This window comes from Streptomyces sp. JJ66 (assembly GCF_019303495.1).
Lineage (GTDB): Bacteria > Actinomycetota > Actinomycetes > Streptomycetales > Streptomycetaceae > Streptomyces.
Window position 1 is genome coordinate 25206 of sequence record NZ_JAEVFI010000015.1, and the last position, 56453, is coordinate 81658.

The window sequence follows — 56453 nt, forward strand, 5'->3', positions numbered from 1 at the left end:
TTCTCCGGCGGCCAGCGCCAGCGCATCGGCATCGCCCGCGGACTCGCCCTCAACCCCGAGATCATCATCTGCGACGAGCCGGTCTCCGCGCTCGACGTCTCCGTGCAGGCGCAGGTGATCAACCTGATGGAGAAGCTGCAGAGCGAGTTCACGCTGTCGTACCTCTTCATCGCGCACGACCTATCCATCGTGCGACACATCTCCGACCGCGTCGGCGTGATGTACCTGGGGAAGATGGCCGAGGTCGGCACCGACACCGAGATCTACGACCACCCGACCCACCCGTACACGCAGGCGCTGCTGTCCGCCGTGCCGCAGCCGGACCCGGCCACGCGCGCGCAGCGCGAGCGCATCATCCTCACCGGTGACGTGCCCTCCCCGGCCAACCCGCCCTCGGGCTGCCGCTTCCGCACCCGGTGCTGGAAGGCGGAGGCCAAGTGCGCCGAAGAGGTGCCGCTGCTGGCCGTCCCGCAGCGGTTCGCCGACAGCGACACCGGTGCCCGCCACGAGTCCGCCTGCCACTTCGCCGAGGAGCGCAACGTGGTGCACGTGTAACCGCCGCGTGGGTGCCACCCCGGCATCCACCGCACTCTCCTGGTCCGCAGAGCGCCGCCGGTTCCGTCCGGTGGCGCTCTGCGGCGTTCCGCGCCCGTGCCCTCCCGGCCGCGAGGCCAGCCATCCCCCGTGGGCGCGGGCCTGTCGCCGCTCCCGGGCCGAAGGCGCCCGTCAACCCGAGTCCACTCCGGGTCCTGCATACGGGCGGTAAACCGTTCCGCACGGCGCGCACGCGTGCGCCGGTGGCTGGCAGCCGATGGGATGGGCGGGATGGGGACGTACGGACCGAGGGAGGCACCTCATGCGTGGAGCCGGACGGGTCGGCTGGGCCACCGCAGCGGTGACGGCCATCGCCCTGGCCGCCGCGGGCTGCGGCGGGAACGGGGCCGGGAGCGGGAGCGGCGTGGTCCGCGCCTCCTGGGGTGACCCGCAGAACCCGCTGGAGCCGGCCAACACCACCGAGGTGCAGGGCGGCAAGGTGCTGGACATGATCTTCACCGGGCTCAAGGAGTACGACCCGGAGACGGGCGAGGCGCGGGACGCGATGGCGGAGTCCATCGAGACCGAGGACCAGCAGACGTTCACCGTCACCCTCCAGGAAGGGTGGGAGTTCACCGACGGCACCCCGGTCACCGCCGAGTCGTACGTGGACGCCTGGAACTACGGCGCGAACCTGGAGAACAACCAGGTGGGCTCTTACTTCTTCCAGTTCATCGAGGGTTACGACGAGGTGCACCCCACCGAGGAGGGCGCCAAGCCCACGGCCGACACCCTCTCGGGCCTGGAGCTGGTGGACGACTACACCTTCCGCGTCTCGCTCACCCAGCCGTTCTCGCTGTGGCCGGAAACGCTCGGCTACATCGCCTACGCGCCGCTGCCCGAGGCGTTCTTCTCCGACCACGAGGCGTGGCTGGAGCAGCCCGTCGGCAACGGCCCCTACCAGGTGGACTCCTACAGCCGGGGCTCGTCGATGACGCTCTCGCGCAACGAGGACTACCAGGGTGCGGACGCGGCGCAGAACGAGGGTGTGGAGCTGCGCGTCTACACCTCGAACAACACCGCCTACACCGACCTCCAGGCCGGCAATCTCGACGTCACCGACGACATCCCCGCCTCCCAGGTCCGCAACGCCGAACGCGATCTGGACGGCCGCTACATCAACCAGCCCGCGGGCATCATCCAGACCATCACCTTCCCGCTCTATCAGGACGAGTGGCAGGGCGAGGACGCGGCGACCGTGCGGCGCGGCATCTCCATGGCGATCAACCGCGAGGAGATCACCCAGCAGATCTACGGCGACACCCGCACCCCCGCCACCGACTGGACCTCCCCGGTGCTCGGCGAGTCCGGCGGCTATGAGGAGGGCCTGTGCGGTGAGGCGTGCACCTACGATCCGGAGCGGGCCCGGGAGCTGATCGAGGACGGCGGCGGCCTGCCCGGGGGCAGCATCACCCTCACCTCCAACGTGGACACCGGCTCCCACCGGCAGTGGATGGACGCCGCCTGCAACAGCATCAACAACGTGCTGGACGACAACAGCGCCTGCCGCGTCAACCCGGTCGCCACGTTCGCCGAGTACCGCGAGCAGATCACCGGCGACCGCATGACGGGCATGTTCCGCTCGGGCTGGCAGATGGACTACCCGCTGATCCAGAACTTCCTGCAACCGCTGTACTACACCGACGCCTCCTCCAACGACTCCGGCTACAGCAGCGACCGGTTCGACTCGCTGGTGGACCAGGCCAACGCCTCGGACGACACCGGGGTGGCGCTGGAGCTGTTCCAGGACGCCGAGCGGCAGCTGGCGGACGACCTGCCCGCGATTCCGCTGTGGTACCAGAACGGCAGCGCCGGCTACTCCGACCGCGTGGACAACGTCCGGCTGAACCCGTTCTCCGTCCCCGTCTACAGCGAGATCACGGTCAAGTGACCCGCTCCCCGGTCCCGCCCCGCACGGTGTGCGACGCCGACGCGGGGCGGGTTTGGGCCGCCGTCGAGGAGGAGTAGCAGTGGGCCACTACGTCATCCGGCGTCTGCTTCAGATGGTTCCGGTGTTCCTGGGGACCACGTTTCTGATCTTCGTCATGGTGCACGCGCTGGGCGACCCCGTCGCGGCCCTGTTCGGTGACCGCACCCCCGATCCGGCCACGGCGGCCCGGCTGCGCGCCGAGTTCGACCTCGACAAGCCGCTGTGGCAGCAATACCTGCTGTACATGGGCGGCATCGTCACCGGCGACTTCGGCACCGCCTTCAACGGCCGGCCGGTGACGGACCTGCTGGCCACCGCGCTTCCCATCTCCTTCCGGCTGATGCTGGTGGCCGTCGTCATCGAGATCGTCATCGGTATCGTGCTCGGCGTCCTGTCCGGACTGCGCCGCGGCGGCGGGGTGGATTCCTCGGTGCTGCTGCTGACGCTGGTGGTCATCGCCATCCCCACGTTCGTCACCGGCGTGCTCTTCCAGTTTCTCTTCGGGGTGCGGCTCGGCTGGACGGCGCCCGCCGTCAGCCCGGAGGCGCCGCTGGGCGAACTGGTGCTGCCGGGCCTGATCCTGGCGCTGGTCTCCCTCGCCTACGTCACCCGGCTGACCCGCACGTCGGTGGCGGAGAACGCGCGGGCCGACTACGTGCGCACCGCCGTCGCCAAGGGCCTGCGCCGCCGCCGCATCGTCACCCGGCACCTGCTGCGCAACTCGCTGATCCCGGTGGTCACCTACCTCGGCACGGACATCGGCGCGCTGATGGCCGGGGCGGTGGTGACCGAGCGCATCTTCAACATCCAGGGCGTGGGGTTCCAGCTCTACCAGGGCGTGCTGCGGCAGAACTCGCCCACCGTCGTCGGGTTCGTGACGATCCTCGTGCTGATCTTCCTCGTCGCCAACCTGCTCATCGACCTGCTGTACGCCGTGCTCGACCCGAGGATCCGGTATGCCTGAACGACGCCCCCACGGCCCCGCGGGCGGCCCCGAAGTGGGTGACCACGTCATCGGCGGGGCGGGCAGCAGCATGGACCTGGCCAACGCCGAGGGCGAGACGCTGGAGTACGACCGCGAGCGCGCCGGGACGGCCGAGCAGGCCCCGGCCCGCAGCCTGTGGTCGGACGCCTGGCACGACCTGCGCCGCCGCCCGGTGTTCCTGATCTCCTCGCTGCTGATCTGCTTCCTCGTCGTCATCTCCCTGTGGCCTTCGCTCATCGCCACCGGCGACCCGCTGGAGTGCCGCATCAGCCGCTCGCTGGGCGGCGCCGAACCCGGCCACTGGTTCGGGTTCGACACCCAGGGCTGCGACGTCTACACCCGCACCGTCTACGGCGCCCGCGCCTCCGTCACCGTCGGCATCTGCGCCACGCTCGGCGTCGCGCTGCTCGGCGCCCTGTTCGGCGGGCTGGCCGGGTACTTCGGCGGCGGGGCGGACGCGCTGCTCTCCCGCGTCACCGACATCTTCTTCGGTATCCCGATCATCCTGGGCGCCCTGGTGTTCCTGGCGATGATCGACGTCGAGGGCATCTGGCCCGTGGTGGGCGTCATCGCGGTGCTGGCCTGGCCGCAGATCTCCCGCATCGCCCGGGGCGCCGTCCTCACCGCCAAGCAGCACGACTACGTGCACGCCGCGCAGGCGCTCGGCGCCGGGCACCGGCGGCTGCTGCTGCGGCACATCCTGCCCAACGCCGTCGCCCCCGTCATCGTCGTCGCCACGATCGCGCTGGGCACCTACATCGCGCTGGAGGCGACGCTCAGCTTCCTCGGCGTCGGGCTGCGGCCGCCGACGGTCTCGTGGGGCGTGGACATCTCCAACGCCTCCGAGGGCATGCAGTTCCGCAACGCGCCACACATCCTGCTCTACCCGGCCGCCGCCCTGTCCGTCACCGTGCTCGCGTTCATCATGCTCGGCGACGCGCTGCGCGACGCCCTCGATCCCAAGCTGCGCTGAGGAGTTGACGCCCATGCCCGCCGCCCTGCTGGACGTGCGCGACCTGTACGTGGAGTTCCGCACCCGCGACGGCGTGGTCAAAGCCGTCAACGGCGTCAGTTACTCCGTCTCGGCGGGGGAGACGCTGGCGGTCCTCGGCGAGTCCGGCTCCGGCAAGTCGGTGACGGCGCAGGCCATCATGGGCATCCTCGACTCTCCGCCGGGCCACATCGCGGGCGGTGAGATCGTCTTCCAGGGCGAGGACCTGCTCACCCTGTCCGCCGACGCCCGCCGCCAGGTGCGCGGCGCCCGGATGGCGATGATCTTCCAGGACGCGCTGTCCGCGCTGAATCCGGTGCTCAGCGTCGGTTACCAGCTCGCCGAGATGTTCCGCGTCCACCGGGGTGACTCCCGCAAGGTCGCCCGGGACAAGGCCGTCGAGCTGATGGAGCGGGTGCGTATTCCGGCGGCCCGGGAACGGGTCAATGACTATCCGCACCAGTTCTCCGGTGGTATGCGGCAGCGGATCATGATCGCGATGGCGCTGGCGCTGGAGCCGGATCTGATCATCGCGGATGAGCCGACGACGGCGCTGGATGTGACGGTGCAGGCGCAGGTGATGGACCTGCTGGCGGAGTTGCAGCGCGAGTACCACATGGGTCTGATCCTGATCACTCATGACCTGGGTGTGGTGGCGGATGTCGCGGACAAGATCGCGGTGATGTACGCGGGGCGGATCGTGGAGACGGCGCCGGTGCACGAGCTGNCCACAAGGGCCAGGAGCTCTACGCCATCAAGGGCCTGCCGCCCAACCTGCTGCGCATCCCCACCGGCTGCCCCTTCCACCCGCGCTGCCCGCGCGCCCGCGACGTGTGCGTGGCCGAGGAACCGCCGCTGTACGAGGTCACCGAGCCGGGCGGCACACCGATCCCGGGGCGCGCCAGCGGCTGCCACTTCTGGAAGGAGACGCTGCATGGCTGACGCCGAGCCGGTGCTGGAGGTCCGCGACCTGGTCAAGCACTTCCCGCTCACCCAGGGCATCGTCTTCAAGCGGCAGATCGGTGCCGTGCGGGCGGTGGACGGCGTCTCCTTCACGCTGCACCGGGGCGAGACGCTGGGCATCGTGGGTGAGTCCGGCTGTGGCAAGTCCACCGTGGCCAAGCTGCTCGTCAGCCTGGAAAAGCCGACGTCCGGGCAGATCCTCTACAAGGGTGAGGACATTACGCGGTTGTCGGGGCGGGCGCTGAAGGCGGTGCGGCGGAACATCCAGATGGTGTTCCAGGACCCGTACACCTCGCTCAACCCGCGCATGACGGTGGGTGACATCATCGGTGAGCCCTTCGACATCCATCCCGAGGTGGCCCCGAAGGGTGAGCGGCGGCGCAAGGTGCAAGAGCTGCTGGACGTCGTCGGGCTGAACCCGGAGTACATCAACCGGTATCCGCACCAGTTCTCCGGCGGCCAGCGCCAGCGCATCGGCATCGCCCGCGGACTCGCCCTCAACCCCGAGATCATCGTCGCCGACGAGCCGGTCTCCGCGCTCGACGTCTCCGTGCAGGCACAGGTGGTCAACCTGATGGAGCGCCTGCAGGCGGAGTTCGGGCTCTCCTACCTCTTCATCGCGCACGACCTGTCCGTGGTGCGGCACATCTCCGACCGGGTCGGCGTGATGTACCTGGGCAAGCTCGTGGAACTGGGCACCGACCACGAGATCTACGAGCACCCCACCCACCCCTACACACAGGCGCTGCTGTCCGCCGTCCCGGTGCCGGACCCGGAGCTGGCCGGACGCCGCGAGCGCATCATCCTCACCGGTGACGTGCCCTCCCCGGCCAACCCGCCCACCGGCTGCCGCTTCCGCACCCGCTGCTGGAAGGCGCGGGAGCGGTGTGCGCTGGAGGTCCCGCCGCTGGCCGTGCCCGCCGAGTACCGGTACGCCGAAGGCCCCGCCCACCACGACTCCGCCTGCTTCTTCGCCGAGGACGACCCCGCGGTGACGGCCCCGGACACCCCGGCCCAGCACTGACCGCCCGCCCGGAGCCGGGTCCGGGTGCCGTGGCTGGTGGTTTGGCCGGGTGGCGGGAAGGGGTAGAGCGCCCGGTGGCAGCAGGCGCTTGGCAGCCCGGGGCGGCCATCCCGGGCGGAAGGAGGCGACGTGCACGGAGCGCGAGTTCCGGTATGCCGCAGCCGGGCCGTACCCGCGCGCCGGGGCCGTCCGCGCTCGGTGGGGCGTGCGCCCCCGTCTGCTCCCGTGCACCGCGCTGTGCCGTCCCCCGGGGTCGCTATGATCGTTGCGCGGCATGGGCGTGGGGGTATGCAGTACGTGCTATTCCCGTGTCATAGGCCGCAGTTGGGCCTGCTGGGCGTGCCGCGCACACCGGTACACCGGTATGCCCGGTACCACCACAACCGATCCGCATGAGTCCTTCCCCGTCCCGACCGCCCCTCCCGTGGGCGGCCGACGCAGTCCTTGGAGGTGAACCGCCGTGGCACTCGAGATTTCGGCGGTGGTGCTGCTGGCGATCATCGTCTTCTTGCTGATCAAGAAGTCAGGACTGAAGGGCATGCACGCGGTGATCTGCGTGCTGTTCGGGTTCTTCCTCGCCAGCTCCTCGGTCGCGCCCACCATCAGCGAGTTCACCTCGAGTGTCGCCAACATGCTGGGCAGCGTCAGCTTCTGACCGGCTCCCGGCCGGCACCGCGTAGGCTCGGGTGCCATGACGGAGCCCGCACCGCCCTTCGAGCGACGCCTGCTGCTCGTCCACGCCCACCCGGACGACGAGTCGATCAACAACGGCGCCACCATGGCCGCCTACGCCGCCGACGGCGCGCAGGTCACGCTCGTCACCTGCACGCTGGGCGAGGAGGGCGAGGTCATCCCGCCCGCCCTCGCCCACCTGGCTCCGGACCGCGAGGACACCCTCGGCGCCCACCGCATCGGCGAACTGCGCGCCGCCATGCAAGCCCTGGGCGTCACCGACCACCGCTTCCTCGGCGGCGCCGGGCGCTACCGCGACTCCGGCATGATGGGCGCCGAGCAGAACCGGCGTCCGCGGTGCTTCTGGCAGGCCGACCTCGACGAGGCGGCCGGACTGCTGGCGGAGGTGATCCGGCAGCAGCAGCCCCAGGTGCTCGTCACCTACGGACCCGACGGCGGCTACGGCCACCCCGACCACATCCAGGCCCACCGCGTGGCGACGCGTGCCGTCGAACTGGCCGCCGACGCCGCCCACGCCCCCGACGCGGGCGCGCCGCACCGGGTGGCGCGCGTGCTGTGGAACTGCGTGCCGCGTTCCGCCGTCACCCCCGAGGCGTTCGCGGGTAACCCGTTCCCGCGCAGCGCCGCCGCCGCCGACGTGCCCGGCGTGGTGGCCGACGCCGAGGTCGCCGTCCGGATCGACGGCGGGCCGCACGCCGCCGCCGCGAAGGCCGCCGCCCTGCGCGCGCACGCCACCCAGGTCACCGTGGACGGCGACTGGTTCGCGCTGTCCAACGGGCTCGGCCAGCCGCTGCACACCGTCGAGTGCTACCGCCTGCCCCCGGGCGCCCCTCCCGTGCCGGGAGCCGGGGACGACCTCTTCGCCGGAGTGTTCGGGTGAACCCCGCCCGACTCGCCGGGCTCCTGCTGCTCGCGGTGCTCGCCGGGGCCGCCGCGCTCGCCGGTGCCCTGGTGCACGCCGTGTGGTTCCCCGGCGGCCTGCTGCTCGCCCTGGCCGGGACGGCGGCGGTGTGCGTGGGCGGCTCGCTGCTGTTCGGCACGCGGGGCGGGGCCGCCGTGCCCGCCGTCGCATGGGCCCTGACCGTCCTGCTGCTGATCATGTGGTCCCGGCCTGAGGGCGACCTGCTGTTCGGGGCCGCGGTCAGCACCTACGCCTATCTCTACGTCGGCATGATCATCGGCGTGGTCTGCGCCACCGTGCGGCCGCCCGGGCCGCCGCGATTCCGGCGTCCCGCAGACCCCGGGGGAAGCCCCCAGTAAGGTAGTGCCGCCGGCGAGCCGTACGCGCACCACCCTCAGCACGATGAGTGCGGCGCACCCAACCGGGAGATCCTGTTTTGAGCCGTGAAACTGACAGCTCGTATCCCTCGGGGAACGAGCCGGACGAGCCGAAGACCGAGACGACGCTGACGACGCGTATCCGGATCAACATCCCCGGATCGCGGCCCATTCCGCCGGTCGTCATGCGCAAGCCGGTGAGCGAGTCCGACGCCCAGCCGGACGCCGGTGCCGCCCAGCCCGCCGCCGGCGAGCAGGGCGCCGGCGAGCAGGCCGCCGCATCCGCCGGGGGCGACCCCGGGGACGGAGGCGCGCGGGAGACCAGCTCCTGGTTCGCGCCGCGCAAGCCGCCCAGCAGCTCGCCGCCGCTGGACGGCGAACAGGACCCCGCCGCCGGTCCCGTGCCGCCGCAGGGGCCGCACGGCCCGTACCCGGGCGCGGAAGCGCACCCTCCGGCTCCCGGCGGCCCGTTCGGTACGCCGCCCCACGGCACCGCCCTGGCACCGGGCGCGAGCGGGCCCGGCCCCGGCGCTCCCGGTGACCGCACGCCCGGCCCTCCCAGCCTGCCCGGCTTCGGCGGCCCCACCGCTGACGTGCCCGGAGCCACCGCGCCCGGATACGACGCGCCGGAGGGGGTGCCCGGCCCGCCGTATCCGGGGGCGCCGGAGGCGGGTGCGCCTGGCGCCGTGCCGCCTGCCGGGCCCACGACCGGGCCTGGCACCGGCGAGATGCCGCTGCTGCCCCCCGAGTTCCGCCTGGACCGCCAGGCGGCCGCCGCCCAGCGGCCACCCGGCCCGCCGCCCGTGCTGGCCCCGCCCGCCGGCGGTGGCAGCGGGGCCACCGCCCCCGGCGCGCCGCCCGGCACCGACGCGCAGGACCCCGAGGGGTACTTCGACGAGCCGGAGCTGAGCGCGCCCGAACCGCCCGCTCCCGTCAGCCCCCAGGCGGCGTCCTCCGCCAAGCCGCCCGCCCGTAAGGGCCGCTCCAAACTCGTGCTGCTCGGGGTGGCCGCCGCGGGCGTGCTGGGCATCGCCTACGGGGCCGGGCTGCTCCTGAACCACGCCGATGTGCCGGGCGGTACCACCGTGCTCGGCGTGGACATCGGCGGCAACAGCCGGGAGGAGGCCGTCGCCGCGCTGGAGCAGAAGATCGGCGAACGGGTGACCACGCCGCTGACGCTGGAGGCCCAGGGGCAGACGTACGAGCTGAAGCCCAGCGTGGCCGGGCTCTCCTTCGACCCGGAGGCCACCGTGGAGTCGGTGTCGGGACGCGAGTACAACCCGGTCGCCGTCATCGGCTCGCTGGTCGGCGGTGAGCACCCCGCGGACCCGGTCTTCACCGTGGACGAGGAGAAGCTGCGTGTCGCCCTCGCTGACCTGGCCGGTGACTCCGGCGCCGCCGCCGAGGACGCCGGGATCACGTTCGAAAACGGCGAACCCGTCGTGCGGCGCGGCGGCTCCACCGAACGGATCGACGCGGAGCAGGCCGCCGGGGACGTCGAGGAGGCGTACCGCGAGCGGGCCGCGACGGGGCAGGACACGACGATCACCCTCCCGGTCAGCGAGCAGGGGCCGCAGGTCAGCGACGCGGAGTTCGAGCGTGCGCTGGAGGAGTTCGCCCGGCCCGCGATGTCCGGCCTGGTCACCGTGCGCGCGGGCACGGCGGAGATCAGTTTCAGCCCGGAGCGCTCGCTGCCGAAGTTCCTGTCCATGCGCCCCAGCGGCGAGGGCACGCTCGTAGACCACTACGACCTGGAGGCGCTGGAGTCGCTGTACGGCAGCACGTTCGACGGGGTACTCGTCACCCGGGGCGACGGCAGCCAGACCCCGGTGACGCCGCAGGACGTGGCGGGGGCGCTGCGGACCGCGCTCACCGAGACGGACCCGGCCCAGCGGGTGGCCGTCATTCCGCTGAACGGGAACTAGCTCCCACCCCCGCCCCGCGTTCGTTGGTCCTGCCGTCAGGAGGCGTCGGGTGCGGGGCGGGGTTGGGGGTCAGTTCAGGCGGGCGCGGGCGGCGCGGGCCTCGTGGCGGATCGACTCGGCCGTCTGTGGCTCGACGCCGGCGAGGACAGCCGCGTAGTCCTCCAGCGCGTCGGCTCCGGCGCGGAAGTCGCCGCGTTCCACCAGCAGACGCGCCCGCTCGTAGCGCAGCTGCGCCGGGTGGCGGGGGAGCAGCAGGGACAGTTCCACCGCCCACAGCCGCACGCCGCTGCGCTCGGGGCGGCCCGCGGCCCAGGCCCGGATGTTGCCCAGGACGCGCAGTACGACGTCGAGCGGATCGGCGGCCCGCAGCATGGCCGGGGTCAGCGGCGTGCCCGTGGCTGACGCCACGAATGCTGAGGCGTCCTCGGCGGACAGCACATCGCCGCCGTTGAACGGATCGACCAGCACGTGCTCCGCGCCGTCGGTGCCGGGCGCACCGCCCGGGTCGCCGAAGCCGACGACGAAGTGGCCGGGCAGCGCCACCCCGTGCACCGGCGCGCCCGCCCGGCGGGCCACCTCGATCCACACCACCGACAGCAGGATCGGCAGCCCGCGCCGACGCCGCAGGACCGCGCTCAGCAGGGACGACTCCAGCCGTTCGTAGTCGCCCGCGGTGCCGTGGAAGCCCTCGCGGGTGCCGAGCAGCGCGGCGAGTGCGTCGGCCCACTCGCGGGGCGTGCGCCGGGGGGCGTAGGGAAGCGAACCGGTGAGGCGGTCGAGTTCGATCTGCGCGGCGTCGATCAGCGCGTCGATCCGGCCGCCCGGCGGCAGCGCCTCCCCGTCCGGCGCGTGCCCGTCGTCCCGGCCCTGCCCGTCGCCCCGGCCCTGCGCGTCGTCCCGGCCCGGCGCGGTGTCGCGGCCCTGCGCGGCGTCCCGGTTCCGCGCGTCGTCCCGCGCGGGCGCGGGGCGGTCCGGGGCCGGGCGGGTGGCGTCCGGTGGCTGCTCGCCGCCCGCGGCGCTGATGAGCAGGCACAGCAGGGCCAGGTCGGGCCGCTCCGCGCGCGCGGCCCGGGCGAACCGCTCGCGCACCTCGGCACCGTCGTCCGGGGTCGGCAGGGAGTGCGGCATCGGCGTCCCTCCCTCAGCCGCGCGGCGCGCGGTAGTGGTGGTAGGTGTGGTGCGGGGCGAACCCCAGGCGGGTGTAGAGCCCGAGGGCCGCCGCGTTGTCGTGCTCGACCTGGAGGTAGCCGGCGGACGCGCCCTCGGCGAGCGCCTGCCGGGCGAGCGCGGCCATCACCGCGTGGGCCAGGCCCTGGCGGCGCCGGTCCGGGTTCACCTCGACGGCGGCGAAGCCCGCCCAGCGGCCGTCCACGACGCAGCGGCCGATGGCGGCAGGGCGCGCGGCCCCGGCGGGCGCTCCCGGCACGGTCGCGAACCACACCGAGGGGCCACCACCGAGTACGCGCAGCACCTCGGGCCCGGGTTCGCCGGACCGCTGGTACCGGCCCAGCCAGGCCGCGCCCGGAGCGCGGTCCAGGCGGACGGCGACCTCGGACCCGGCCTCCTCGGCGGCGTCCAGCACGGGAGCGAGCCCGGCGATACGCACCTCCGCGGAGACCTCGCGCACCCAGCCGCGCTCCGCCAGCGCCGCCGCCAGCAGCTCGTCCGCGCCCTCGGCGCCCGTGCCGACCTGCACGTAGGCGGGCAGCGCGCGGCGGGCGTACCAGGCGGTGACGTGCTCCAGCGCGGCGTCCAGCGGCAGCCCCGGCTCACCCAGGGCCAGGACCGAGTTCGCGCGCCGGGTGAAGCCGCCGGAGGCGCGCAGGGTCCACTCGCCCAGCGGTTCGCTCTCCACCGGGGGCCAGCCGCGGGCGGCCACCCGGGTCAGCTCGGTGAAGGAAGCCGCTGGCAGGTCGCGGCGGCGGGCCGGGGCGGGCGGCACCACCTTGCCGGCCACCAGCCGCTCCTGGGGGATGCGCACGGCGACGCCGTTCTTCCGGGTGACGCACACCACTCCGGCTGTCCATGATGTGAGCACGCCGACGGTGTCCGTCAGGTGCGCGCCGGTGTCACCGGGATCGGTCATACTGCGCAAGGAGACGCGTTTTCCCACGTCGGCGGGGGTAACCCGCACCTCCAGCCGTCCGCTCATGGTGAATTCCACTGCTCTGCCTGACCCTCTTGTTCAGCTGCTGCCCCGGAACCGCGATACTAGGTGTGGGCATCGACGACGCCGCGCTCCCGCGCGATACGGCCCTACCGAGGAGGAACGACAGCGTGACCTACGTCATCGCGCAGCCTTGTGTCGACCTGAAGGACAAGGCGTGCATCGAGGAGTGCCCCGTCGACTGCATCTACGAGGGCAAGCGGTCCTTGTACATCCACCCGGACGAATGCGTCGACTGCGGGGCCTGTGAGCCGGTGTGCCCGGTAGAAGCGATCTTCTACGAGGACGACACCCCGGAGGAGTGGCAGGACTTCTACAAGGCGAACGTCGAGTTCTTCGACGAGCTCGGCTCGCCCGGCGGCGCCAGCAAGCTCGGCCTGATCGACCGGGACCACCCGGTCGTCGCCGCGCTGCCGCCGCAGGAGCACGACGAGTGACACCCAGGGCGTGTTCCGGGAGTCCCGTCTGGCTGGGGGCGAACGACGCTACTTCCGGAACCCGCCCTAGGCGCACCCCGCGCGGCCGCCGCACCGTCTGACCGTCCCAGGCCGACGGCGGCCCCGCGCGGCGGTCGCCTGTGGCGCGCCCGGTGCACTCCGGCGTGCCACACCCGTCCCGGTCCCGTACGGCGTGTGCCGTGCGGGACCGACGCGTATCCCGACCCCGCAGGCCCCAGGAAAGTGAGCCATCGACGTGCCGACCCTGTCCTCCCGGCTGCCGCAGTTCCCCTGGGACCGGCTGGAGCCCTACCAGGCCACCGCCGCCGCACACCCCGGCGGCCTCGTGGACCTCTCCGTCGGCACCCCGGTCGATCCCGTGCCGGACGTGATCCAGCGCGCGCTGGCCGACGCCGCCGACCGCCCCGGCTACCCCACCGTGTGGGGCACGGCCGAGCTGCGGGACGCCCTCGTCGGCTGGTGCGCGCGGCGGCTGGGCGCGCGGGGCCTGGAGCACCCCGGGGTGCTGCCGGTCGTCGGCTCTAAGGAACTGGTCGCCTGGCTGCCCGTACAGCTGGGGCTCGGGCCCGGCGACCGGGTCGCGTTCCCCCGGCTGGCCTACCCGACGTACGAGGTGGGCGCGCGGCTGGCCGGGGCGGAGCCCGTCGCCTACGACGAGCCGCGCGAGGTGGACCCGGCGGGGCTGCGGCTGCTGTGGCTGAACTCGCCGTCCAACCCGACCGGCCGGGTGCTGGACGCGGACGAGCTGCGCCGCACCGTCGCCTGGGCGCGCGAGCACGGCGTGCTGCTGCTCAGCGACGAGTGCTACCTGGAGCTGGGCTGGGAGGCCGACCCCGTCTCCGTGCTGCACCCCGACGTCTGCGGCGGCAGCCACGCGGGGATCGTCGCCGTCCACTCGCTGTCCAAGCGCTCCAACCTCGCCGGGTACCGCGCGGCGTTCCTCGCCGGGGACGCGGGTGTGCTCGGCGAACTGCTGGCGATCCGCAAGCACGGCGGGATGATGGTGCCCGCGCCCGTCCAGGCCGCCACCGTCGCCGCCCTCGGGGATGACGCGCACGTCGCCGAGCAGCGCGAGCGCTACGCCGCCCGGCGGGCGGTGCTGCGGGCCGCGCTGGAGGGGCACGGCTTCCGCGTCGAGCACAGCGAGGCGTCGCTGTACCTGTGGGCCACCCGGGACGAGCCCTGCTGGGAGACCGTCGCCGCGCTCGCCGAGCGGGGCATCCTCGTCGCCCCCGGTGACTTCTACGGCCCCGCCGGAGCGCGCTTCGTCCGCGTGGCCTTCACCGCGACGGACGCGGCGGTGGCGGCGGCGGCCCAGCGGCTGCGGTAAGGGGTCGCCGTGGCCGGGCAACCGCCCGGGCACGGCGAAGGCCCGGGAACGCGAACGTTCCCGGGCCTGGCCGTGGGGGGTGCGGGAGGGCGGTCGGGGCGTGCCGGTTGGCCGCCTGCGCCGGCCGGACCGCTGGGCGTCAGCGGGGCCGCGCGCCAGCCGCATCCGGTGCCCGCGCTGCCTTAGAGCAGCGGCAGGCCCGCGACGGGGCCGCCGAGCGAGTCCGTGCCGAGGGGGACGAGGCCGCCCGGCTGGCCGGCCGGCAGGCCGTTCTCGCCGACGGAGCTGACCGCCTTGCCCAGCAGCGCGCCGGACTCACCCGCGACCGAACCGGCCGTGTTCTGGGCCATCGGCAGGGTGGCCTTGCCGAGTGCGCCCACCGTGCGCCCAGCGGCCGGGACGGCCTGCTCCACGGCCTCGCCACCGGCCTGGCCGGCCAGCTCGGTGACGTTGCGAGCGGCGCCGTCCACGCCCTCGCCGACGCTGTCCGCGTCCAGGTTGCTGACCCCGCCCAGGTCGGACGCGGGCAGCTGGACGGCCTGAGCCGAGCCGGCGGCCGCGCCGACAACGGAGGCGGCTCCCGCGGCCGTCAGCAGTGCGCTCTTGGCGATCCGGCGCGTGAAGGACATGATGCTCCTTTGACGGAGAGGTGGTGTTCGGGACCCCGGGGTGCTGCCCGGTGGACGCCGTGCCTATCGCCTCCACGGCATCGAAGGTTGCGGCCGGTCCGGGTAAAGGATTGGTAATGCGTCGCATCATATGGATGGGGCAAACCGGTCAATTACCCCTGGCGGTGCGGGTCTTCAAGGCCGCGCAGGCCAGTGCCCGCAAGGGTTCCGGCCGCCTGAGAGGCCCGCCCCGTACCCTCCGTGCGGCGTCAGCATGACGCGCATGAGCGTGCCCCTTTCGAGGGCTGATCGCACGCCTGCCCGAGACGTGCCCGCGCTGGAGGTACCCAGCTCCCGCCCCGCCTGCCGCCGTGGTCTGGGGCGCCGGCCGCTCGGCGCCGCCGCGCCGCCTACGAGGCGGCCGGTTCCCGCACCAGCGTCAGCCGTACGCCCTCGTCCGCCGCCGTGCCCCGCGCCGTCCGCCAGCCATCCCCGGAGCGCTCGGACTCCCACACCCGGCCGCCGTACGCGATCCGCGCGATGCCCAGCTCCGAGGCGTTCGCCAGCGACCAGTGCGCCAGCTCCCAGCCGCGCCGCTCCGGGTCCGGGGCGCGGCCGGAGGCGGCGTCGCCCTCCGCCGGGGAACTCCCGCCGCCCGGCACCGGGATGACCAGGTCCCCGTCGCCCGGAGCGCTGCGGCCGCCACTGACCTCCGCACCGGCCAGCAGGTCCGCACCGAACTCGTGGCGCAGCTTCGCCCGTACCCGCTCCGGGTCCCCGGCCGGGGGCGTGCCCAGACCGGTGCAGGTGAGCGAGGCGGCTTCCCGGCCGGTGAGCGCCGCCGTCAACAGGGCGGCCTGGGGCTCGTGCTTGGCGTAGGCGTCGGGGAAGCCGCTGCGCTGCACCTCCTGCGCGGCGACGGTCAGCGGCAGGTCGGTGTAGCCCGGCACCTCGACCAGTCCCTCGTAGAACTTCCCGGCCGCGTAGACCGGGTCCATGATCTGCTCCGGGGTGCCCCAGCCCTGGGAGGGGCGCTGCTGGAACAGGCCGAGCGAGTCGCGGTCGCCATGGTCGATGTTGCGCAGGCTGGATTCCTGCATCGCGGTGGCCAGGGCTATCGTCACCGCCCGCTCTGGCAGGCCGCGCGCGGAGCCGACGGCCCCGATGGCCGCGGCGTTGCGCGCCATCTCCGGCTCCAGCTCGTACCGCTCGCCGTCCCCCTGCGCCCGTACGACGCACCGGGGCGGCCCGAACTGAGTGGAGACGTACTGCACCACCAGGTAGCCGGCCAGCGCCAGCACCACCACACCGGCGGCGACGGCCCGCCACCGCCGCCCGCCCCCTTCTCCCCTGCGCGGCTCGCCCATATCACCAGCCTATCCGGGCGCCCCGGTAGGCTCTCCGCATGTCCACCAACGCGCTCGACCTGCACCAGGACGCCGCCCACGTCACCGCCCAGCTCGTGGACTTCCCCTCGGTGAGCGGCGACGAGAAGCCGCTGGCCGACGCCATCGAGCAGGCGCTCACCACACTGCCGCACCTGCGGGTCCTGCGGTACGGCAACAACGTCGTCGCCCGCACCGAACTGGGGCGCTCCGAGCGGGTCGTGCTGGCCGGGCACATCGACACCGTGCCCATCGCGGACAACGTGCCCTCCCGGCGCGACGCCGAGGGCTTTCTGTGGGGCTGCGGCACCTCGGACATGAAGTCCGGCGTCGCCGTCCAGCTGCGCGTCGCCGCGACCGTGCCCGAGCCCAACCGCGACCTGACCTTCGTCTTTTACGACCAGGAGGAGATCGCCGCGGAACACAATGGCCTCGGCCACGTCGCCCGCGCCCACCCCGACTGGCTGGAGGGGGACTTCGCGGTGCTGCTGGAGCCCTCCAGTGGCGAGGTGGAGGGCGGCTGCCAGGGCACGCTGCGGGTGGAACTGCGCACCACCGGACGCCGCTCCCACTCCGCGCGCGGCTGGCTCGGGGACAACGCCATCCACCACGCCGCCCCGATCCTGGCCCGGCTGGCCGCCTACGAGCCGCGCCGGGTGACCATCGACGGGCTGGAGTACCGGGAGGGGCTGAACGCCGTCGGCATCACCGGCGGCGTCGCGGGCAATGTCATCCCCGACGCGTGCGCCGTCACCGTCAACTACCGCTACGCGCCCGACCTCACCGAGGAAGGCGCCCTCGCCCACGTGCACGAGGTGTTCGACGGCTGCGGCGTCGCGGAGTTCGTCGTCACCGACCACTCCGGCGCGGCGCTGCCCGGCCTGTCCCACCCCGCCGCCGCCGCGTTCGTGACGGCCGTCGGCGGCACGCCCAAGCCCAAGTTCGGCTGGACCGATGTCTCCCGCTTCAGCGCGCTGGGCGTCCCGGCCGTCAACTACGGCCCCGGCGACCCGAACTTCGCGCACAAGGTGGACGAACGCGTCGAGGAGTCCCTGATCCACCACTGCGAGAACCGCCTGCGCGCCTGGCTGACGGCGTAGGGCCTGGGCGCCCGCCCCGTCTCCGCCGCGTGGAATGCCGGGCAGCAGGCGTCCCCGGCCGGAAGACGGCGGAGGGCCAGGGCCGAGCCGCCCGGAGTTCACGGGCATGTTCGGTTTCCGGTCAGCGCCGCGCCGTACGCTGGCGCACAGATCGCAGCCGTAAGGGAGCATCACATGAGCAGCGCAGCCCAGGACCGCGGCCCGCAGCCGGGCCAGACGCCCGGTCCGCAGGAGGAAGTGAGGACCGGCCGGGACGCCGCCCGGGCTCGCGAGACCCGCGAACAGCACCTGGGCCCCGTGGTCCGCCGACGCGGCCAGACGCTCGCCGGGACGACGGACCAGCGCCTGCTGGAATCCCGGGGGCCGGGCGACTTCATCCACCAGGACCCCTGGCGCGTGCTGCGCATCCAGTCCGAGTTCGTCGAGGGTTTCGGCGCACTCGCCGAAATCGGTCCCGGCATCAGCGTGTTCGGCTCGGCCCGCTCCGTTGAGGGCTCCCCGGAGTACGCGGCGGCCCTGGCCATCGGCCGGGAACTGGCCGAGGCCGGGTTCGCGGTGATCACCGGCGGGGGACCAGGCACGATGGAGGCCGCCAACCGGGGCGCCCTGGAGGCGGGCGGCACGTCCGTCGGGCTGGGCATCGAGCTGCCCTTCGAGCAGGGCCTGAACCCGTACGTGGACCTCGGCGTCAACTTCCGCTACTTCTTCGTGCGCAAGACCTGCTTCGTGAAGTACTCGCAGGGCTTCGTCGTCCTGCCCGGCGGCATGGGCACGCTGGACGAGCTGTTCGAGGCCATCACCCTCGTCCAGACGGGCAAGGTGACCCGGTTCCCGATCGTGCTGTACGGCTCGGCGTACTGGGAGGGCCTGCTCGGCTGGCTGCGCGGCACCGTGGCGGGCGAGGGCAAGGTCTCGCCCGGCGACCTGGACCTGATCAGCCTCACCGACGACGTCGAGGAGGTCGTGCAGCTGCTCACCAAGTGAGCGGCGGCCCGGGGACACCGCCCGCGACCGCGCTCGCGGCCACCGGGCGGGTCAGGCCAGACCCCGGCGGGCGACTGCCGGAGGGCGGTGCCCGGCGATCGAGGCCACCATGTCCAGCACCTGCCGGGTCTCGGCCACCTCGTGCACCCGGTATACCCGGGCGCCGAGCCAGGCCGAGACGGCGGTGGTGGCGAGGGTGCCGACGAGCCGGTCCTTTACCGGACGGTCGAGCGTCTCCCCGACGAAGTCCTTGTTCGACAGCGAGACGAGCACCGGCCACCCGGTCGCGGTCATCTCCGCCAGCCTGCGGGTGGCCTCCAGCGAGTGGCGGGTGGACTTGCCGAAGTCGTGCCCCGGGTCGATGAGCACGCCGTCCCGGCGCACCCCGAGCGACACGGCCCGCTCGGCGAGCCCGACCGTGGTGCGCAGGATGTCGGCCATCACGTCGGCGTAGGCCACCCGGTGCGGCCGGGTGCGCGGCCGGGAGCCGCCCGCGTGCGTGCACACCAGCCCGGCGCCGTGCCGCGCGGCCACCTCCGCCAGCTTCGGGTCCACCCCGCCCCAGGCGTCGTTCAGCAGGTCGGCGCCCGCCGCACACACCGCCTCGCCGACCTCGTGCCGCCAGGTATCGACACTGATCACGACGTCCGGGTACTGGCGGCGCACCTCGGCGACGAAGGACACGGTGCGCCGGATCTCCTCCGTGGCCGTGACCTCCTCGCCCGGTCCGGCCTTGACCCCGCCTATGTCGATGATCGCCGCGCCCTCGGCCACCGCCTGCTCCACGCGGGCGAGCGCGGGCTCGTCGCGGAAGGTGGCGCCCTGGTCGTAGAAGGAGTCCGGCGTCCGGTTGACGATCGCCATGATCACTGGCTCGTGGTCCCCGAACTCCCGCCGTCCCAGCCGCAGCATGCGCGTCCTTCCCTCTGCTCGTCCTGCCGCGACCCTAGCTGTCAGCGCGACGTGGCACGATCGGGACCTGACGTACTCATCGCCCACCGCCGGGGAGACCGCGTGTTCTGGTTCATGCTGCTCGCACTGCTGGTGGTGGTCGGCGCGGTCGCGCTCGCCGCCGTCGGCAGCGGGGACGGACGCGGCGGCCCGGCCCGGGGCGGGCTGACGGACCCGGTGCCCGACGGCCGTCCAGTGCCGCTGCCCGCTGACCGCCCGCTCGGCCGCGCGGACGTGACGGGGCTGCGCCTGCCGCTGGCGCCGCGCGGCTACCGGATGGACGAGGTGGACGAGGTGCTGGCCCGGCTGGGCGCCGAGCTGGCCGAGCGGGACGCCCGCATCGCCGAACTGGAAGCCGAACTGGCCGGGGCGCAGGCGGCGGCGCTCGGCGGCTCCGGGCTGTTGGACGAGGACGGCCGGGCTGACCAGGACCGCCGGGAGAGCCGGGAGGATCAGGACCGCCGGGAGAGCTGGGACGGCGGGCACGGCGTCCCGGGCGGGGGGTGGGCGCGATGAGCGACGCCGTCCCCGGTGCCGACGGCCTGCCGCGCTGCCCCTGGGGCGCCGGTCCAGCCCCGGACTACCTGCTCTACCACGACACCGAGTGGGGCCGGGCGGTGCGCGGGGACGACGCGCTGTTCGAGCGGCTGTGCCTGGAAGCGTTCCAGTCCGGCCTGTCGTGGCTGACGATCCTGCGCCGCCGTGAGGGCTTCCGGTCCGCGTTCGCCGGGTTCCGCATCGCGGAGGTGGCCCGCTTCACCGAGGCGGACCGCGTGCGGCTGCTCGCCGACCCGGGCATCATCCGCAACCGCGCCAAGATCGACGCCACGCTGGCCAACGCCCGGGTGCTGGCCCAGTGGGACGCGGGCGAGCTGGACGCGCTCATCTGGTCCTACGCACCCGACCCGGGGCGCCCGGCTCCGGCGGGGCTCACCGACATCCCGGCCAGCACCGCTCAGTCCACGGCGCTGGCCAGTCAGCTGAAGCGGCGCGGCCTGCGCTTCGTCGGCCCCACCACGGCGTACGCGCTGATGCAGGCATGCGGCCTGGTCAACGACCACCTGGCCGACTGCGCCTACCGGGACGCCGCCGCCCCGGCAGGCGGCGCCCCGGTCAGCGGCCGGTGAAGCGGGGCGGCTCCTTCCGCACGAACGCCTCCACCGCGATCCGGTGGTCCGCCGAACCGCCGACGCGCAGCTGCAACGCGGCCTCCTTGTCCAGCGTCTCGGCCAGCGAGTGCGAGGCGCCGTAGGCCAGCGCCTCCTTCATCGCCGCGTACGCACCGGTTGGCCCCGAGGCCAGCTCGCGCGCGACGGCCCCCGCCTCGGCCGCCAGCTCCTGTGCCGGGACGACGCGGTTCACCAGCCCCAGCGCCAGCGCCTCCTCGGCGCGCACGGTGCGGGGGAAGAGCAGCAGGTCGCTCGCCCGGCTCGGGCCGACCAGGCGGGGCAGCGTCCAGGCCACCCCGGAGTCGGTGGACAGCGCCACGCCCGCGAAGGAGGTGTGGAACGCGGCGGTGTCGGCGGCGACGCGCCAGTCCGCGGCGAACGCGAATCCCGCACCGGCGCCCGCGGCCACTCCGTTCACCGCCGCCACCACCGGCTTGGGCATCGCGGCGATCGCCAGCGTGATCGGGTTGTAGTGCCGCCCGACGGTCTTCAGCGCGTCGCCGCCGCTCTCCTGGAGCGCGCTCACGTGCTCCTTGAGGTCCTGTCCGACGCAGAACGCCCGTCCGCTGCCGGTGAGCAGCACGGCCCGCACGGTAGCGTCGTCCGCTGCCTGGCGCAGGGTGTCGCGCAGGCTCTCCTTGAGTTCGGTATCGAGGGCGTTCATCGCGTCGGGTCGGTTGAGGACGATCGTCGCGAGACCCTCGGTCACGTCGTAGCGCACAGTGTCGGCCATGCGCACAGCATGACGGAGATCATCGGGCACCGATATACGGACGCCGATGTGACCTGCGTCTAACCCGTCGGGGGAGGTGTCGGCGACGTATTGCAGAGTGATCGCCGGATTGGGTGGTTTTGCGGGATCGAGTTGCGCACGAGTTCCCCGTCGATGTTGGTCATCGGGTCCTGACATGCGGGATAATGGCAGCGAAGCAACGTGTGCAACGCCGGTGGCTCCCTGCCTGTCCAGGGGCGCTCGGCTGACGATGAGCTGGGTTTCAGGAAGGGGAACGAGCATGGCGGCCATGAAGCCGCGGACGGGCGATGGCCCGCTCGAGGTGACCAAGGAGGGGCGGGGCATCATCATGCGCGTTCCGCTTGAGGGCGGTGGGCGACTCGTCGTCGAGCTGACCCCGGACGAGGCGGTCGCCCTCGGCGAGGAGATCAAGAAGGTCTGCGACTGACCCGTCCCACCCTCCCAAGCCCCGTGCCGCCGCTGCCCGCCAGCGGCGGCACGTTTCTTCCGCCCCCGGTCCGGGCCGGGGGCGGACTCAGGCGCCAGCGCGCGGCACCGTGCGACGCACCGCGGCGGGCGGGCGGTGCGCACCGCGTCCGGGTCAGAGCCGTCTACCCGCCCTACGCCCCGCGCGGCACCGCGCACAGCAGTCCGTCGCCCACCGGCAGCAGCGACGGCAGCAGCGCCCCGCTGTCCCGCACGGTCCGCAGCAGCTCCCGCACCGCCAGCACCTCCTCTGGCTGCACCCCGGAGTCCACCGTGCGCCCGTCCGCGAAAATGCCCTCGAAGCAGACCAGCCCGCCCGGCCGCAGCAGGCGCAGCGACTCGCTCAGGTAGTGCGGGTACTCCAGCCGGTTGCCGTCACAGAAGACGAGGTCGTAGCCGCCGTCGGCCAGCCGGGGCAGCACGTCCAGCGCCCTGCCGGGGATGAAGCGCGCCCGGTTCGCGGCGAAACCCGCCGCGCGGAACGCCTCGCGCGCGAACTGCTGGCACTCCGGCTCGATGTCCACGGTCGTCAGGACACCGTCGGGCCGCATGCCGTGCAGCAGGTGAAGTCCGGAGACGCCGGTGCCGGTGCCGATCTCCGCGACGGCCCTCGCCCCCGTCGCCGCGGCCAGCAGCCGCAGCGCCGCGCCGGTACCGTCGGACACCGGCCGAAGGCCCGCGTCCCGCGCCCGGTCACGGGCCCAGGACAGCGCGACGTGCACCGCGTCGTCGGCGGTCTGGCCGCCATACGCATCGGCGAACGCCCAGCTCGTCAGCCGGTTGCCGGTAATCTCCCTCTCCCGTCCCCGTGAATCACCAACGGCGACTGTATCCGCTGCCCGGGGAACCCGCTGATGGGACCACTCGTTGGTAAAGGAGCGGCGCCCGCTCGCCGCCGGTGCGGCGGGTCAAAAGCCGGTCAAAGACGTTTATCCGGAGCTAACGGGTGAGGTGGCTATGGTAGGGGCTCCACTGGACACCACCAGAGCCACCAGGGGAGGTGCGGCTCCACACGGCGTCCGGGGAGTGCTGAGGTACTTCCGCCGGCCGCCCACCGAGCCATCATCCGTGACCGACACCGCTGACCACCGCCAGGCCGCCGACTCCGCATCCCGCGCGACGCCCCCCGCCCGGGCCACCTTCGCCACCGATGCGGACGGCCAGGCGTGGACTCCTCCGTCCTGGGAGGAGATCGTCAGCACGCACAGTGCACGGGTGTACCGCCTCGCCTACCGGCTGACGGGCAACCAGCACGACGCGGAGGACCTGACGCAGGAGGTCTTCGTCCGCGTCTTCCGCTCCCTCTCGACGTACACCCCGGGCACGTTCGAGGGCTGGCTGCACCGGATCACCACCAACCTCTTCCTGGACATGGTGCGCCGCAAGCAGCGCATCCGGTTCGACGCGCTGGCCGACGACGCCGCCGAGCGCCTGCCCAGCCGCGAGCCGTCCCCGCAGCAGCACTTCAACGACACCCACTTCGACGCCGACGTGCAGCAGGCGCTGGACACCCTCGCGCCCGAGTTCCGCGCGGCCGTCGTCCTGTGCGACATCGAGGGCCTGTCCTACGAGGAGATCGCCGCCACGCTCGGCGTGAAGCTCGGCACCGTGCGCAGCCGCATTCACCGGGGCCGCTCCCACCTGCGCAAGGCCCTGCAGCACCGGTCGCCCACGCGCCGTGGTGCCCGTCGCGCCACCCCCGTCACCGTGGGTGTGGCGGAGGATGGGGGCGCGGCATGAGCGGAGCCCTGCGGCCCACCGCGGCCGAGCAGCACCTAGGGGACCGGCTCGCCGCGCTCATCGACGGCGAGCTGAACCACGACGCCCGCGAACGCGTGCTGGCCCACCTGGCGACATGCCACAGCTGCAAGGCCGAGGCGGACGCCCAGCGCCGGGTCAAGAGCGTCTTCGCCGACACCGCGCCCCCCGCGCCCTCCGAGGGCCTGCTCGCCCGGCTCCAGGGCCTGCCCGTCACCGCGCAGGACACGGACCGGCGCGGCGACGATGACGGCCCGCGCTCCCCGCTGGCCTTCGACTACCTCTCCGGTGCCACCCCGCCGGGCGACCGCCTGCGCCCGTACAGCGGCTTCCGGGTGCACCGGCTCGACGCCGACCGCGCGGCCGGGCGGGAAGCCGAGCGCGGGTCCGTGGTACGCGGGCGGCGCCGGTTCGCCTTCGCCGCGGCGGGCGCGTTCTCGCTGGCCGCCGTGACCCTCGGCGGCGCGCTGGGCAGCCAGGCGCCGACGGGTCAGTCGGCCTCGTCCCCGGGCCCGGGGACCGCACCGCCACGGCCGACAGCGGGCGTGGAGCGTCCGGCCGAGCGCCGGGAGTTCGCCGGACAGACCGCCTCACCCACCCGCCGTGGCACGCACAGCCGTTTCGCCCCGAGCGGCCCGACGGCCGCCCCCGGCATCGCCGCGCGGTCCGCTCCCGGCATGGGGCTGCCCTACCGCCCGGCGGTCGCCCACGCGCCCGGGGTGCCGTTCACACCGGTGCCGCCCCCGTCCCTGCGCACCACGTCCGCCCAGCGCCCCTCACCCGCTCCGGGCACGACGCCGATGGCCGTCTCACAGCGTCCCTGAGCCAGGCACGCTGCGCCCCCGCTGCCGTACCTGGTTCAACATGATCTGGCAAGGAATCCCGGCCCTTTAGGGCTCGGGAGGAATTGCTTCCTTGTGCCGGAGGCGTGGAGTGCCGGAGTTCTCTGCGCCTTCGTCTGTGCCGGTCAGTCGGGCCGCTTCTGGTTTTCGATGTATTCCTTGACCACGGCGAGTGGGGCGCCGCCAGCGGAGGCCGCGAAGTAGGACGGCGACCAGAAGTGCTCACCCCACAGGTACCTCTTGATGTGGTCGGTGTACTCCTTGCGCAGGTAGTGCGCGGAGACGCCCTTGAGGGAACCGACCAGGGCGGACAGCTTGACCTGGGGCGGGTAGTGGATGAGCAGGTGGACGTGGTCGCGTTCGCCGTTGAACTCGCGCAGCTCGGCGTTCGCCTTGGCGCACACCTCTCGCATGATCTCTTCGCATCTGGTCAGGATGTCGTCGGTGAAGACGCCGCGCCGGTACTTCGGGACGAAGACCAGGTGTGCGTGCAGGGTGTAGACGACGCTGCGGCCCCTACGGATATCAGGGTTTGGCTCCCATCTCGGTGACATAGACACGATGCTAAGATGATCAGCGTGAAGGTCGTCGTCCAGGTCAAGCTGACGCCGTCGCCCGAGATGGCCACGGCGCTCGAAGCGACCCTGCACGCGGCCAACGACGCAGCGAACTGGCTGTCCGCCGAAGCGCACCAGCGTGGCGAGTTCTCCCGCAAAGCGTTGCAGGGCTTCGCCTACCACGACCTCAAGGCGCGGGGCCTGTCGGCTCAGCCCGCGCTGCACGTACTGCGCAAGGTCGCCGACGCCTACACCACCCTGCGGGCGAACATCCGGAATGGAAACTTGGGCAAGCCGGGCAGCAAGCGTCGGACCAAGGCCGAGTTTAAGCCGATCGTCTTCCGGCCGAACGCAGCGCAGCCGTACGACGATCGCTGTCTCAGTTGGCAGACGGACGAACAGACCGTGTCCATCTGGACCACGTCCGGGCGTATCCGGGGCGTGCGGTTCGCCTGCTCCGGGCAGGCTCGCAAGCTGCTGGCCGAGTACCGCAAGGGCGAGTCTGATCTCGTCCACCGGGACGGCATGTGGTTCCTGACCGCCACGTGCGAGGTACCCCAGGCCGCCCACTACGAGCCGACCGATTTCCTCGGAGTGGACCTCGGCATCGTCAACATCGCCACCACCTCCGACGGGAAGATCCACGCCGGACGCGAGCTGAACCGGTACCGCAAGCGGCAGCTGGCCCTGCGGGCCAAGCTCCAGAAGAAGGGCACCAAGTCCGCTAAGCGGCTCCTCAAACGGCAGCGCCGCAAGGAACAGCGCAAGGCGACCCTGGCCAACCACATCATCTCTAAGCGCATCGTGACCGAGGCTGAACGCACCGGGCGCGGAATCGGCATGGAAGACCTTGCCGGTATTCGCCAACGGGTACGGCTTCGCAAGCCCCAACGGGTCGCGCTGCACTCCTGGGCCTTCGCCCAGCTCGGACAGTTCGTGGACTACAAGGCGCGCCGCGCCGGAGTCCCCGTCCTGTTCGTTGACCCCGCATACACCTCCCGCATGTGCGCGGAGTGCGGGCACACGGACAAGCTGAACCGTGTCTCTCGGGGACGGTTCGCGTGCCGGTCGTGCGGATTCGTTGATCACGCCGACCGCAATGCCTCCCGCAACATCCGCGCACGAGCGCGGAAGATCTGGCGAAGCGGGGCGGAGTCACACGCCCCTGCACCCGCCTAGGGTGCTGGACGGAGGAGACCACCCGGCAGCCAGTCAGGCTCTACCTCCAAGCCTGGCCCTCTAGGGCCGGGTAGTTGACTGCAGGGCCTGGTCGCGGGCTCGGCGCTGGTTCCCAGCCCCGGACGCGGCCGCAAGGCAGTGGGACGGCAGCGGGGGCTGCCGCACGAGTGCGAGTGTGGGGATGACATGGACGAGGCCGAGCCCACGGCGAGCGGTACGCAACGGGAGTGGTGGAGCCGCCCGGGCCCGCCGCCCGGTCCGCAGGCGGCGTCCACGCCGCCCCCGGCGCGGTCTGCCGAGGCTGCGCAGCCCTCCGCGCCGCTGCACGGGGAGGACGTGTACGCCACTCCGCCCTACGGCGACCCGGGCCCCTGGTCCCCGGCGCCGCCCGTCCAGCACCCCGGCGGTACGCCCGCCTCCGGCACCCCGGCCCCGGGTACCTCAGCACCGGAGCCGGCGGGGTCCGCGACCCCGGCCGCGCCGACGAGCGCCCCCCGGCCGGGCGCAGCCCAGCCCAGCGCTCCGCAGCCGGGCTTGCCCCAGCCGGGTCCGCCCCAGCCGGGTCCGCCCCAGGCGGCCGGGCCGCCGTCGGCCTACGCCGTGCCCCCGGTCCCGGCGCCCGCCCCGGCCCCGGTGGCTGGGCCCGCCGCCCCGTCCACCCTGGCCGAGGCCCCGCCCTCCGCCTCCTGGAGCGGTTACGACCCCTGGGCGCAGCCCCAGCCCGTGGCCCCGGCCGCCTCCGGTGGGCAGCGCAAGGGGCCGCGTCCCGGGCGTCTGCTCGCCGCCGCCCTGGTGCTCGCGCTGATCGCCGGACTCGGCGGCGGCCTGCTGGGCGCCTACCTCGAACGCCAGGGCCTCTTCGGCACCGTGACGTTGCCACAGGCGTCCGGGGAGGAGCTCCAGCGGCCCGCTGGCAGTGTCGCCGGGATCGCGGACGCCACCCTCCCCGGCGTCGTGACCCTGCACGTGCAGGGCCCTGCCGAGTCGGGCACCGGTACCGGCTTCGTGCTGGACGACAAGGGGCACATCCTCACCAACGACCACGTGGTGGCACCGGCCCGGGAGGACGGCCGCATACAGGTCACCTTCCACAGCGGTGAGACGGCCGCCGCCACCCTCGTGGGCGGCGACACCGGCTACGACCTGGCCGTGGTGAAGGTGGACGGCGTGGTGAACCTCAATCCGCTGCCGCTGGGCGACTCCGACCCGGTGAAGGTCGGTGACCCGGTGGTGGCCATCGGCGCCCCGTTCGACCTCGCGGGCACCGTCACCTCCGGAATCATCAGCGCCAAGGAGCGCCCCATCGTCGCCGGGGGCCAGAACAGCGCGAGCGACGTCAGCTACGTCAACGCGCTGCAGACCGACGCCGCGATCAACCCGGGCAACTCCGGCGGACCCCTCGTGGACGCCGAGGGCCGCGTGATCGGGGTCAACTCCGCCATCCGCTCGGCCGGTGGTTCGCCCGACAGCCAGGGCGGCTCCATCGGCCTGGGCTTCGCTATCCCGGTCAACCAGGCCAAGCGTGTCGCCGAGGAACTGATCAACACTGGCCGGGCGACGCACCCGGTGATCGGCGTCCGCGTGGACATGACGTACGCCGGTAACGGCGCCCGCATCGGTTCGTCCGAGGGCGAGGAGCCCGGCGTCGTACCCGGCGGCCCGGCCGACGACGCCGGGCTGCGCGACGGCGATGTGGTCACGGCGGTGGACGGCGAGGCCGTCCGCAACGGCGAAGAGCTGATCGTCAGAATCCGCAGCCACCGCCCCGGCGATGTCCTCGACCTGACGATCGAGCGCGACGGCAGCGAACGCACCCTCGCGGTCACCCTGGGTTCGGCGAGCTGACGCGCGCCCCGCGCCCAAGGCCCCGGCGGACACCCAGCCACCGCACCGGCTCCCGGTGCGCCGCTTTGGGCGGGTACCGTTGCGGCAGGTCGGTGATGTCTTCCCGGCGCGGGGAGCGGTCAGCTAAGGAGCGCGGCACGGTGTTCATGGACATGGGGCCACTTGAGTTCGCGGTGCTGTTCATCCTCGCGGTGCTGCTCTTCGGCCCCGACAAGCTGCCGAAGCTGATCCAGGACGTCGCCGGGTTCGTCCGCAAGATCCGGCAGTTCTCGGACAGCGCGCGCGACGACATCCGCAACGAGCTGGGCCCGGACTACCAGGACTTCGAGTTCCAGGACCTGCACCCCAAGCGGTTCGCGCAGAAACACCTGATGGGCGACGGTGACGCGCTCGGGCTGGGGGAGCTCCGCAATGACCTGGACGTGCGCGAGGACCTGCGCCGGTTCGACCTGCGCAAGGAACTGTCGGAGGTTGCCGACGCGGTGAACGGTCGGGACACTCCCGGGCCCGTGGCGGCGGACGGCGCCAGCGGCACGCCCGATCTGCTGCGGAAGAAGGACACCACGGCCGCCGGTGAGCGTCCGCCCTTCGACGCCGACGCCACCTGACCCCCCCACCGCGCTCGCCCACCGCGCCGCAATCGCTCGCACTCCGCGCCCTCCGCACCGCGCCCGCCCCGTCCGCACCGCCTCGCGTCCGGCCCGGGATCATCCGCTCACGGCCCGTACCACGGAGCACACCGGCCCGACATGCAGGGGTGAAAGCGGATTCATCACCTGATCAACTGATCCCCTGATCTGATACGGGGCGTCTCAGTAGTTATCCTCCCTGTGTCCGGGGCAGGAGTAGCCCGGGTGTCACCGGCGAGGAGGCTTCAGGCACATGGAGAGCACCAGACGGGCGGCACAGGCACCGGCGTTCGCCCCCGCCCCGTCCGTCGCGCAGCGCAATGTCGAGGGCTACCTCATGGCCGCCTTCCCCTGGTACGGCCTGGACGAGGCATACGCGGGTCCGCGCTGGCTGATGCAGGTCGGCACCGCGGCGGACGGCACCGTCGAGCACGGTGCCACCGGGCACGGCGAGCAGCCCTCGCTGCGGCTGGAGGCCGACCCGCATGACCAGCGGTTCGCCGTGGTCGTCACCGTCGCCAGCCGCCCGAAGCGGCAGAGCGCGGACGGCACCGGCACGCTGGAGGCCACGTCCGTCTCCTCGGCGGCCTGGCTGGCCGGTTCCGGCCTGCTGTCGTGCACCTGGCCCACGCACATGGAGCGCTCCCTGCGCCAGGACTGGCTGGACCAGCAGTCAGCCATCGCCTGGGACCTGGCCGACCACCTCGGTGAGGAGGGCTGGTCGAGCCTCACCCTCCCGGTGGACGGCGTGCCCACCCCGTTCCACTACCGCGACTCCGCGTACGGCTGGGTCCTCGCCGGAACCACTGGCAACGACGTGCACCTGGGCTGCTACGGGCGCGGGCTGAGCGCCTACGGGCTCGGGTTCAGCGTGATCGACGACCTGACGGCGTACGCCGGGCAAACCGATCCCGCCCCGCACTGACCCACGGTGCCACCCGCGCGAGGAGGCAGCGGGGCGGCGCGGGCCGAACCCGGCGGCCCGGCGGCTTCAGAACTTGTTGCGCGGCGTGATGCCCAGCGACATGCCGGACAGCCCGCGCTGGCGGCCGCCGAGCTTGCCCGCGACCGAGCGGATCGCGGCGCCAGCGGGGGAGTCGGGGTCGGTCAGCACGACCGGCTTGCCTTCGTCACCGCCCTCGCGCAGCCGCACGTCGATCGGGATGGAGCCGAGCACCGGCACGTGGGTGCCCGTGGTGCGGGACAGCCCGTCCGCGACGCGCTGGCCGCCGCCGGTGCCGAAGACGTCCACCATCTCGTCGCAGTGCGGGCACGGCAGCCCGGACATGTTCTCCACCACGCCCACGATCTTCTGGTGCGTCTGCACCGCGATGGACCCGGCGCGCTCGGCGACCTCGGCCGCCGCCTGCTGCGGCGTCGTGACGACCAGGATCTCCGCGCCCGGGATCAGCTGGGCCACCGAAATCGCGATGTCACCGGTGCCCGGGGGCAGGTCGAGCAGCAGCACGTCCAGATCGCCCCAGTAGACATCCGCGAGGAACTGCTGCAGGGCGCGGTGCAGCATCGGTCCGCGCCACACCACGGGTGCGTTGCCCGGGGTGAACATGCCGATGGAGATCACCTTCACGCCGTTCGCCGACGGCGGCATGATCATGTCCTCGACCTGTGTCGGACGCCCCTGGGCGCCCAGCATGCGCGGCACGGAGTGCCCGTAGATGTCGGCGTCCACCACGCCGACCTTCAGCCCGTCCGCCGCCATCGCGGCAGCCAGGTTCACCGTCACCGACGACTTGCCGACGCCGCCCTTGCCGGACGCCACGCAGTACACGCGGGTCAGCGAGTTCGGCTGCGCGAAGGGCACCTCACGCTCGGCCTGGCCACCGCGCAGCGTGCTGGCCAGTTCGCGGCGCTGCTCGTCGCTCATCACATCCAGCTCGACCTCGACGCCGGTGACGCCCGCGACGCCGCGCACGGCCTCGCTCACCCGCGAGACGATCGTCTCGCGCATCGGACAGCCGGAGACCGTGAGGTAGACGGCGACGGCCACCGAACCGTCCGCCGCGATCTCGACCGACTTCACCATGCCCAGGTCGGTGATCGGGCGGTTGATCTCCGGGTCGTTCACCGTCGCGAGCGCGGCGCGCACCGCCTCGTCGGTGGGAGCCGGTCCGTACGTGTCGGTAGCCATACGACGATGGTACGGCGCCCGCTGTGCTCCCTTCACGGGGCTTGCCCGCCTTCCCCCTCGGGGCGGGGACACGGCAGGGGTAGGGTGCGGTTGCCCACCCCCCACACAGCGGAGGAAGCCGACGTGACAGCCTCACCCCGACGCGCCCGGGGCGTCAGGAGTGCGGTGACGGGCACGGTCTGCGCGGCGCTTGTGGCGTTGCTCACGGCCTGCGGCGCGGACGACCCGGACGCCGGTACCAACGGGGTCGGCAAGCTGTCGGCCGCGCAGATCGAGAAGCGCGCGCGCCAGGCCGCGGACGCCGCCGAGGCCGTCCGCCTGTCCGGGACGCTCGTCAGCGACGCCCGCACCTACCGGCTCGACATGCGCCTCACCGCCGAGGGCGGCGTCGGTGAGGTCGCCGCGAAGGGCGGCACGCGGTTCGAGCTGCTGCGGGTGCGGGAGGACCTGTACCTCAAGGCCGACGCCGAGTTCTGGGCCCACCGGGAGCAGGAGGGCGAGGAGCCCAGCAAGGCCGACCGCGAGGCCGCGGGCAAGCTCGACGGCAAGTACGTGAAGGTCCCGCCCGCCGACCCCTCCTACGCGCAGTTCAGCGCCTTCACGGAGATGGACGTGCTGCTGGACCTGGTGCTGGCGCTGGACGGTACGCGCGAGACCGGTGCGCGCGGCGAGGTGGACGGCGTCCGCACGATCCGCGTCAGCGCTGATGGCGGGCGCGGCGGGACGATGGACGTCTCCCTCGTCGGCACGCCCTACCCGCTGCGGCTCCAGCGCGCCGGGGACGCGGGCACGGTGACGATGACGAACTGGAACACGGAGTTCTCCCTACGCCCGCCGGACGAGCAGCAGGTCGTTGACTACGGCAAGAAGATCACTGAGGACTGAGGGCAGCGAGCTGAGGGCTGAGCTGGCATGGTCGGGTGGCTCTCGCCCCGGGTGTCGCTCCGCCTGCCAGCCCGCCCGGGTATGACCACTGCCACACGCTGTGGTGACGAGCACGGGGTACCCCTTCGTCCGGTGGACGTGACCGCACCCGAGCGCACCGGAGAGTGACGATGCCCGAAGCCGCCGCTGGAGCGCAGCGCACCCAGGCCGCGGCCCAGGGCCGCATGGCCCGCACCCGGCAGTGGCTGACCCGGGCCGGGTCCCAGGGGCATGAGCGGCACACCCTGGCCCTCATCGGCAAGAGCACGCTCGCGGCCACCGTCGCGTGGGTGATCGCCCACGACGTCCTGGCCGCGCAGTCGCCTGCCTTCGCGCCGTTCTCGGCGGTGCTGATCATGCAGGTCACGGTCTACCAGTCACTGCTCCAGGCGCTGCGCTACGTCGGCGCGGTCGTGGTGGGTGTGGGCCTGCAGGGCGTGCTGGGCTTCCTCGCCGGTCCGCATCTGCTCACCTTCGTGCTGGTGGCGGTGGCCGCACTGCTCATCGGACGGTGGCGGCCGCTGGGCTCCCAGGGGTCCCAGGTCGCCACGGCGGCCTTCTTCGCCTACTCGATCTACGTCGCGGCTGGCAGCGAGAGCGAGCGATGGACCCAGCTCGGGCACATCATCGTCCTGGTGCTCATCGGCTGCGGCGTCGGAGTGCTGGTGAACACGCTGATCCTGCCTCCCATGCGCTACCGCAGCGCCGAGCACGGCATCCACACCCTCGCCCACTCCCTGTGCAACCTGATCGGCGACATGTACCCGGCGCTGCGCGAGGGGAAGCTGGACGAGGAACGCACCCGGCACTGGCGGCAGCGCGCCTCCCAGCTGGGCTCGATCGTGCAGCAGGCCCAGTCCGCCGTGCACACCGCCTGGGAGAGCACCTTCTACAACCCCCGCCGCTTCCTGCGGCGCCGCTACCGGCGCCGCACCTCGTTCGCCGGGTACCAGGCGGTCGTGGACGCCCTCGAACGCGTCTCCTACCAGGTGGCGTCCATGACGCGCAGCCTCGACCAGTGGTCCGCCGCCGACGGCAGCCGGGGGTACCGCGACTTCACCCGCGCCTACGGCGACTTCCTGGCCGCCCTGGCCCGCGTCGGCGAGCTGCTCAGCCAGATCGACGAGGACCACCTGGCGGAGCAGGCCCAGCAGCTGTGCGAGGCCGCCGGGGAAGCCCAGGAGTGCCGCGACCGGCTGGAAGACGGCGCGCGGGACAGCGATCTGCCGCTCAGCGACCCGGCCCAGCCGTACGGCGTCCTCCTGGCCGAGGCGACCCGGCTGATGGACGAGTTCCAGTACACCTGCGATGTCCTCCACAACGGCGTGGACACCGCCGCGTCCCCGGCCGCAGAGCGCACCACCGGGGCGTCCCGGCGTGAGTCCTAGCCGGTGCGGCGGCGGCCCAGCAGACGGGGGAGCGCGGCCGGGATGGGGCGGCGAGTGGTGGCCGGGGTGGCCAGGGGCACCGCCGCCGTGGAGGAGTCGGGCATCGCGCCGGGGCGTTGCAGCGGGGCGCCGTCGGGGACCAGGCGCAGCACGCGGCACTCGGCGGCCCACCGCTCCAGCACCTGGTCGAAGTCGGGGGCGTTCAGGCGCTTGCCCTTGAGTTCCCCGGCCGTGGCACTCCAGGCTTCCGTGCCCGGTTCCAGCACGCTGACCCGGGCTGGGAAGACGACGAGGCGGCCGCCCTTGTCCTTGCTGCGGACGCTGACCGTCGCGGCGGCTCCGTCCGCCAGGGCGAGCCCGTCCAGCGGTTGTTCCCCCGGGCCGCCGCCGACCACGCACACCGCGCCCTCGTGCCACACGTGCCACAGCGCACGCGCCGGGCCCTGTGGGCCGCGCACCCACACCAGGGCGGACTTCTTCGCGGCCTCTTCGACGAGGGCCCGCTCGAAGCGGGCACTGGCGGCGGAGGCGGCGTCGGTCATGGGGCGACCTTACCGCGCGGCGCCGGGTCAGCAGCGTGGCTCCTGCTTGCCCCTTACCCTGGGCGGGTCGGGCGCGTCGTCGCGTGGGCGTCAGGCCCGTTCTCACGTGGCCGAGCGGGTCGAGGGCCACGGGCAAGGACCGGAAAGGGGTGGGGGAGCGTGGTGGTGCGTGGGCACGGGGCGGACCTGTTCCTGCTGGCCGTGGCGGTGTCGGGCATCTCGCTGTCCGCCCCGCTGATCGCGGCCACCGCAGCGCCCGCGCTGGCCATCGCCTTCTGGCGCAACGCGATGGCCGCGGGCGTCCTCACCCCGCTCGCGCTGTGGCGGCACCGGGCCGAGCTGCGCGGGATGAGCCGCCGGAACGTGGCCCTGGCGGGCGCGGCCGGGATGCTGCTGGCGCTGCACTTCGGGCTGTGGCTGCCGAGCCTGCACCTGACGTCGGTGGCCTCCTCCACCGCGCTGGTCACCACCACACCGATCTGGACGACGCTGCTGCTGCGCCTGCGCGGCCACCGGCAGCCCCGTGCGGTGTGGGCGGGCACGGCGGTGGCGTTCTGCGGGGTGCTGCTGCTCACCGGCGTGGACCTCGCGCTGTCCCCGCGCGCCCTGGCCGGGGACGCGCTCGCGCTCGCGGGCGGCATGGCGGCGGCGGGCTACGTGCTGCTGGGCGCGCGGGTGCGGCAGGCGGTGTCCACCACCGCCTACACCTTCGTCTGCTACACCACCACCGCCGTGGTGCTGCTGGCGGTGTGCCTGGTGGCGGGCGCGGACCTGGGCGCCCGGTACAGCGGCGAGACCTGGCTGAAACTCGCCGTCCTCACCCTCGCCGCGCAGCTGCTCGGGCACAGCCTGCTCAACCGTGTGGTGCGGGGGCTGGGGCCGTCGGTGACGTCCACGGCGATCCTGCTGGAGACCCCGGGCGCGGCGCTCATCGCGGCCCTGTGGCTCGGCCAGACGCCGCCCGCCGCCGCCTACCCGGCGCTCGCGGTGATCCTGGCCGGGCTGCTGCTCGTGCTGCGCGCACCCGTGGCCGCCCGGCCCCCGGTGCCCGAGGCGTGAGGGGCGCCCGGCCTCTTGCCCTGGCCGGCTACAGCCAGCCGTTGCGCTTGAAGCCGCGGTGGATACCGGCGCAGATGCCGAAGATCACCAGCATGACCAGGGGGTAGCCGTACTTCCAGTCCGTCTCGGGCATGTACGAGAAGTTCATGCCGTACACCCCGGCGATCATCGTCGGCACCGCGAAGATCGCCGCCCACGCGGTGATCTTCCGCATGTCCTCGTTCTGCGCGACGGTGGCCTGCGCGAGGTTGGCCTGGAGGATGGAGTTGAGCAGGTCGTCGAAGGAGAGCACCTGCTCGTTGACGCGGGCGAGGTGGTCGGCGACGTCGCGGAAGTACTTCTGGATGTCCGGGTCGATGACCCGCATCGGCCGCTCGCTGAGCTGCTGCATCGGCCGCAGTAGCGGGGAGACGGCCCGTTTGAAGCCCAGCACCTCGCGCTTGAGCTGGTAGATGCGCCCGGCCTCGCCGCCGCCGCGCACCGGGGAACGGCCCGTGCTCTGCTGCGAGAAGACGTCAATCTCGACGTCGTCGATGTCGTCCTGGACGGCGTCGGCGACCGCGAGGTAGCCGTCCACGGCGTGGTCGGCGATGGCGTGCAGCACCGCCGAGGGGCCCTTGGCCAGCAGCTGGGGGTCCTCCTCCAGCCGGTGCCGCAGGCCGCGCAGCGAACCCCGGGCGCCGTGCCGGACGGTGATGATGTAGTCGGCGCCGGTGAAGCACATCACCTCGCCGGTCTCCACCACCTGGCTGCCCGCCGAGCGGTCGGCGTGCGCGCGGTAGTGAATGGTCTTGATCACCGTGAACAGCGAGTCGTCGTAGCGCTCCAGCTTTGGCCGCTGGTGGGCGTGCACGGCGTCCTCCACCGCCAGCGGATGCAGCCCGAACGCCTCGGCGATGCCCGCGAACTCCTCCTGCGTCGGCTCGTGCAGCCCGATCCACACGAACCCCTCGCCGCTCTCGGGCTCCCGGACCGCCGCCAGCGCCTCGCGCGGCCCCAGCGACCCGGTGACGCGGCGGCCCTCGCGGTAGACGCCGCAGTCCACCACCGCGCTGGACGCCACGGACGTCAGGGCGGCCTCGTAGCGTCCGGTGGCCAGGTGGCGGCGGAACGGACGGCGGGCGGGCCGGACGGCGGCGCGCAGATCGCGGATCATCGACATGCTGGGCTCCTCGCGGGGGTCACGCGGAATGAGCCGCCAGCGGCATGGGTGCGGACAGGCGCCGGGCACGGGAGGACCAGGCCAAAAACGGCGGACGCGGGACGCCGTCGGCCGCGCGCGGTAACGGGCGTGTCGCGCGGGGCGGGGTCTGCGGTGGTGCCTGGCCGGTGGGAGAGTGCGGGGCGTCGTCCTCAGCAGGGCCGCTGCCGGAGGGGAGACGGGCTGCTACTGCACGGTCGACTGGGATCCATGTCCGCCCACCTCCTTCGGCCAGCCCCCGTGGGGGAAGCTCGGTTCGTGCCCTTGACAGTCGGTCAAGGCTAGCACTCACGATGCGAACCGCCGCCCACGCAGGGGTGAAATCCGGCGTCTCTTTGCCCAATTCATACGCGCCCTAAACTCCGGGGCATGACTGATGTGCGGGAACGGGTGGAGGAGCGGCTGCGTGGCGCGCTCGGCGAACCGGACGCCAGGGCGGCGGTGACCTTCCTGGGCACCGACCGCATCGAGGTGCTGCGGTTCCCCGAACCCGGCACCGCGCCCGGCCCCGGAGGCGACGAGCCGAGCGGGCCCCTGGTGCGGTACGCCACGCTCGGCATGTCCGCCGCGCCGATGACCGACCCCACGGCCGCGATCGCCGACCCCGAGCGCGGCCCGCGCGCCGAACTGCTGCTGACGGTGCGCGCCGGGCTCGCCGACACCGACCGGGTGCTCCGGCCGCTGGCGGTGCTCGCCGCCTCGCCGCAGGTCGAGGGCGTCGTCGTCGCCCCGGGGGCCTCGCTCGACGTCGGCGAACCGCTGTGGCCCGGCGCCCCGTTCACCTCCGTTCTCGTCGGCGAGCCCGGCGGCCTGGTCGCGGACCTGGAGCTGCCCGCCCCGCGCGAGCCGGTGCGCTTCCTGCCGCTGCTGCCCATGACGCCGACCGAGGCCGCGTGGAAGCGGGTGCACGGCGCGCAGGCGCTGCACGAGCGCTGGCTCGCCCACGGCACGGACGTGCGCGACCCGCAGCGCACGGCGGTACCCCTGAGTGGGTGACCGTCCTTGACGAAGCAGGCCCCAGGGAGCACCGTGGATGCCCATGAGGGGCGAACCCAGTTGCCCGAAGTGCGGTGGCAGGGTCAGGGCGCCCGGCCTCTTCTCCGACACCTGGCAGTGCGACGTGCACGGCAGCGTGCACCCGCTCCAGCCGGTGATTCCGCCGAGCGTGGACGCCCTCGCGGTGGTGCTGGGGCGCACCCAGGTACCGGTGTGGATGCCGTGGCCCCTCCCTGTCGGCTGGCTGTTCACCGGCGTCGCCTGCGCCGGGGATGACCGCAGCGGGGGCCGCGCCACCGCCATCGCCTGCTCCGGTCCCAGCCCGCTGGGCGGGCCCGGCGAGCTGCTGCTGATCGCCGAGGAACTGGGGGTAGGGCTCGGCTCCCGGTTCGCCGGGATCGACGGGCCGGACCCGGGCCCCCACCTGGACATCTCCGGCCGCCCCGAGGCCAAGGTGCTGGCCGCCGGGCGCCCCACCCCGCTGTGGCACGTCGCCGGCGCCCCCGAGGACCGGGCCGTCTTCGCCGGCGAGGCGCGCGGGATGTGGCTGTGGGCCATCACCTGGCCCGGCCGCTCCGGCATGCTCCTCTACGACGAGCTGGTGCTCACCGACCTGCGGGACGCGGGCGCCGAGGTGGACCTGGTGCCGTGCGGGGCGCTGTCCCCCCGGCTGCTGAGCTGACGCACCGGGGCCGCCGCCGGGGTGCGCCTGCCGTGGGGTGGCCGGAACCACACCCACCGGCGGCCGCCACGGGCCGGGGCCGTCGCTAGACTGGGCCGGTCCCGGAGTGTGTCGAGTGCTGGAGTGTGGCGGTGCGCATCGATCTGCACACGCACTCCACCGCGTCCGACGGCACCGACACCCCCGCCGAGCTGGTCCGGGGCGCCGCCGCGGCGGGGCTGGACGTCGTCGCCCTCACCGACCACGACACCGTGGCCGGGCACGCCGAGGCCATCGCCGCGCTGCCCGCCGGGCTGACGCTGGTCACCGGGGCCGAACTCTCCTGCCGACTGGACGGGGTGAGCCTGCACCTGCTGGCCTACCTCTTCGACCCGCAGGAGCCACAGCTGGCCCGGGAACGCGAGCTGGTCCGCGACGACCGGGTGCCTCGGGCGCGGGCGATGGTCGCCAGGCTCCGGGAGCTGGGCGTACCGGTCACCTGGGAGCGGGTCGCCGCCATCGCCGGGGACGGCGCCGTGGGCCGCCCGCACATCGCCACCGCCATGGTCGAACTCGGCGTGGTGCCCGACGTCTCCGCCGCGTTCACCGACCAGTGGCTCGCGAACGACGGCCGCGCCTACGTCGAGAAGCACGAGCTGGACCCGTTCGAGGCCGTGCGGCTGGTCAAGGGCGCCGGGGGCGTCGCCGTCTTCGCGCACCCGATGGCCGTCAAACGCGGCCAGTGCGTGCCCGAGTCCGCCATCGCCGAGCTGGCCGCCGCCGGGCTCGACGGCATCGAGGCCGACCACATGGACCACGACCCGGCCACCCGCGCCCGCCTGCACGGGCTCGCCGCCGACCTCGGCCTGCTGGCCACCGGCTCCAGCGACTACCACGGCAGCCGCAAGACCTGCGCCCTGGGCGAGCACCTCACCGCCCCGGACGTCTACGCCGAGATCGCCGCGCGCGGCTCCGGCGCCCAGCCCGTCACGGGCTGACCCCGGCCGCCCCTGTCCTTCCACCACGCACGCAAGGCATCACCGTGTTCGACGCCGCCGTCTTCGGATCGCTGTTCCTCACCCTGTTCGTCATCATGGACCCGCCCGGCATCACGCCGATCTTCCTGGCGCTCACCTCCGGCCGCCCGGTGAAGGTGCAGCGCCGCATGGCCTGGCAGGCCGCACTCGTCGCCTTCGGCGTCATCACCGTGTTCGGCCTGTTCGGGCAGCAGATCCTCGGCTATCTGCACGTCTCCACGCCCGCGCTGATGATCGCGGGCGGTCTGCTGCTGCTCCTGGTCGCCCTCGACCTGCTCACCGGCAAGACCGACGAGCCGAAGCAGACCAAGGAGGTCAACGTCGCCCTGGTGCCGCTGGGCATGCCGCTGCTGGCCGGGCCCGGCGCGATCGTCTCGGTGATCCTCGCCGTGCAGCGCGCCGACGGCGTCACCGGACAGGTCAGCGTGTGGCTGGCCATCGCGGCCATGCACGTCGTCCTGTGGCTGACGATGCGGTACTCGCTGGGGATCGTGCGGATCATCAAGGAAGGCGGCGTGGTGCTGGTGACCCGGCTGTCCGGCATGCTGCTGTCGGCCATCGCCGTCCAGCAGATCGCGAACGGCGTCACCCAGTTCATCCAGGGCTGACGCTGCCGCCAGGGCTGACGCTGCCGAAGAACGCGGCGAGCGCGGTTGCCGTCGCGGCGGGCTGCTCGGCGTTCGGGGAGTGGTCGGCGCCCTCGATCACCGTGCGGTGGGCGCCCAGGCGACGGGTCATGTCGTCCAGGAGCGGCACCGGCCAGGCGTAGTCACTCGCGCCGGACAGCACGTGCACCGGAAGGCCCACGGCGGCCAGCTCCGCCACCCGGTCCGGTTCGGTGAGCAGGATGCGGCCGGTGACGGACAGCTGCGCGGGCCGCGTGGCCATCCAGCGGTCCCGCAGGAAGCGGGCCAGACGCGGATCGGTGACGGCGTCGGCGGCCTCCGGCGGGTCCAGCGCGCGCATCCGCTCCCACACCTGCGCCATGTCCAGCGCGCCCAAGGCGCCCAGCAGCAGCTCCAGCCGTTCCTGCTGCGGCTGCGCGACGGCGCCCGGCCCGCTGCTGAGCAGGGTGAGCGAGCGGAACGGGGCGGCATCGCGCAGGACGGCGGCCCGGGCGACAAGGCCACCGAGGGAGTGGCCGACGAGGTGCAGCCCGGGCGCGTCGAGCGCGGCGGCCTGCGCGAGCACGTCGTGCGCGAGCTCGGGCAGGGCGTAAGCGTCCTCGGTGCGCGGGCCCGGCGACTCGTACTGGCCCCGCCCGTCCACGGCGACGACGCGGAAACCGGCGTCGGCCAGCGGCGCCAGCAGGGCGATGAAGTCCTCCTTGCTGCCGGTGAACCCGGGCAGCAGCAGGGCGGTGCCACGGCAGGCGGTGCCCGAGGGCACGATGTCATGGGCGGCGAACTCGCCCCGCGCGGTGGGCAGGCGGCAGGCGCGGGCGCCGGGCGGGAGCGTCAGGAACGGCGGCTTGCTCATGCGCCGACGCTAGCGGTGTCCTCCCGGGAGCCCGCCTGCCCCCTCCCCTTCCCGAAAGCAGGGAGGTGCCCCAGACCCGGGAACGTGGTCGGCCGGGATCTGGGGCACCGGGGAAAGCCTGAGGCCCAAGCCCGGCATGAGCCGGACTTGGGGGCGGGGCTCAGTCCGCCTTGGGCGCGCCCGAGCGGGTGCGGCGGCGACGGCGGCGCGGCGTGCGCGCGGCGCCCTCGGTTCCCGTACCGGCGTCCGGTGCGGACGCGGCCGGCTCAGCCTTCGCGGGTGCGGCCGCCGCCCCCTCGACCGGAGCGCCACCGCGCGTGCGACGGCGCTGACGCGTGCTGCGGCGCGCGGGCCGCTCCTCGCGCGTACCGCTCGCGGAGCCCACGGCCTTCGCCCCCCGCGCGCGGCGCGGTGGCCGCTCGCCGAGGTCCTCGACCTCCTCCGCCGCGAGCCCGGCCCGGGTGCGCTCCGCCCGGGGCAGGACGCCCTTGGTGCCCTCGGCGATGCCCAGCAGCTCGTGCAGGTGCGGGGAGGTGGAGTAGGTCTCCTCCGGGTCCGGGAACGGCAGCTCCAGCGCCTTGTTGATCAGCTGCCAGCGCGGGATGTCGTCCCAGTCCACCAGCGTGACGGCGGTGCCGGAGGCGCCCGCGCGGCCGGTGCGGCCGATGCGGTGCAGGTAGGTCTTCTCGTCCTCGGGGCTCTGGTAGTTGATGACGTGCGTGACGCCCTCGACGTCGATGCCGCGCGCGGCCACGTCGGTGCACACGAGCACGTCCACCTTGCCGTTGCGGAACGCCCTGAGCGCCTGCTCGCGGGCGCCCTGGCCCAGGTCACCGTGGACGGCCCCGGCGGCGAACCCGCGCCGGGTCAGCTGCTCGGCGAGGTCGGCGGCCGTGCGCTTGGTACGGCAGAAGATCATCGCCAGTCCGCGGCCCTCGGCCTGCAGGATGCGCGCGACCATCTCCTGCTTGTCCAGCGAGTGCGCGCGGAAGACGTGCTGGGTGGTGTTCGCCACCGTGGCGCCCTCGTCGTCCGGCGCGGTGGCGCGGATGTGGGTGGGCTGCGACATGTAGCGCCGGGCCAGCGAGATGACCTGCCCGGGCATCGTCGCGGAGAACAGCATGGTCTGCCGCTTGGCCGGGAGCTGCTGGATGATCTTCTCGACGTCGGGCAGGAAGCCGAGGTCCAGCATCTCGTCGGCCTCGTCGAGTACGAGCGCCCTGATCTGCTTCAGGTTCAGCTTGCGCTGGCCGGCGAGGTCGAGCAGGCGGCCCGGCGTGCCGACGACGATGTCCACGCCCTTGCGCAGGGCCTCGACCTGCGGTTCGTAGGCGCGGCCGCCGTAGATGGACAGCACCCGCACGTTGCGGACCTTGCCCGCGGTGAGCAGATCGCCGGTCACCTGCTGGCACAGCTCGCGGGTGGGGACGACCACGAGCGCCTGCGGGGCGTCGGTGAGCTGCTCGGGCGTGGCCCGGCCGGACTCGACGTCGGCGGGCACGGTGACGGCCTCCAGAAGCGGCAGACCGAAGCCGAGCGTCTTGCCGGTGCCGGTCTTGGCCTGGCCGATGACGTCCCCGCCCGCGAGGGCCACGGGCAGGGTCATCTCCTGGATGGGGAACGGGGTGGTGATGCCGACGGCCTCCAGGGCCTCGGCGCTTTCGGGGAGAATCCCGAGTTCACGGAATGTCGTGGTGGACAGGAGCTTGCCTCTTCCATGAGACGCGGGATGAGGCGGCGAGGCGGGTCGTACCGCGCCAGCGCGGGGGATCGCGCGGCGCAGGACCACGTGCTCTCGCTCAAGCGCCCATCTCGCGCGAGCGGTCCCTCACAGTGCGGAGGGCGGTCTGGTCGGAGCCGATCGTGCTACCGACCGGGCATCCGCGTTCCGTTCCGGGGCCGTTACCCCGGTGTGGGACTACATGCGGTGCGGGACCAGGCTTGGGGCCGACCCCACGGCACACCGCGCTGACGCACAGTGCGACCCGTCGAAATCTCCGGCGGGCTCATATCACTGTACCGCGAAACCGCGCAGGTGTAGGGGGCCGCGTCCGGTTCGCGGGTGTGGGCCGGTCGCGGACGGCACCGCCCTGGGGGCTTTCGCAGCAGGTGGGGCGGGCTATTGTGCCCAGCATGGAGACGCCTGAGACCTCTGCCACCCCCTCGCAGCCCGCCGGTTCCCGCACGCCCGGCGCTACCGCCGCCGGCCAGGCGGCCGAGGCGCCCCGGACACCGGGCGGGGTCGCCGCGCAGGACTGGGCGGAAGCCGCCGCCGACCCGCACTACCGGGAGGCCGTCATCGACCTGCTCGGTGCCCTTGCCTACGGCGAGCTGGCGGCCTTCGAGCGGCTGGCGGAGGACGCCAAGCTGGCGCCGTCGCTCGCGGACAAGGGCAGGCTCGCGGCGATGGCCTCGGCGGAGTTCCACCACTTCGACACCCTGCGCGAGCGGCTCACCCAGATCGACGTGGACCCGGAGCGGGCGATGGAGCCGTTCGTGGCCTCCCTGGACGAGTTCCACCGCCAGACGGCGCCCTCGGACTGGCTGGAGGGGCTGATCAAGGCTTACGTCGGCGACTCGATCGCGTCCGACTTCTACCGCGAGGTGGCCGCGCGCCTGGACTCCGACACCCGCGCGCTGGTGCTCGGCGTGCTGGATGACACCGGGCACTCCAGCTTCGCGGTGGAGCGGGTGCGGGCGGCGATCGAGGCGGACCCGCGCGTCGGCGGGCGGCTCGCGCTGTGGGCGCGGCGGCTGATGGGCGAGGCGCTGTCGCAGGCGCAGCGCGTGGTGGCCGAGCGGGACGCCCTGTCCACGATGCTGGTGGGCGGCGTCGCCGCGGGCTTCGACCTCGCGGAGGTGGGGCGGATGTTCTCGCGCATCACCGAGGCGCACACCAAGCGCATGGCCGCCCTGGGGCTGGCGGCGTAGACCCGGCTGCGGCAGGCCCAGCGGCGGGGCGCGCCGCGTCCTGGCGGTTACTGGCCCGGCTGGGCCACGCGGCGGCGCGGAGTGAGCAGGAGAGAGACCAGGGCGGCGGCCACCAAAGCGGCCAGGGTGAGGGCGATGAGCAGGTGCCCGGGGCCCAGGACGGCGCGGGTGACCAGGCCGCCCACCGCGGCGGCGACCGCTCCGGTGGCCAGCACCAGCGGGGCGCTGGTGAAGCGGCCGGGCAGCCAGCGCAGCGCGGCCAGCGCGACGGCCAGGCCGAGCAGAGCGGAACCGAGTGCTTCCCCGAGCATGGGCACCTCCGAGCCGCGGGCACAACAGGACATTCCCGCTCTTACCCCGGAGACCGGGGACGTCAAACGGCGGCGGGAAGGTGATCCTTTCCGGCCGCCGTTTGACGTCGTGAGGCGCCTGCGCGCCCTGCGCTCAGACCGCGCCGAAGCCCACGCGGCGCGCGGCCGGGTCGCCGATGTCGATGTAGGCGAGACGGTCGGAGGGCACCAGGACCTTGCGTCCGTGCTCGTCCTCCAGGCTCAGCAGGCCCGCCTTGCCGGCCAGGGCCTCGGCCACCGTCTGCTCGATCTCCTCCGGCTGCTGCCGGCTCTCCAGCGTGATCTCACGGGGCGTGTGCAGCACGCCGATCCTGACCTCCACGCGTTGTCCCTTCCGACACGTTGCCAACGGTCACTCCCGGCGCGGTGAACCGCGCCCTGTGCCTTCACCCTAGCCCGCGAGAGCAGCCGCTTTGGCCGCCCCCGCAACGCCGGGAGCGAACACGGACGCGAGCTCAGTCGTGCATCGGAAACCCGGCGATGCCGCGCCAGGCGAGGGAGGAGATCAGCGTCGCGGCGGCGTCGCGCGGGATCTGCTGGCCCGCGCCGAGCCAGTAGCGCGCGGTGATCTGGGCCATGCCGCACAAGCCGACGGCCAGCAGCATCGCCTGCTCCGGCGGCTGGCTGGTGTCCTCGGCGATGACGGCGCTGACCGCCTCCGCGCACTCCAGGCTGACCTTCTCCACGCGCTCGCGCACCGCGGGCTCGTTCGTCAGATCGGACTCGAAGACGAGCCGGAAGGCGCCGCCCTCGTTCTCCACGAACGCGAAGTAGGCGTCCATGGTGGCGGCCACGCGCTGCTTGTTGTCCGTGGTGGACTCCAGCGCCGCGCGCACCGCTTGCAGCAGGGCGTCGCAGTGCTGGTCCAGCAGGGCCAGGTAGAGGTCCAGCTTGCCGGGGAAGTGCTGGTAGAGCACCGGCTTGCTGACGCCCGCGCGGTCGGCGATGTCGTCCATCGCGGCGGCGTGGTACCCCTGGGCGACGAACACCTCCTGGGCGGCCCCCAGCAGCTGGTTGCGCCGTGCCCGCCGCGGCAGGCGCGTACCCCGCGGGCGTGCCTCGGTCTGCTCGATGGCTGTCACGCCGCCTCCCTGGATCGTTCCGCGCGCGCAGTCGCGCCGCGTCCCTCATCGTACTTTTCGGTAACCCGGGTGCGCGCGGCAGCGGGCGAGGTTTTCACCTATCGGACGCCCGGTCCCCCACGGCCGCCCGGTGTGCCCTGGTCTGCGCAGGTGCGGCGGGACCGGCCAGGGGGGACGAGCGGGGACTCACCGGTAGTCGTCCTCGTCGAGCTCCACCACGCGCGCCTGTTCGGCGGCGTCGGCGGGATTGACGGCGTCCAGTTCCTCGCCGCTCAGCGGGCGGTCCTGGAAATCCACGACCTCGGTGCGCTGCTCGGCGGCGTCGGCTTCGGGCGTCTCCGGGTCGGGGACGCCCGCGGGAGTGGGGTAGCTCTCGTCGTCCATGGCTTCCTCGAAGGTCTCCGGCTCTGTGGGATCTACTGGCATAACGCCACCCCTTACCCCGATGGCCACTCCTTACACGAGCCTATGGCGCGCGCGGGCGCGGCGCGAGGCGGCCTGTGACACCGGTCATAGGATAGTTCCGTGTGATCGAGCCGTAACATGCCCTGCATGGCTTCCACCGACCCGCCGCACGTACGGACCGCAACGCAACACCGCGGGTCCCCGGGGACGGCCCCGGCGACCGGTGCCGACGCCACCCACCCCTTGCGCACCGTCACGCTGCCCGGTCTCACCCTGGCCGTGCGCAGCCCCGCGCGGCCCCCGGGCGCACCCCGCCCGGACGCACCGCCCGCCCTGTACGTCCACGGGCTGGGCGGTTCCTCACTGAACTGGCTGGCGCTCATGAGCGAGCTGGCCGCCGACGTGGACGGGGAAGCGCTCGACCTGCCGGGGTTCGGCTACTCGCCGCCGCCCGAGGACGGCAACTACACCATCTCCGGCCACGCCCGCGCCGTCATCCGCTATCTCGACGCCACCGGACGCGGGCCGGTGCACCTGCTGGGCAACTCCCTCGGCGGCGCCGTCACCACCCGGGTCGCCGCCGCCCGGCCCGACCTGGTGCGCACCCTCACCCTGGTCGCGCCCGCCCTGCCGGAGCTGCGGCCCCAGCGCAGTGCGCTGCCCACCGGGCTGCTCGCGCTGCCCGGCGTCGTCGGCGGCTACCGGCGGCTCACCCGGGACTGGACGGCCGAACGCCGCACCCGTGCCGTGCTCGCGCTGTGCTACGGCGACCCCGGCCGCGTCACCGAACAGGACTTCACCGACGCCGTCGCCGAGTACGAGCGGCGCCTGGGCCTGCCGCACTTCTGGGACAGCCTCGCCCGCTCCGCGCGCGGCATCGTCGACGCCTACACCCTCGGCGGCCAGCACTCACTGTGGCGGCAGGCCGAACGGGTGCTCGCACCCACGCTGCTCATCTACGGCGGGCGCGACAGGCTGGTGTCCTTCCGCATGGCCCGCAAGGCCGTCCGCGCCTTCCGCTCCTCGCGGCTGGTGACCATGCCCGAGGCGGGGCATGTGCCGATGATGGAATACCCCGAGCAGGTGGCCACCGCGTTCCGGCGGCTGCTGGCCGACACCGGCACCGGCCCCGGCACCGCTCCGGCGACCGGGACCGAGCGGGACGGGGGCTGACCGCGTGGGACGTCACAGCCGACCCCGTGGCGCCGGCCGCGCCCCGCTGCCCGCAAAGCCCCGCGCGGCTCAGCCGGACGCGGCGTCCGACGCCACCCCCCGGCCCGCCGGGCGGCCGTCTCCGCCCACCGAGCAGCCTTCGCCCACTGAGCCGCGCCCGGACACCGAGCCGACGCCGGACGCCGAGCCGCCGCCGGACGCCGAGCCTGGCGGTGTCGGGGGCGGGCACGGCCAGCCCCCGCACGGGCGGCCCGCTCCCGCCCCGCACCAGACCGCGCGGCCGGGCCCGGACCGGTACGACGCGGCGGCGGGGGCGCCGGGTGGGGAGGCGGCGGGGCCGCGCCCCGAGTACGTGCGCGCCTTCGACGGCCCAGAACCGCACCCGGGTCCGCCGAACGCCCCGGACCCGGAATCCGGGGCTGGGCAGGGGACCGGGCCTGAAGCCGCCACCGAGTCCGGTTGTGCCGCCGAGCCCGCCTCTCCCGCCCCCCGGCCGGCTGCCCCGGAAGCCGGTGCCGCAGGGTCCCCGGACGCCGCTTCACCGCCCGGGCCCGTGACGCCGCGCCTGTCCACCTGGCTGCGGCTGAGCACGGGAGTGCTCGCGGCACTCGTCACCACCGTGCTGACCGTGCTGGTGGCCGGTCACGTCGCGTCCGGCGGCAGCGGGGCCGCGCCGGGCGGTGAGCAGCGCGGCAGCGACAAGCCGCCTTCCCGTGACGACCAGCGCGGACCGGCGCCCGCCGGGTCAGCCGAACCACCCGCCGAGCCGCCGCGACTGCCCTACGCGGAGCAGCTGGAGCAGCAGATCCCCCTCCCCCCGGAACTCGACGGCCCGGGCACCTTCTCGGCCGTGCCGGGACGCGCGGAGGGCTCGGGCGAGGGCGAGCCGCTCACCTACCGGGTGGACGTGGAGGACGGTCTCGGGCTCGACGCGGACTTCTTCGCCCGGGCCGTGCACACCACGCTCAACGACGAGCGCAGCTGGGCCCACGACGGGCAGCGCGATTTCGTCCGCGTCGACTCCGGCCCCGTGGACTTCGTCATGACGCTGGCCAGTCCCGCGACGACGGCCGAGTGGTGCGCCAAGTCCGGTCTCGACACCACCGTGGACAACGTCTCCTGCGACTCCGCCGCCACCGACCGGATCATGATCAACGCCTACCGGTGGGGCCAGGGTGCGGCCACCTTCGGGCCTGACCTGATGCGCGAGTACCGCGAGATGCTCATCAACCACGAGGTGGGCCACCGGCTCGGCTTCAACCACGTGGGCTGTTCGGGGGACGGCGCCCTCGCCTCGGTGATGATGCAGCAGACCAAGACGCTGACCTCCGGCGACCGCACCTGCCGCCCCAACCCCTGGCCGTTCCCGGACGCCTGAGCCCGCGCGATCCGGGGTGACGGCGCGGTGACAGCACGCTGAACGGGCGCCGTACGCAAAAGTCACGCTAGTTCACCCCTTCCGGTGGTCCGGCGGACAACCGTCCGTCGCGCCACCGCCTCCCCCGCATAGCGTCTTCCCGTTCTCACCGGCCGCCTCACGCGGCCGGACCCAGCACTGGAACGGGGGTGACGTCATGCGTGCAGCGCTGCTCACGGAGGGTGGCTATCCGTACGCGAAGGGTGAGTCAGTTCTCTGGTGCGACCGGCTGGTCCACGGGCTGCGGGGCCACGAGTTCGAGGTGTACGCGCTCAGCCGGGGGCCGCACCAGGAGGCGGCCGGATACCGTCCGCTGCCGCCGCAGGTCCGCCGGGTGCACACCGCGCCACTGTGGGGTCCGCCACCCCCCGGCGGGCGCGAGCGCCGGGCGTACGGGCGGCGCGAGCGCGCCCGCTTCGCCGAGCACTTCGCGGACCTGGCGGCCGCCTGCTGCGCCGACCCCGCCGTGGAGAGCGGCACCGGGGATGCGGGTGGGGCAGGGCTGGCGGACCGTTTCGCCAGCGGTCTGTACGGTCTCGCCGACCTCGCCGCCGACCACGGCAGGCTGCCGCTCGCCCTGGGCTCCGAGCGGGCCGTCCGCCTGCTGGAGGCCGCCTGCCGGGCCCCTGGCGCCCTGCGCACTGCACGCGTCGCCACCGTCACCGATCTGCTGGCCGTCACCGAACGCCTGGAGCGCGCGCTGCGTCCGCTCTCCCTCGGCTGGTACGGCGACGGGCGGCACGGCGCCGCTGACGGGGCGCCCGGCGCGGACGCGGGTCTGGGCCTGGCCGCCGTGGACCTGTGCCACGCCGTCGGCGCGGGCCCCTCGGTGCTGCCCGCCCTGCTCGCCCGGCGCCGCTTCGGCACCCCGCTCCTGCTCACCGAGTACGGCGTGCGGGTACGCGAGCACTACCTCACCGGAGCGGTGCGCGCCGTCGCCCCCGGCGCGGCGGCCGCACCTGTGCGCGCCCTGCTCGCCGCCTTCCAGACCCGGCTGGCCCGCGAGGCATACCGGCAGGCCGGGATCATCACTCCGGGCAACACGCACGCCCGGCGCTGGCAGGAGCGCTGCGGTGCCGACCGCGAGCGGCTGCGCACGGTCTACCCCGGCATGGACGCCCGTCCTTTCACACCCGTGCCCGAGGACCCCGGCGCGCCGGACCCCGACCCGCTGCTGGTGTGGACCGGGCGCCTGGAACCGGGCAAGGACCTCGTCGCGCTGCTGCACGCCTTCGCCGAGGTGCGCCGGGCCGTGCCGCGCGCCCGGCTCCTCATCGTCGGCACCGGCTCTGTCGGCACCGGCTCTGTCGGCACCGGCTCTGTCGGCACCGGCTCTGTCGGCAGTGGGCCGGACCGTGCCGGCTCCGGATACGCCGCGCACTGCCGCGCGCTGACCGCGCAGCTGTTCCCCGACGAGGCCGCCGACCGGCGCAGCATGGGCCGCAACCCCGTGACGTTCACCGAGGTCGGCGGCCCGGACGTGCCCCGGCTCGCCGACGCCTACGCCGCCGCCACGGTGGTGGTGCTCTCCAGCGTCATCGAAGGCTTCCCGGTGTCCCTGGTGGAGGCGATGTTCAGCGGCCGGGCGACGGTCTCCACAGACGCCGGGGCGGTGTGCGAGGTCATCGGCGGCACCGGCCTCGTCGTCCCGCCGCGCAACCCTCGGGCGCTCGCCGAGTCCTGCCTCGCCCTGCTGCGCGACCCCGCGCGCCGGGCCCGGCTCGCCGCCGCCGCCCGCGCCCGCGCGCTGGAACTGTTCACCGTGGAGCAGAACGTCCGGGCTTTCCACAGCGGCTACCTGGAGCTGATCGCCCGCCGCCGGGAAGCCGACGCGGTCGGGGACGCCGCCCCGCCGTTCGCCCGCACCGCCGAGGCCCACGTACCCGGGCGGTGGGCGTCGGGCCGGTGGACGCCGAGCCGGGTGCCGCCCGAGCGGCCCGGTCAGACGGCGGCCACCCCCAGCTGGGCGCACACCGCGCCCGCGGGCGTCGGAGCGGCCACGGGGTCGGTGGCGGGGTCGGTTGCGGGGTCGGCTGCGGGGGAGGACGCGCGGTGAGCGCCCCCGAGTACGCCCCCCGCACCGAGTACGCCCCCCAGGCGTCCCGCGACCGGGCGCGGACCGGGGGGAGTGCGGCCGGGGGCTCCGGGCGGCCCGGCGGGGTCTCGCTGGGCAAGCCCTGGGCGGACCCGGCAACGGGAGCGGGCGCGGCGCGGGGAGGGGCGCGCGGGGCGCTCGCGCGCCGGGGGCCCGCCGACCCCGTGCGGGAACTGCTGCACCGGCACCGCGAGCTGTGCGAGCACGCCGTGGACCCGCTGGAGATCGCCGCCGGTCTGGAGGCGCACGGCCTCACCGACCGCGCCGCCGCCCGGTACCGGCACCGGGACGTCTTCGCCTTGGCCGAGGAGCTGTACGCGCGCTCGCCGCGCGGCACGGAGACGGCCATGCCCGGGCCCGCGCAGGCCGAGCAGGCGTCCGGCGTGCGCCGGATCGCGCGCGGGGTCCTGTGGCTGCTGCCCGGCGCGCTGGTCACGCTCGTGGTCCTCGCCCCCGTACCAGCCGGGTGGCGGCCCGTGGCGGGGGCGCTCACCGTGCTGCTGCTCGCCGTGGTGCTGCGGGCCGCCCTGCGGGGCGTGCCACTCGGGGCGTCCGCCGTCCTCGCGGGGTGCTGGCTGGCCGCCAGCGCCGTGCTCGGCGACGGGCTCCTCGCGGCCCTGCTCAGCAAAGACCCGGCGCCGTGGGTCCGAACCGCTCCGGCCTGGGTGCCGCTGACGCTGGCCTGGGGCGCGGCCCCGGCCGGGGGCTGCGCCCGGTGGTTCGCGGTGCGCACCCGGCGGCGGCTCACCGTCAGCCGCACGCTCGGCGAGTTCGCCGGTGACGCCCGGCCCCTGCTGGCCGCCGCCGTCCTCGGGTGCGCCGCCGGGGCGCTCGCCGCGCAGGCGCTCACCCGGCAGCTGACGGCGGGCGGGACGTCCGGGCCGGCTCTGGCCGCGAGCACCGGCGTTACGGCGCTCGCGCTGCTGGGATTCGCGGCGCTGCTGCTGGCCGCGCACGGGTTCCGCCGGGCTGCCGCGCGCGGGCTCGGGGCGGCGGCCTGCGGGCAGGCGCTCGTGTTCGGCTGGGCCGCGCTCGCCCGGCTGCCGGGGTTCGGCGGGCTGAGCGGGCCGCTGGAGTGGGCCGTCGCCCGCTTCGGGGCGGCCGCGCCGTCCGCCGCCTGCCTCGTGCCCGCCGCCCTCGTCCTCCTCGCGTACGCCGCGTCCGTCCTCACCGGGGCCTCGGCGCACGCCCCCAGCACACCGGCGGCCCCGTCGCCGCACCCTCACTTCACCCACAAGGAGCACAACCGATGACCGCTCAGCACGCCGCAGGCGTCTCCCGCCGACCGGGGGAGGAAACACGATGAGGGTGCTGCTGCTCGGGGCAGGTGGCTTCCTCGGCCGCTACGTGGCCGACCGCCTGCTCGCCGATCCGGCCGTTCAGCTCACCGCGCTCGGCCGCCAGGACCACTCCGACGTCCGGTTCGACCTGTCCGACGGCAGTCCGGGAGCGCTCACCCGCTTCCTGGACGCCGTCCACCCCGGCGTCGTCATCAACTGCGCGGGCGCCATCCGGGGCGGGGCCCGCGATCTGATCCGGCACAACACGGTGAGCACCGCCACCGTCTGCGAGGCGCTGCGCCGCTCCGGCTGCACCGCGCGGCTGGTGCACGTCGGCTGCGCCGCCGAGTACGGCCCCTCCCAGCCCGGCTCGTCCACCGGTGAGGACGCGGTGCCGCGCCCCGGCGGCCCGTACGGCGTGAGCAAGCTGGCCGCCACCGAGCTGGTGCTCGGCTCCGGTCTGGACGCGATCGTGCTGCGCGTGTTCTCGCCCGCCGGGCCCGGCACCCCGGCCGGGTCGCCGCTGGGCCGGCTCGCGGAGGCGCTGCGGCGGGCCATGCAGCACGGCGACCACGAGCTGAAGCTGGGCGGGCTCGGTGTGCAGCGCGACTTCGTGGACGTCCGCGACGTGGCCCGGGCCGTGCACGCGGCCTCGCTGTCGGCGGCGCAGGGCGTGGTCAACATCGGCACCGGGCGCGCGGTGCGGCTGCGCGACGCCGTCGGCATGCTGACCCGGGTCGCCGGGTACGCCGGGGCCGTCCTGGAGGACGGGGAGCCGCACCTGGGCGCGGGTCCGGCCCAGCCGCCCTACCCCGACGGGTGCGGCGTGTGGCAGCAGGCCGACGTGCGGACCGCCCGCGACCGGCTGGGCTGGCGTCCGCGCATCGGCCTGGAGGAGTCCCTGGCGGACATCTGGATGGAGGCCGCGTGTCGCATCTGAGACCCGCCCCGGGCGCGACCGCCCCGGCCACCGGGGCGCTGGGCCTCGGCGCCCCCGGCTTCGCGCACCCGCTGCTCGCCCCCGCCGAGTGGGCCGAGCTGGCCCGCCCCGGCGCCCCGGTGCACTGGGCGGTGCTGAAGGCGCCGGTCACCGGCGGCCCCGGGGCCCGCCCCGACCCGTACTGCCTGGCCGCCGCGGCCCGGCTGCGCGACGCGGGCGTACCGCTGCTGGGACACCTGGACCTGCGGTGGGGCGCGCGTGCGGATGCGGAGGTCATCCCGGAGGCCGGACACTTCCTGGACTGGTACAGCGTGGCGGGCTTCTACCTCGACCGCGCGCCCGCCGCCCCCGACGCGCTGCCACGGACCCGGGGGACCGTGGCAGCGCTGCGGGGACGCGGCCAGGAGGCCGGGTGCCCGGTGCCGCACCTGGTACTCGGCCACGGCACCCACCCGCACCCCGGGTACGCCGGCCTCGCCGACCAGCTGGTCACCTTCCGTGGCACCTGGGCCGACTACCGCTGGTCCCAGGCGGCCCCGTGGACCGCCGACCAGCCGCCGTCCCGCTTCTGCCATCTGGTGTACGGCGTCCCGCGCGGGCACCTGGAGGAGGCCCTGCGCATCGCGCGCTGGCAGGGCGCGGGCACCGTCTTCGTCACCGATGTCCCTGGCGACTTTGGCCGCACCAGCGCGCGGCGCGGGGAGGGGCCGGGGCCGGGTGCGGGCACGGACCCGTTCGAGACGCTGCCCGGCTTCTGGGACGAGATTGTCTCGCGGATCGGAATCGCGGTCTCGGAATGAGACCGCGCGTGGCAGTGTTACGCACAGGACAACCGTTCGTACGAACCCATGCTGAGGTCTCCGTGTCGCTGCCACCGCTGGTCGAGCCAGCCGCCGAGCTCACCGTCGACGAGGTCCGCAGGTACTCGCGCCACCTGATCATCCCGGATGTGGGGATGGAGGGGCAGAAAAGGCTGAAGAACGCGAGGGTGCTGTGCGTGGGCGCCGGCGGTCTCGGCTCTCCGGCGCTGATGTACCTGGCCGCCGCGGGCGTGGGCACCCTCGGCATCGTCGAGTTCGACGAGGTGGACGAGTCCAACCTCCAGCGCCAGATCATCCACAGCCAGGCCGACATCGGCCGCCCCAAGGCCGAGTCCGCGAAGGACACGGTGCTGGGCATCAACCCGCACACCCAGGTCAACCTGCACCTGGAGCGGCTGGACTCCTCCAACGTGATGGAGCTGTTCGCGCAGTACGACCTCATCGTTGACGGCACGGACAACTTCGCCACCCGCTACCTGGTCAACGACGCCTGCGTGCTGCTGAACAAGCCCTACGTGTGGGGCTCGATCTACCGGTTCGACGGGCAGGCGTCGGTGTTCTGGAGCGAGCACGGCCCCTGCTACCGCTGCCTGTACCCCGAGCCGCCGCCGCCGGGCATGGTGCCTTCCTGCGCCGAGGGCGGCGTGCTGGGGGTGCTGTGCGCATCCATCGGCTCCATCCAGGTCAATGAGGCCATCAAGCTGCTCGCGGGCATCGGTGACCCGCTGGTCGGCCGTCTGATGATCTACGACGCCCTGGAGATGACCTACCGCCAGGTCAAGGTCCGCAAGGACCCGGAGTGCGCGGTGTGCGGCAAGAACCCCACCGTCACCGAGCTGATCGACTACGAGGCGTTCTGCGGCGTCGTCTCCGACGAGGCGCAGCAGGCCGCCGCGGGCTCCACCATCACGCCCCGGCAGCTCAAGGAGTGGATGGACGCGGGCGAGAACATCGACGTCATCGACGTCCGCGAGCCTAACGAGTACGAGATCGTCTCCATCCCCGGCGCCCGGCTCGTCCCGAAGAACGAGTTCCTGATGGGCACCGCGCTTCAGGACCTGCCGCAGGACAAGAAGATCGTCTTGCACTGCAAGACGGGTGTCCGCTCCGCGGAAGTGCTCGCGGTCCTGAAGAACGCGGGCTTCGCGGACGCGGTGCACGTCGGCAGCGGTGTCATCGGCTGGGTCAACCAGGTCGAGCCCGACAAGCCGGTGTACTGAGCCCGGCGGACCCGGGGTGGCACCAGCGCCTTCGGCCACCCCGGGCCCAGCTCACGGAGCGGGGCACTCCGTCCCGTCCTCGGGGACCTTGCCGTCCAGCAGGTAGGCGTTCACCCGGTCCTGCACGCACGGGTCGCCGCTGTGGTAGGCGCCGTGGCCCTCGCCCCGGAACGTCAGCACCACTCCGGCCTCGCCGCCGAGTGCGCGGGCCATGCGCTCGGTGCCCTCGTACGGGGTGGCCGGGTCCCCGGTGGTACCGACGAGCAGGATCGGGCCGGCCCCGGGCGCGCTCACCACCGGGTGCTCGGCCGCGCCCGCCACCGGCCACGCGTAGCAGGACAGCAGGCCCCACGCCGTCATCTCGCCGAACACCGGGGACGCCTCGCGGAACTCCGGCAGCCGCTCGCGCACGTCGGCCACCGTGTAGCGCGGCTTGCTGTCCGCGCAGCTGATCGCGGTCAGCGCCGCCTGGCTGTTGTCGTACGTTCCGTCCTCGCGCCGCCCGTTGAGCAGGTCGCTGAGCTGGAGCAGCACCGTGCCGTCCGCGTCGTCGAGCGCGTCCACCAGGCCCTCGGTGAGGATCGGCCAGAAGTCCCGCGAATACAGCGACAGCGCGATCCCGGCCGAGGCCAGGGAGGCGTTCAGCTCGCGGCCGTCCGGATCGCGGGTGGCGAGCGGCCGCTCGGCCAGCCGCTCCAGCAGGCCGACAATCGCCTGCTCACCCTGGGCGGGCGTCTGGCCGACCGGGCACTGCCCGTCCTCGTCGCACGCTTTGAGGTAGTTCGTCAGCGCGAGCTGGAACCCCTTGGTCTGGTTCAGCGTCGAGGTGGCCGGGTCCAGCGTCGGATCGACGACCGCGTCGAACACCGCGCGGCCCACGTTGCCCGGATAGTGGTGCGCGTACACCCCGCCCAGCTCGGTGCCGTAGGAGACGCCGAAGTAGTACAGCACGTCGTCGCCGAGCACCTGCCGCAGCAGGTCCAGGTCGTGTGCGGTGTCCACGGTTCGCAGGTGCGGCAGGATCACCCCGGAGTTCGCCTGGCACGCCCGCGCGTAGGCCGCCTGCTGCTCCAGGTACGCGTCGGTGGTGGCTTCCGTCCGCGGGATCGCGGCCTGCTGGTAGTAGGCGTCCAGCTGCGCGTCCGTCAGACAGCGCACGCCCTGGCTGCGGGCGACGCCGCGTGGGTCAAAGCTCACCAGGTCGTAGCGCTCGTGCAGCGCGGCGAACTGCGCGCCGGACACCGGCAGCGTCGAGACCCCGGAACCGCCGGGGCCGCCGAAGTTGAACACCAGCGAGCCGATGCGGTCCTCACCTGAAGCCTGCGAGCGGGCGCGCACGAGCGCGATGCCGATCCGCTCGCCCTCCGGCTCCTGGTAGTCCAGCGGTGCCCGCAGCGTCGCGCACTGCCACGAGGTGCCGTCCGGCATCGGCTGCGGCGGGCTCGGCGGGCCGCCCGCCCCGTACTCCGGCGCCGGGGGACAGGCGCGCCAGGTCAGCTCCTGCCCGGTCAGCGACGTCGGCAGCTGGGGTGCGGGCGGTGGGCTCGGCTGCTGGCGGGCCGCCGGCCGGGCGGGCTGGCCGCCGCCACCGCCCGGCGCCTGGCTTCCGGCACATCCCCCGGCGGTCACGGTACCGACGGTGAGCACGACGGCGGCCAGGGCCATACCCCGGCGGACGGCTGCGGACATGGCGCCTCCCTGCGATGGGAATGACTGCCATGGTCGGCAGCGTCCGCCGACGCCGCCCGCCGCGCGAGTCCGTTCGGGTGAGCGAGCGCCGGGCGGGACGGGTCGCTCAGAGCGCCTTGCGCTGGGTCAGGCGGGAGAACGCCAGCCAGCCGGGGAGCACGGGGAGCCAGAACGTCAGGGTGCGGAACAGGAGCACCGCCGAGGTGGCCACCGCGTTGTCCACCCCGCCGAGCGTGGTGAGGCCCGCGATGAGCGCGATCTCCACCGCCCCGATGCCGCCCGGTGTCGGAGCCGCCGAGCCCAGGGCGTTGCCCGCCATGAAGACGACCGCCACCACGGCGAACCTGGGGTCCCCGCCGAAGGCACGGATCGAGGCGTCCAGGCACACCACGAACGCCAGCGTGATCAGCAGCATGCCGCCGATGCCGCTGGCCAGCTTGGTGGGCCGCTGCACCACGTCCAGCATGCGCGGCACGACTCCGGCGAACAGCGCGCGCAGCCGGGTGGAGGCGAACCGGCGCAGCGGCGGGATCGCGGAGACGATGAGGACCAGCACCGCCACCGCCAGCAGACCGGCGATCACCGTGCGGGAGGGCGGGATGGACGGCGCCTGCTCCTTGCCGGTGATGTAGCCGAACGACAGCAGCAGCATGATGTGCACGCCCAGCATGAACAGCTGCGAGGCGCCCACACTGGCCACCGCGTGCCCCGGCCGCACCCCGGCCCGCTGGAGGAACCGCGTGTTCAGCGCGACGCCGCCGACCGCCGCCGGGGCCACCAGCTTCACGAACGAACCCGCCACCTGCGCCTGCACGGTGCGCCAGAACGGCACCCGCTCGGGGACGAAACCCAGCAGCGCCAGCGCGGCGGCGAGGTAACTCAGCACCGAGGCGCCCGCCGCGAGCGCCACCCAGCCCCAGTGCGCCTCGGTGAAGACGTCCAGGGGGTTGGCGTGGGTGATCTGCGAGATCAGGAAGTAGGCGGCGAACGCGCCCGCGATGAAGGAGATCAGCGTGCGCGGCCGGATGCGCTCCAGCCGCACCGGCGTCA

The 56453-nt window shown here is 73.7% G+C and carries 55 protein-coding genes and 2 pseudogenes (1 of these 57 only partly in view); 38 read left to right on the plus strand and 19 right to left on the minus strand.

All coding sequences use genetic code 11. The features are described from left to right. From JJV70_RS22740 to JJV70_RS12620, 10 genes and pseudogenes are all read left to right on the plus strand, one after another. A partial coding sequence (locus JJV70_RS22740; RefSeq protein WP_257573844.1) for an ABC transporter ATP-binding protein occupies positions 1-555 on the plus strand: 555 nt, incomplete at its 5' end. A gap of 301 nt (positions 556-856) precedes the next feature. Beyond that, positions 857-2485, plus strand: coding sequence for an ABC transporter substrate-binding protein (locus JJV70_RS12580; protein ID WP_219047958.1), 1629 nt, complete (start codon positions 857-859; stop codon positions 2483-2485). A gap of 79 nt (positions 2486-2564) precedes the next feature. After that, complete coding sequence (locus JJV70_RS12585; RefSeq protein WP_219047959.1) at positions 2565-3488, plus strand: ABC transporter permease; 924 nt, start codon at positions 2565-2567, stop codon at positions 3486-3488. Beyond that, positions 3481-4482 carry an ABC transporter permease gene (locus JJV70_RS12590; protein ID WP_219047960.1) on the plus strand — a complete coding sequence of 334 codons (1002 nt, stop codon included), beginning with the start codon at positions 3481-3483 and terminating at the stop codon, positions 4480-4482. Before JJV70_RS12585 ends, JJV70_RS12590 begins: the two co-directional genes overlap by 8 nt. Before the next feature lie 13 nt (positions 4483-4495). Next, positions 4496-5442, plus strand: a pseudogene (locus tag JJV70_RS12595) (ABC transporter ATP-binding protein). Further along, positions 5435-6487: an ABC transporter ATP-binding protein gene (locus tag JJV70_RS12600; RefSeq protein ID WP_219047961.1), complete on the plus strand. Its 1053-nt coding sequence runs from the start codon at positions 5435-5437 to the stop codon at positions 6485-6487. Before JJV70_RS12595 ends, JJV70_RS12600 begins: the two are co-directional and overlap by 8 nt. Positions 6488-6947: 460 nt before the next feature. Next, positions 6948-7142: a hypothetical protein gene (locus tag JJV70_RS12605; RefSeq protein WP_219047962.1), complete on the plus strand. Its 195-nt coding sequence runs from the start codon at positions 6948-6950 to the stop codon at positions 7140-7142. A gap of 36 nt (positions 7143-7178) precedes the next feature. Next, complete coding sequence (mshB, locus tag JJV70_RS12610) at positions 7179-8060, plus strand: N-acetyl-1-D-myo-inositol-2-amino-2-deoxy-alpha-D-glucopyranoside deacetylase (RefSeq protein WP_219047963.1); 882 nt, start codon at positions 7179-7181, stop codon at positions 8058-8060. Further along, a complete protein-coding gene (locus JJV70_RS12615; RefSeq protein ID WP_219047964.1) occupies positions 8057-8440 on the plus strand; it encodes a DUF6113 family protein in 384 nt (127 codons plus the stop codon). Before mshB ends, JJV70_RS12615 begins: the two co-directional genes overlap by 4 nt. Before the next feature lie 77 nt (positions 8441-8517). After that, positions 8518-10383 (plus strand): peptidoglycan binding domain-containing protein, encoded by a 1866-nt coding sequence (locus tag JJV70_RS12620; RefSeq protein WP_257573846.1) that lies wholly within the window; start codon positions 8518-8520, stop codon positions 10381-10383. Between the two features lie 69 nt (positions 10384-10452). On the opposite strand, the gene JJV70_RS12625 is transcribed toward JJV70_RS12620, so the two are convergent. Together JJV70_RS12625 and JJV70_RS12630 are read right to left on the minus strand one after the other, a co-directional pair. Continuing rightward, positions 10453-11511 carry a transglutaminase-like domain-containing protein gene (locus JJV70_RS12625; RefSeq protein ID WP_219047965.1) on the minus strand — a complete coding sequence of 353 codons (1059 nt, stop codon included), beginning with the start codon at positions 11509-11511 and terminating at the stop codon, positions 10453-10455. Positions 11512-11524: 13 nt separating this feature from the next. Continuing rightward, entirely contained in the window at positions 11525-12547 is a 1023-nt protein-coding gene (locus JJV70_RS12630) for a GNAT family N-acetyltransferase (protein ID WP_219047966.1), read from the minus strand. Between the two features lie 113 nt (positions 12548-12660). On the opposite strand from JJV70_RS12630, the gene fdxA reads away from it, so the two are divergent. Together fdxA and dapC are read left to right on the plus strand one after the other, a co-directional pair. Continuing rightward, on the plus strand, positions 12661-12987 hold the full coding sequence (gene fdxA / locus JJV70_RS12635; RefSeq protein WP_219047967.1) for a ferredoxin: 327 nt from the start codon (positions 12661-12663) through the stop codon (positions 12985-12987). A 256-nt stretch (positions 12988-13243) separates the two neighbouring features. Further along, positions 13244-14338 carry a succinyldiaminopimelate transaminase gene (gene dapC / locus JJV70_RS12640; protein ID WP_219047968.1) on the plus strand — a complete coding sequence of 365 codons (1095 nt, stop codon included), beginning with the start codon at positions 13244-13246 and terminating at the stop codon, positions 14336-14338. 182 nt (positions 14339-14520) lie between these two features. On the opposite strand, the gene JJV70_RS12645 is transcribed toward dapC, so the two are convergent. Beyond that, positions 14521-14967, minus strand: coding sequence for an ATP-binding protein (locus JJV70_RS12645; protein ID WP_219047969.1), 447 nt, complete (start codon positions 14965-14967; stop codon positions 14521-14523). Positions 14968-15356: 389 nt separating this feature from the next. Next, complete coding sequence (locus JJV70_RS12650) at positions 15357-16313, minus strand: hypothetical protein (RefSeq protein ID WP_219047970.1); 957 nt, start codon at positions 16311-16313, stop codon at positions 15357-15359. Between the two features lie 38 nt (positions 16314-16351). Between JJV70_RS12650 and dapE the strand changes: the two genes are divergently transcribed. Both dapE and JJV70_RS12660 read left to right on the plus strand, forming a co-directional pair. Further along, positions 16352-17431 (plus strand): succinyl-diaminopimelate desuccinylase, encoded by a 1080-nt coding sequence (gene dapE / locus JJV70_RS12655; protein ID WP_219047971.1) that lies wholly within the window; start codon positions 16352-16354, stop codon positions 17429-17431. A 174-nt stretch (positions 17432-17605) separates the two neighbouring features. Beyond that, complete coding sequence (locus tag JJV70_RS12660) at positions 17606-18415, plus strand: TIGR00730 family Rossman fold protein (protein ID WP_219047972.1); 810 nt, start codon at positions 17606-17608, stop codon at positions 18413-18415. A gap of 51 nt (positions 18416-18466) precedes the next feature. On the opposite strand, the gene folP is transcribed toward JJV70_RS12660, so the two are convergent. Next, positions 18467-19327 carry a dihydropteroate synthase gene (folP, locus tag JJV70_RS12665; protein WP_219047973.1) on the minus strand — a complete coding sequence of 287 codons (861 nt, stop codon included), beginning with the start codon at positions 19325-19327 and terminating at the stop codon, positions 18467-18469. 102 nt (positions 19328-19429) lie between these two features. On the opposite strand from folP, the gene JJV70_RS12670 reads away from it, so the two are divergent. Beyond that, positions 19430-19882: a DivIVA domain-containing protein gene (locus tag JJV70_RS12670; RefSeq protein WP_219047974.1), complete on the plus strand. Its 453-nt coding sequence runs from the start codon at positions 19430-19432 to the stop codon at positions 19880-19882. Then, complete coding sequence (locus JJV70_RS12675) at positions 19879-20493, plus strand: DNA-3-methyladenine glycosylase I (protein WP_219047975.1); 615 nt, start codon at positions 19879-19881, stop codon at positions 20491-20493. Before JJV70_RS12670 ends, JJV70_RS12675 begins: the two co-directional genes overlap by 4 nt. Here JJV70_RS12675 and JJV70_RS12680 read toward each other — a convergent pair. Further along, entirely contained in the window at positions 20480-21268 is a 789-nt protein-coding gene (locus JJV70_RS12680; protein WP_219047976.1) for an enoyl-CoA hydratase-related protein, read from the minus strand. The two genes, JJV70_RS12675 and JJV70_RS12680, sit on opposite strands and share 14 nt — an antisense overlap. 280 nt (positions 21269-21548) lie before the next feature. Between JJV70_RS12680 and JJV70_RS12685 the strand changes: the two genes are divergently transcribed. Next, positions 21549-21716, plus strand: a complete 168-nt coding sequence (locus tag JJV70_RS12685) for a DUF3117 domain-containing protein (RefSeq protein ID WP_219047977.1) — start codon at positions 21549-21551, stop codon at positions 21714-21716. Between the two features lie 172 nt (positions 21717-21888). Here JJV70_RS12685 and JJV70_RS12690 read toward each other — a convergent pair whose 3' ends face one another. Continuing rightward, positions 21889-22545, minus strand: a complete 657-nt coding sequence (locus JJV70_RS12690; RefSeq protein WP_219048075.1) for a class I SAM-dependent methyltransferase — start codon at positions 22543-22545, stop codon at positions 21889-21891. A gap of 166 nt (positions 22546-22711) precedes the next feature. On the opposite strand from JJV70_RS12690, the gene sigE reads away from it, so the two are divergent. Both sigE and JJV70_RS12700 read left to right on the plus strand, forming a co-directional pair. Then, the gene (gene sigE / locus JJV70_RS12695) at positions 22712-23494 is read left to right on the plus strand and encodes an RNA polymerase sigma factor SigE (protein WP_257573849.1); all 783 of its coding nucleotides are present in this window, start codon (positions 22712-22714) and stop codon (positions 23492-23494) included. Continuing rightward, the gene (locus tag JJV70_RS12700; protein WP_219047978.1) at positions 23491-24336 is read left to right on the plus strand and encodes a zf-HC2 domain-containing protein; all 846 of its coding nucleotides are present in this window, start codon (positions 23491-23493) and stop codon (positions 24334-24336) included. Before sigE ends, JJV70_RS12700 begins: the two co-directional genes overlap by 4 nt. A 143-nt stretch (positions 24337-24479) precedes the next feature. On the opposite strand, the gene tnpA is transcribed toward JJV70_RS12700, so the two are convergent. After that, positions 24480-24908, minus strand: coding sequence for an IS200/IS605 family transposase (gene tnpA, locus JJV70_RS12705; RefSeq protein ID WP_219047979.1), 429 nt, complete (start codon positions 24906-24908; stop codon positions 24480-24482). 15 nt (positions 24909-24923) lie between these two features. Between tnpA and JJV70_RS12710 the strand changes: the two genes are divergently transcribed. The 4 genes from JJV70_RS12710 to JJV70_RS12725 all read left to right on the plus strand — a co-directional run bounded on the left by JJV70_RS12710 (position 24924) and on the right by JJV70_RS12725 (position 29489). Continuing rightward, complete coding sequence (locus JJV70_RS12710; RefSeq protein ID WP_219047980.1) at positions 24924-26090, plus strand: RNA-guided endonuclease TnpB family protein; 1167 nt, start codon at positions 24924-24926, stop codon at positions 26088-26090. A gap of 186 nt (positions 26091-26276) precedes the next feature. Further along, on the plus strand, positions 26277-27935 hold the full coding sequence (locus tag JJV70_RS12715) for a S1C family serine protease (protein ID WP_219047981.1): 1659 nt from the start codon (positions 26277-26279) through the stop codon (positions 27933-27935). Positions 27936-28075: 140 nt separating this feature from the next. Continuing rightward, positions 28076-28543 (plus strand): sec-independent translocase, encoded by a 468-nt coding sequence (locus tag JJV70_RS12720; protein ID WP_219047982.1) that lies wholly within the window; start codon positions 28076-28078, stop codon positions 28541-28543. A gap of 274 nt (positions 28544-28817) precedes the next feature. Then, positions 28818-29489, plus strand: coding sequence for a hypothetical protein (locus JJV70_RS12725; RefSeq protein WP_219047983.1), 672 nt, complete (start codon positions 28818-28820; stop codon positions 29487-29489). A gap of 66 nt (positions 29490-29555) precedes the next feature. On the opposite strand, the gene JJV70_RS12730 is transcribed toward JJV70_RS12725, so the two are convergent. After that, positions 29556-30713, minus strand: coding sequence for an Mrp/NBP35 family ATP-binding protein (locus JJV70_RS12730; RefSeq protein ID WP_219047984.1), 1158 nt, complete (start codon positions 30711-30713; stop codon positions 29556-29558). Positions 30714-30836: 123 nt separating this feature from the next. Between JJV70_RS12730 and JJV70_RS12735 the strand changes: the two genes are divergently transcribed. Together JJV70_RS12735 and JJV70_RS12740 are read left to right on the plus strand one after the other, a co-directional pair. Next, complete coding sequence (locus JJV70_RS12735) at positions 30837-31598, plus strand: hypothetical protein (protein ID WP_308294800.1); 762 nt, start codon at positions 30837-30839, stop codon at positions 31596-31598. A gap of 170 nt (positions 31599-31768) precedes the next feature. Beyond that, a complete protein-coding gene (locus tag JJV70_RS12740) occupies positions 31769-33025 on the plus strand; it encodes an aromatic acid exporter family protein (protein WP_257573850.1) in 1257 nt (418 codons plus the stop codon). Here JJV70_RS12740 and JJV70_RS12745 read toward each other — a convergent pair. Beyond that, positions 33022-33567, minus strand: a complete 546-nt coding sequence (locus tag JJV70_RS12745; RefSeq protein WP_219047985.1) for a hypothetical protein — start codon at positions 33565-33567, stop codon at positions 33022-33024. The genes JJV70_RS12740 and JJV70_RS12745 overlap by 4 nt on opposite strands. 165 nt (positions 33568-33732) lie before the next feature. Between JJV70_RS12745 and JJV70_RS12750 the strand changes: the two genes are divergently transcribed. Continuing rightward, the gene (locus JJV70_RS12750) at positions 33733-34626 is read left to right on the plus strand and encodes a DMT family transporter (RefSeq protein ID WP_308294801.1); all 894 of its coding nucleotides are present in this window, start codon (positions 33733-33735) and stop codon (positions 34624-34626) included. 28 nt (positions 34627-34654) lie between these two features. Here JJV70_RS12750 and JJV70_RS12755 read toward each other — a convergent pair whose 3' ends face one another. Beyond that, positions 34655-35788 carry a magnesium and cobalt transport protein CorA gene (locus tag JJV70_RS12755; protein ID WP_219047987.1) on the minus strand — a complete coding sequence of 378 codons (1134 nt, stop codon included), beginning with the start codon at positions 35786-35788 and terminating at the stop codon, positions 34655-34657. A gap of 408 nt (positions 35789-36196) precedes the next feature. Here JJV70_RS12755 and JJV70_RS12760 point away from each other — a divergent pair, with 408 nt between their 5' ends. From JJV70_RS12760 to JJV70_RS12775, 4 genes are all read left to right on the plus strand, one after another. After that, positions 36197-36823 (plus strand): suppressor of fused domain protein, encoded by a 627-nt coding sequence (locus JJV70_RS12760; protein WP_219047988.1) that lies wholly within the window; start codon positions 36197-36199, stop codon positions 36821-36823. A 43-nt stretch (positions 36824-36866) separates the two neighbouring features. Beyond that, positions 36867-37505 carry a DUF6758 family protein gene (locus JJV70_RS12765; RefSeq protein ID WP_219047989.1) on the plus strand — a complete coding sequence of 213 codons (639 nt, stop codon included), beginning with the start codon at positions 36867-36869 and terminating at the stop codon, positions 37503-37505. A 131-nt stretch (positions 37506-37636) separates the two neighbouring features. Further along, positions 37637-38482 (plus strand): PHP domain-containing protein, encoded by an 846-nt coding sequence (locus tag JJV70_RS12770; protein ID WP_219047990.1) that lies wholly within the window; start codon positions 37637-37639, stop codon positions 38480-38482. Positions 38483-38526: 44 nt separating this feature from the next. After that, the gene (locus JJV70_RS12775) at positions 38527-39129 is read left to right on the plus strand and encodes a MarC family protein (RefSeq protein WP_219047991.1); all 603 of its coding nucleotides are present in this window, start codon (positions 38527-38529) and stop codon (positions 39127-39129) included. Here the strand turns inward: JJV70_RS12775 and JJV70_RS12780 are convergent. Further along, the gene (locus JJV70_RS12780; protein WP_219047992.1) at positions 39116-40000 is read right to left on the minus strand and encodes an alpha/beta fold hydrolase; all 885 of its coding nucleotides are present in this window, start codon (positions 39998-40000) and stop codon (positions 39116-39118) included. The genes JJV70_RS12775 and JJV70_RS12780 overlap by 14 nt on opposite strands. A gap of 160 nt (positions 40001-40160) precedes the next feature. Further along, positions 40161-41881: pseudogene (locus tag JJV70_RS12785) on the minus strand (DEAD/DEAH box helicase). A 252-nt stretch (positions 41882-42133) separates the two neighbouring features. Here JJV70_RS12785 and JJV70_RS12790 point away from each other — a divergent pair. Then, positions 42134-42931, plus strand: coding sequence for a ferritin-like fold-containing protein (locus tag JJV70_RS12790; protein WP_219047993.1), 798 nt, complete (start codon positions 42134-42136; stop codon positions 42929-42931). A 47-nt stretch (positions 42932-42978) separates the two neighbouring features. On the opposite strand, the gene JJV70_RS12795 is transcribed toward JJV70_RS12790, so the two are convergent. The 4 genes from JJV70_RS12795 to JJV70_RS12810 form a co-directional block, all read right to left on the minus strand. Further along, positions 42979-43242 carry a hypothetical protein gene (locus JJV70_RS12795; RefSeq protein ID WP_219047994.1) on the minus strand — a complete coding sequence of 88 codons (264 nt, stop codon included), beginning with the start codon at positions 43240-43242 and terminating at the stop codon, positions 42979-42981. 133 nt (positions 43243-43375) lie between these two features. Then, on the minus strand, positions 43376-43603 hold the full coding sequence (locus JJV70_RS12800; RefSeq protein WP_219047995.1) for a DUF3107 domain-containing protein: 228 nt from the start codon (positions 43601-43603) through the stop codon (positions 43376-43378). A gap of 133 nt (positions 43604-43736) precedes the next feature. Beyond that, positions 43737-44363, minus strand: coding sequence for a TetR/AcrR family transcriptional regulator (locus JJV70_RS12805; RefSeq protein ID WP_219047996.1), 627 nt, complete (start codon positions 44361-44363; stop codon positions 43737-43739). A 186-nt stretch (positions 44364-44549) separates the two neighbouring features. Further along, complete coding sequence (locus JJV70_RS12810) at positions 44550-44789, minus strand: hypothetical protein (protein WP_219047997.1); 240 nt, start codon at positions 44787-44789, stop codon at positions 44550-44552. A 126-nt stretch (positions 44790-44915) separates the two neighbouring features. Between JJV70_RS12810 and JJV70_RS12815 the strand changes: the two genes are divergently transcribed. The 7 genes from JJV70_RS12815 to moeZ all read left to right on the plus strand — a co-directional run bounded on the left by JJV70_RS12815 (position 44916) and on the right by moeZ (position 53714). Then, entirely contained in the window at positions 44916-45941 is a 1026-nt protein-coding gene (locus JJV70_RS12815; RefSeq protein ID WP_219047998.1) for an alpha/beta fold hydrolase, read from the plus strand. A gap of 553 nt (positions 45942-46494) precedes the next feature. Continuing rightward, complete coding sequence (locus JJV70_RS22745; protein ID WP_308294802.1) at positions 46495-47319, plus strand: DUF3152 domain-containing protein; 825 nt, start codon at positions 46495-46497, stop codon at positions 47317-47319. Positions 47320-47515: 196 nt separating this feature from the next. Beyond that, positions 47516-49414: a glycosyltransferase gene (locus JJV70_RS12825; RefSeq protein ID WP_219048000.1), complete on the plus strand. Its 1899-nt coding sequence runs from the start codon at positions 47516-47518 to the stop codon at positions 49412-49414. Further along, positions 49411-50706, plus strand: coding sequence for a hypothetical protein (locus JJV70_RS12830; RefSeq protein WP_219048001.1), 1296 nt, complete (start codon positions 49411-49413; stop codon positions 50704-50706). Before JJV70_RS12825 ends, JJV70_RS12830 begins: the two co-directional genes overlap by 4 nt. A 49-nt stretch (positions 50707-50755) precedes the next feature. Beyond that, complete coding sequence (locus JJV70_RS12835) at positions 50756-51673, plus strand: NAD-dependent epimerase/dehydratase family protein (RefSeq protein ID WP_219048002.1); 918 nt, start codon at positions 50756-50758, stop codon at positions 51671-51673. Continuing rightward, positions 51661-52473: a spherulation-specific family 4 protein gene (locus tag JJV70_RS12840; protein ID WP_219048003.1), complete on the plus strand. Its 813-nt coding sequence runs from the start codon at positions 51661-51663 to the stop codon at positions 52471-52473. The genes JJV70_RS12835 and JJV70_RS12840 overlap by 13 nt, the downstream gene beginning before the upstream one ends. A 62-nt stretch (positions 52474-52535) precedes the next feature. Further along, positions 52536-53714 (plus strand): adenylyltransferase/sulfurtransferase MoeZ, encoded by a 1179-nt coding sequence (gene moeZ, locus JJV70_RS12845; protein WP_219048004.1) that lies wholly within the window; start codon positions 52536-52538, stop codon positions 53712-53714. A 51-nt stretch (positions 53715-53765) separates the two neighbouring features. On the opposite strand, the gene JJV70_RS12850 is transcribed toward moeZ, so the two are convergent. Both JJV70_RS12850 and JJV70_RS12855 read right to left on the minus strand, forming a co-directional pair. Further along, a complete protein-coding gene (locus JJV70_RS12850) occupies positions 53766-55403 on the minus strand; it encodes an alpha/beta hydrolase (protein WP_219048005.1) in 1638 nt (545 codons plus the stop codon). Positions 55404-55509: 106 nt separating this feature from the next. After that, a protein-coding gene (locus JJV70_RS12855; protein ID WP_374227289.1) for a lysylphosphatidylglycerol synthase domain-containing protein crosses the window boundary here: on the minus strand, positions 55510-56453 show its 3' end. 2023 nt of this gene lie beyond the right edge of the window; 944 of the gene's 2967 nt are visible here — the last part of the coding sequence; its start codon lies beyond the right edge, outside the window — the gene reads right to left on this strand; the stop codon is at positions 55510-55512.

Coding starts and splice junctions, on each gene's coding strand:
- JJV70_RS12660 (WP_219047972.1), top strand. CDS start 17,606: ATGAGCAGCGCAGCCCAGGACCGCGGCCCGCAGCCGGGCCAGACGCCC.
- JJV70_RS12700 (WP_219047978.1), top strand. CDS start 23,491: ATGAGCGGAGCCCTGCGGCCCACCGCGGCCGAGCAGCACCTAGGGGAC.
- JJV70_RS12810 (WP_219047997.1), bottom strand. CDS start 44,789: ATGCCAGTAGATCCCACAGAGCCGGAGACCTTCGAGGAAGCCATGGAC.
- mshB (WP_219047963.1), top strand. CDS start 7,179: ATGACGGAGCCCGCACCGCCCTTCGAGCGACGCCTGCTGCTCGTCCAC.
- JJV70_RS12755 (WP_219047987.1), bottom strand. CDS start 35,788: ATGTCGATGATCCGCGATCTGCGCGCCGCCGTCCGGCCCGCCCGCCGT.
- JJV70_RS12600 (WP_219047961.1), top strand. CDS start 5,435: ATGGCTGACGCCGAGCCGGTGCTGGAGGTCCGCGACCTGGTCAAGCAC.
- JJV70_RS12835 (WP_219048002.1), top strand. CDS start 50,756: ATGAGGGTGCTGCTGCTCGGGGCAGGTGGCTTCCTCGGCCGCTACGTG.
- tnpA (WP_219047979.1), bottom strand. CDS start 24,908: ATGTCACCGAGATGGGAGCCAAACCCTGATATCCGTAGGGGCCGCAGC.
- JJV70_RS12725 (WP_219047983.1), top strand. CDS start 28,818: ATGGAGAGCACCAGACGGGCGGCACAGGCACCGGCGTTCGCCCCCGCC.
- JJV70_RS12760 (WP_219047988.1), top strand. CDS start 36,197: ATGACTGATGTGCGGGAACGGGTGGAGGAGCGGCTGCGTGGCGCGCTC.
- JJV70_RS12580 (WP_219047958.1), top strand. CDS start 857: ATGCGTGGAGCCGGACGGGTCGGCTGGGCCACCGCAGCGGTGACGGCC.
- JJV70_RS12825 (WP_219048000.1), top strand. CDS start 47,516: ATGCGTGCAGCGCTGCTCACGGAGGGTGGCTATCCGTACGCGAAGGGT.
- JJV70_RS12780 (WP_219047992.1), bottom strand. CDS start 40,000: ATGAGCAAGCCGCCGTTCCTGACGCTCCCGCCCGGCGCCCGCGCCTGC.
- JJV70_RS12740 (WP_257573850.1), top strand. CDS start 31,769: ATGCCCGAAGCCGCCGCTGGAGCGCAGCGCACCCAGGCCGCGGCCCAG.
- folP (WP_219047973.1), bottom strand. CDS start 19,327: ATGCTGCGGCTGGGACGGCGGGAGTTCGGGGACCACGAGCCAGTGATC.
- dapE (WP_219047971.1), top strand. CDS start 16,352: ATGTCCACCAACGCGCTCGACCTGCACCAGGACGCCGCCCACGTCACC.
- JJV70_RS12815 (WP_219047998.1), top strand. CDS start 44,916: ATGGCTTCCACCGACCCGCCGCACGTACGGACCGCAACGCAACACCGC.
- JJV70_RS12765 (WP_219047989.1), top strand. CDS start 36,867: ATGAGGGGCGAACCCAGTTGCCCGAAGTGCGGTGGCAGGGTCAGGGCG.
- JJV70_RS12745 (WP_219047985.1), bottom strand. CDS start 33,567: ATGACCGACGCCGCCTCCGCCGCCAGTGCCCGCTTCGAGCGGGCCCTC.
- JJV70_RS12650 (WP_219047970.1), bottom strand. CDS start 16,313: ATGGGCGAGCCGCGCAGGGGAGAAGGGGGCGGGCGGCGGTGGCGGGCC.
- JJV70_RS12715 (WP_219047981.1), top strand. CDS start 26,277: ATGGACGAGGCCGAGCCCACGGCGAGCGGTACGCAACGGGAGTGGTGG.
- JJV70_RS12710 (WP_219047980.1), top strand. CDS start 24,924: ATGATCAGCGTGAAGGTCGTCGTCCAGGTCAAGCTGACGCCGTCGCCC.
- sigE (WP_257573849.1), top strand. CDS start 22,712: ATGGTAGGGGCTCCACTGGACACCACCAGAGCCACCAGGGGAGGTGCG.
- JJV70_RS12590 (WP_219047960.1), top strand. CDS start 3,481: ATGCCTGAACGACGCCCCCACGGCCCCGCGGGCGGCCCCGAAGTGGGT.
- JJV70_RS12625 (WP_219047965.1), bottom strand. CDS start 11,511: ATGCCGCACTCCCTGCCGACCCCGGACGACGGTGCCGAGGTGCGCGAG.
- JJV70_RS12730 (WP_219047984.1), bottom strand. CDS start 30,713: ATGGCTACCGACACGTACGGACCGGCTCCCACCGACGAGGCGGTGCGC.
- JJV70_RS12675 (WP_219047975.1), top strand. CDS start 19,879: ATGAGCGACGCCGTCCCCGGTGCCGACGGCCTGCCGCGCTGCCCCTGG.
- JJV70_RS12680 (WP_219047976.1), bottom strand. CDS start 21,268: ATGGCCGACACTGTGCGCTACGACGTGACCGAGGGTCTCGCGACGATC.
- JJV70_RS12645 (WP_219047969.1), bottom strand. CDS start 14,967: ATGTCCTTCACGCGCCGGATCGCCAAGAGCGCACTGCTGACGGCCGCG.
- JJV70_RS12685 (WP_219047977.1), top strand. CDS start 21,549: ATGGCGGCCATGAAGCCGCGGACGGGCGATGGCCCGCTCGAGGTGACC.
- JJV70_RS12795 (WP_219047994.1), bottom strand. CDS start 43,242: ATGCTCGGGGAAGCACTCGGTTCCGCTCTGCTCGGCCTGGCCGTCGCG.
- JJV70_RS12790 (WP_219047993.1), top strand. CDS start 42,134: ATGGAGACGCCTGAGACCTCTGCCACCCCCTCGCAGCCCGCCGGTTCC.
- JJV70_RS12850 (WP_219048005.1), bottom strand. CDS start 55,403: ATGTCCGCAGCCGTCCGCCGGGGTATGGCCCTGGCCGCCGTCGTGCTC.